Annotated in this window: 50 protein-coding genes and 1 other annotated feature (2 of these 51 cut by a window edge); of the genes, 42 read left to right on the top strand and 8 right to left on the bottom strand. The window is 35.7% G+C overall.

The genetic code is table 11. The annotated features are described in order from the left end of the window. The 8 genes from AC4PG8_RS09390 to yhaM form a co-directional block, all read left to right on the top strand. Positions 1-734 carry the 3' portion of an ABC transporter ATP-binding protein gene (locus tag AC4PG8_RS09390; protein WP_185540863.1) on the top strand. The gene continues 169 nt to the left of window position 1, outside the view, so only the last 734 of its 903 coding nucleotides appear in the window; its start codon lies off the left edge, out of view; its stop codon occupies positions 732-734. Further along, a complete protein-coding gene (locus tag AC4PG8_RS09385) occupies positions 734-1,528 on the top strand; it encodes an ABC transporter permease subunit (protein ID WP_185540861.1) in 795 nt (264 codons plus the stop codon). Before AC4PG8_RS09390 ends, AC4PG8_RS09385 begins: the two co-directional genes overlap by 1 nt. A gap of 69 nt (positions 1,529-1,597) precedes the next feature. Next, positions 1,598-2,965: a class II fumarate hydratase gene (gene fumC / locus AC4PG8_RS09380; RefSeq protein WP_185484395.1), complete on the top strand. Its 1,368-nt coding sequence runs from the start codon at positions 1,598-1,600 to the stop codon at positions 2,963-2,965. A gap of 103 nt (positions 2,966-3,068) precedes the next feature. Further along, on the top strand, positions 3,069-4,202 hold the full coding sequence (locus AC4PG8_RS09375; RefSeq protein ID WP_492170285.1) for a DUF445 domain-containing protein: 1,134 nt from the start codon (positions 3,069-3,071) through the stop codon (positions 4,200-4,202). Between the two features lie 81 nt (positions 4,203-4,283). Next, the gene (locus AC4PG8_RS09370) at positions 4,284-4,637 is read left to right on the top strand and encodes a YlbF/YmcA family competence regulator (RefSeq protein ID WP_003763567.1); all 354 of its coding nucleotides are present in this window, start codon (positions 4,284-4,286) and stop codon (positions 4,635-4,637) included. A 142-nt stretch (positions 4,638-4,779) separates the two neighbouring features. Further along, positions 4,780-6,015: a metallophosphoesterase family protein gene (locus AC4PG8_RS09365; RefSeq protein ID WP_492170284.1), complete on the top strand. Its 1,236-nt coding sequence runs from the start codon at positions 4,780-4,782 to the stop codon at positions 6,013-6,015. Then, the gene (locus AC4PG8_RS09360; RefSeq protein WP_492170283.1) at positions 6,012-8,735 is read left to right on the top strand and encodes an ATP-binding protein; all 2,724 of its coding nucleotides are present in this window, start codon (positions 6,012-6,014) and stop codon (positions 8,733-8,735) included. Before AC4PG8_RS09365 ends, AC4PG8_RS09360 begins: the two co-directional genes overlap by 4 nt. 44 nt (positions 8,736-8,779) lie before the next feature. Continuing rightward, positions 8,780-9,721 carry a 3'-5' exoribonuclease YhaM gene (gene yhaM / locus AC4PG8_RS09355; protein WP_070753877.1) on the top strand — a complete coding sequence of 314 codons (942 nt, stop codon included), beginning with the start codon at positions 8,780-8,782 and terminating at the stop codon, positions 9,719-9,721. 89 nt (positions 9,722-9,810) lie between these two features. On the opposite strand, the gene prsA2 is transcribed toward yhaM, so the two are convergent. The 4 genes from prsA2 to AC4PG8_RS09335 all read right to left on the bottom strand — a co-directional run bounded on the left by prsA2 (position 9,811) and on the right by AC4PG8_RS09335 (position 12,336). Next, positions 9,811-10,686, bottom strand: a complete 876-nt coding sequence (gene prsA2 / locus AC4PG8_RS09350; RefSeq protein WP_003769842.1) for a post-translocation chaperone PrsA2 — start codon at positions 10,684-10,686, stop codon at positions 9,811-9,813. Between the two features lie 116 nt (positions 10,687-10,802). After that, positions 10,803-11,342 (bottom strand): DUF3267 domain-containing protein, encoded by a 540-nt coding sequence (locus AC4PG8_RS09345; protein ID WP_003763561.1) that lies wholly within the window; start codon positions 11,340-11,342, stop codon positions 10,803-10,805. 179 nt (positions 11,343-11,521) lie between these two features. Further along, the gene (locus AC4PG8_RS09340; protein WP_003720598.1) at positions 11,522-11,884 is read right to left on the bottom strand and encodes a YtxH domain-containing protein; all 363 of its coding nucleotides are present in this window, start codon (positions 11,882-11,884) and stop codon (positions 11,522-11,524) included. Positions 11,885-11,913: 29 nt separating this feature from the next. Beyond that, positions 11,914-12,336 carry an HIT family protein gene (locus AC4PG8_RS09335; RefSeq protein WP_003763560.1) on the bottom strand — a complete coding sequence of 141 codons (423 nt, stop codon included), beginning with the start codon at positions 12,334-12,336 and terminating at the stop codon, positions 11,914-11,916. Between the two features lie 160 nt (positions 12,337-12,496). Between AC4PG8_RS09335 and AC4PG8_RS09330 the strand changes: the two genes are divergently transcribed. Then, entirely contained in the window at positions 12,497-13,249 is a 753-nt protein-coding gene (locus AC4PG8_RS09330; RefSeq protein ID WP_003763559.1) for an ABC transporter ATP-binding protein, read from the top strand. Further along, positions 13,233-14,456, top strand: coding sequence for an ABC transporter permease (locus tag AC4PG8_RS09325; protein ID WP_003769835.1), 1,224 nt, complete (start codon positions 13,233-13,235; stop codon positions 14,454-14,456). Before AC4PG8_RS09330 ends, AC4PG8_RS09325 begins: the two co-directional genes overlap by 17 nt. 38 nt (positions 14,457-14,494) lie before the next feature. Here the strand turns inward: AC4PG8_RS09325 and AC4PG8_RS09320 are convergent, their stop codons facing one another. Then, the gene (locus AC4PG8_RS09320) at positions 14,495-14,998 is read right to left on the bottom strand and encodes an antibiotic biosynthesis monooxygenase family protein (RefSeq protein ID WP_003763556.1); all 504 of its coding nucleotides are present in this window, start codon (positions 14,996-14,998) and stop codon (positions 14,495-14,497) included. 196 nt (positions 14,999-15,194) lie between these two features. On the opposite strand from AC4PG8_RS09320, the gene hemE reads away from it, so the two are divergent. The 8 genes from hemE to gpmA all read left to right on the top strand — a co-directional run bounded on the left by hemE (position 15,195) and on the right by gpmA (position 23,739). Next, a complete protein-coding gene (gene hemE / locus AC4PG8_RS09315) occupies positions 15,195-16,247 on the top strand; it encodes a uroporphyrinogen decarboxylase (protein WP_160464409.1) in 1,053 nt (350 codons plus the stop codon). A 6-nt stretch (positions 16,248-16,253) separates the two neighbouring features. Continuing rightward, complete coding sequence (hemH, locus tag AC4PG8_RS09310) at positions 16,254-17,183, top strand: ferrochelatase (RefSeq protein WP_070753812.1); 930 nt, start codon at positions 16,254-16,256, stop codon at positions 17,181-17,183. A 153-nt stretch (positions 17,184-17,336) separates the two neighbouring features. After that, positions 17,337-17,681, top strand: coding sequence for a hypothetical protein (locus AC4PG8_RS09305; protein WP_003769825.1), 345 nt, complete (start codon positions 17,337-17,339; stop codon positions 17,679-17,681). Between the two features lie 121 nt (positions 17,682-17,802). After that, the gene (locus AC4PG8_RS09300; RefSeq protein WP_160464411.1) at positions 17,803-18,588 is read left to right on the top strand and encodes a GNAT family N-acetyltransferase; all 786 of its coding nucleotides are present in this window, start codon (positions 17,803-17,805) and stop codon (positions 18,586-18,588) included. Between the two features lie 63 nt (positions 18,589-18,651). After that, on the top strand, positions 18,652-19,422 hold the full coding sequence (locus AC4PG8_RS09295) for a Cof-type HAD-IIB family hydrolase (RefSeq protein WP_077957598.1): 771 nt from the start codon (positions 18,652-18,654) through the stop codon (positions 19,420-19,422). A gap of 111 nt (positions 19,423-19,533) precedes the next feature. Beyond that, entirely contained in the window at positions 19,534-20,211 is a 678-nt protein-coding gene (locus tag AC4PG8_RS09290) for a Bax inhibitor-1/YccA family protein (protein WP_010991122.1), read from the top strand. Between the two features lie 147 nt (positions 20,212-20,358). Beyond that, complete coding sequence (gene clpB / locus AC4PG8_RS09285) at positions 20,359-22,959, top strand: ATP-dependent chaperone ClpB (protein ID WP_070753809.1); 2,601 nt, start codon at positions 20,359-20,361, stop codon at positions 22,957-22,959. Between the two features lie 90 nt (positions 22,960-23,049). Further along, positions 23,050-23,739 (top strand): 2,3-diphosphoglycerate-dependent phosphoglycerate mutase, encoded by a 690-nt coding sequence (gene gpmA / locus AC4PG8_RS09280; protein WP_003763533.1) that lies wholly within the window; start codon positions 23,050-23,052, stop codon positions 23,737-23,739. Positions 23,740-23,828: 89 nt separating this feature from the next. Here gpmA and AC4PG8_RS09275 read toward each other — a convergent pair whose 3' ends face one another. Then, complete coding sequence (locus AC4PG8_RS09275; RefSeq protein WP_003763532.1) at positions 23,829-24,017, bottom strand: YjzD family protein; 189 nt, start codon at positions 24,015-24,017, stop codon at positions 23,829-23,831. Between the two features lie 322 nt (positions 24,018-24,339). Here AC4PG8_RS09275 and AC4PG8_RS09270 point away from each other — a divergent pair, with 322 nt between their 5' ends. The 5 genes from AC4PG8_RS09270 (at position 24,340) to AC4PG8_RS09250 (ending at position 28,937) form a co-directional block, all read left to right on the top strand. Beyond that, positions 24,340-25,467 (top strand): GW domain-containing glycosaminoglycan-binding protein, encoded by a 1,128-nt coding sequence (locus AC4PG8_RS09270; protein ID WP_077918170.1) that lies wholly within the window; start codon positions 24,340-24,342, stop codon positions 25,465-25,467. A 115-nt stretch (positions 25,468-25,582) separates the two neighbouring features. Then, entirely contained in the window at positions 25,583-26,521 is a 939-nt protein-coding gene (fabH, locus tag AC4PG8_RS09265; RefSeq protein ID WP_003769815.1) for a 3-oxoacyl-ACP synthase III FabH, read from the top strand. A gap of 202 nt (positions 26,522-26,723) precedes the next feature. Then, the gene (gene fabF / locus AC4PG8_RS09260) at positions 26,724-27,965 is read left to right on the top strand and encodes a beta-ketoacyl-ACP synthase II (RefSeq protein WP_003767983.1); all 1,242 of its coding nucleotides are present in this window, start codon (positions 26,724-26,726) and stop codon (positions 27,963-27,965) included. Between the two features lie 119 nt (positions 27,966-28,084). Further along, a complete protein-coding gene (locus AC4PG8_RS09255; RefSeq protein ID WP_492170305.1) occupies positions 28,085-28,537 on the top strand; it encodes a MarR family winged helix-turn-helix transcriptional regulator in 453 nt (150 codons plus the stop codon). Further along, positions 28,521-28,937: an organic hydroperoxide resistance protein gene (locus AC4PG8_RS09250; RefSeq protein WP_003767979.1), complete on the top strand. Its 417-nt coding sequence runs from the start codon at positions 28,521-28,523 to the stop codon at positions 28,935-28,937. The genes AC4PG8_RS09255 and AC4PG8_RS09250 overlap by 17 nt, the downstream gene beginning before the upstream one ends. Before the next feature lie 49 nt (positions 28,938-28,986). On the opposite strand, the gene trpS is transcribed toward AC4PG8_RS09250, so the two are convergent. Then, complete coding sequence (trpS, locus tag AC4PG8_RS09245) at positions 28,987-29,982, bottom strand: tryptophan--tRNA ligase (protein ID WP_031649509.1); 996 nt, start codon at positions 29,980-29,982, stop codon at positions 28,987-28,989. 66 nt (positions 29,983-30,048) lie between these two features. Continuing rightward, positions 30,049-30,279, bottom strand: a binding site (T-box leader). A 42-nt stretch (positions 30,280-30,321) separates the two neighbouring features. Next, the gene (locus tag AC4PG8_RS09240; RefSeq protein WP_033533819.1) at positions 30,322-30,663 is read right to left on the bottom strand and encodes a DUF3899 domain-containing protein; all 342 of its coding nucleotides are present in this window, start codon (positions 30,661-30,663) and stop codon (positions 30,322-30,324) included. Positions 30,664-31,286: 623 nt separating this feature from the next. Between AC4PG8_RS09240 and AC4PG8_RS09235 the strand changes: the two genes are divergently transcribed. The 19 genes from AC4PG8_RS09235 to AC4PG8_RS09145 all read left to right on the top strand — a co-directional run. After that, a complete protein-coding gene (locus AC4PG8_RS09235; protein ID WP_003769807.1) occupies positions 31,287-32,966 on the top strand; it encodes a peptide ABC transporter substrate-binding protein in 1,680 nt (559 codons plus the stop codon). Between the two features lie 277 nt (positions 32,967-33,243). Continuing rightward, positions 33,244-34,173: an oligopeptide ABC transporter permease gene (gene opp3b / locus AC4PG8_RS09230; RefSeq protein ID WP_003763520.1), complete on the top strand. Its 930-nt coding sequence runs from the start codon at positions 33,244-33,246 to the stop codon at positions 34,171-34,173. Then, the gene (opp3C, locus tag AC4PG8_RS09225) at positions 34,173-35,207 is read left to right on the top strand and encodes an oligopeptide ABC transporter permease (RefSeq protein WP_003763518.1); all 1,035 of its coding nucleotides are present in this window, start codon (positions 34,173-34,175) and stop codon (positions 35,205-35,207) included. The genes opp3b and opp3C overlap by 1 nt, the downstream gene beginning before the upstream one ends. A 17-nt stretch (positions 35,208-35,224) precedes the next feature. After that, positions 35,225-36,301 carry an ABC transporter ATP-binding protein gene (locus tag AC4PG8_RS09220; protein WP_003722316.1) on the top strand — a complete coding sequence of 359 codons (1,077 nt, stop codon included), beginning with the start codon at positions 35,225-35,227 and terminating at the stop codon, positions 36,299-36,301. Next, a complete protein-coding gene (locus AC4PG8_RS09215; RefSeq protein WP_003763514.1) occupies positions 36,298-37,266 on the top strand; it encodes an ABC transporter ATP-binding protein in 969 nt (322 codons plus the stop codon). The genes AC4PG8_RS09220 and AC4PG8_RS09215 overlap by 4 nt, the downstream gene beginning before the upstream one ends. A 319-nt stretch (positions 37,267-37,585) precedes the next feature. Next, entirely contained in the window at positions 37,586-37,981 is a 396-nt protein-coding gene (spxA, locus tag AC4PG8_RS09210; RefSeq protein ID WP_003720569.1) for a transcriptional regulator SpxA, read from the top strand. 221 nt (positions 37,982-38,202) lie between these two features. After that, on the top strand, positions 38,203-38,856 hold the full coding sequence (mecA, locus tag AC4PG8_RS09205) for an adaptor protein MecA (RefSeq protein WP_003763512.1): 654 nt from the start codon (positions 38,203-38,205) through the stop codon (positions 38,854-38,856). Between the two features lie 126 nt (positions 38,857-38,982). Continuing rightward, complete coding sequence (locus tag AC4PG8_RS09200) at positions 38,983-40,098, top strand: competence protein CoiA (RefSeq protein ID WP_492170282.1); 1,116 nt, start codon at positions 38,983-38,985, stop codon at positions 40,096-40,098. A 72-nt stretch (positions 40,099-40,170) separates the two neighbouring features. Beyond that, positions 40,171-41,976, top strand: a complete 1,806-nt coding sequence (gene pepF, locus AC4PG8_RS09195; protein WP_492170281.1) for an oligoendopeptidase F — start codon at positions 40,171-40,173, stop codon at positions 41,974-41,976. Between the two features lie 311 nt (positions 41,977-42,287). After that, positions 42,288-42,554, top strand: coding sequence for a DUF3116 family protein (locus AC4PG8_RS09190; RefSeq protein WP_010991114.1), 267 nt, complete (start codon positions 42,288-42,290; stop codon positions 42,552-42,554). 215 nt (positions 42,555-42,769) lie between these two features. After that, positions 42,770-43,396 carry a heme uptake protein IsdC gene (isdC, locus tag AC4PG8_RS09185; RefSeq protein WP_160464422.1) on the top strand — a complete coding sequence of 209 codons (627 nt, stop codon included), beginning with the start codon at positions 42,770-42,772 and terminating at the stop codon, positions 43,394-43,396. 12 nt (positions 43,397-43,408) lie between these two features. After that, positions 43,409-45,130, top strand: coding sequence for an NEAT domain-containing protein (locus AC4PG8_RS09180; protein ID WP_492170280.1), 1,722 nt, complete (start codon positions 43,409-43,411; stop codon positions 45,128-45,130). 86 nt (positions 45,131-45,216) lie between these two features. Next, positions 45,217-46,089 (top strand): heme ABC transporter substrate-binding protein IsdE, encoded by an 873-nt coding sequence (isdE, locus tag AC4PG8_RS09175; RefSeq protein ID WP_185510610.1) that lies wholly within the window; start codon positions 45,217-45,219, stop codon positions 46,087-46,089. Further along, the gene (locus tag AC4PG8_RS09170; RefSeq protein ID WP_492170279.1) at positions 46,079-47,068 is read left to right on the top strand and encodes a FecCD family ABC transporter permease; all 990 of its coding nucleotides are present in this window, start codon (positions 46,079-46,081) and stop codon (positions 47,066-47,068) included. The genes isdE and AC4PG8_RS09170 overlap by 11 nt, the downstream gene beginning before the upstream one ends. Next, positions 47,049-47,828: an ABC transporter ATP-binding protein gene (locus AC4PG8_RS09165; RefSeq protein WP_492170278.1), complete on the top strand. Its 780-nt coding sequence runs from the start codon at positions 47,049-47,051 to the stop codon at positions 47,826-47,828. Before AC4PG8_RS09170 ends, AC4PG8_RS09165 begins: the two co-directional genes overlap by 20 nt. Before the next feature lie 3 nt (positions 47,829-47,831). Further along, entirely contained in the window at positions 47,832-48,572 is a 741-nt protein-coding gene (srtB, locus tag AC4PG8_RS09160) for a class B sortase (protein WP_492170277.1), read from the top strand. 59 nt (positions 48,573-48,631) lie between these two features. Continuing rightward, positions 48,632-49,108, top strand: coding sequence for a siphovirus Gp157 family protein (locus tag AC4PG8_RS09155; protein WP_492170276.1), 477 nt, complete (start codon positions 48,632-48,634; stop codon positions 49,106-49,108). Between the two features lie 192 nt (positions 49,109-49,300). Continuing rightward, the gene (locus tag AC4PG8_RS09150) at positions 49,301-52,756 is read left to right on the top strand and encodes a MucBP domain-containing protein (protein WP_492170275.1); all 3,456 of its coding nucleotides are present in this window, start codon (positions 49,301-49,303) and stop codon (positions 52,754-52,756) included. A gap of 180 nt (positions 52,757-52,936) precedes the next feature. Continuing rightward, positions 52,937-57,671: the 5' portion of a SpaA isopeptide-forming pilin-related protein gene (locus AC4PG8_RS09145; RefSeq protein WP_492170274.1), read on the top strand. 416 nt of this gene lie beyond the right edge of the window; 4,735 of the gene's 5,151 nt are visible here — the first part of the coding sequence; the start codon lies at positions 52,937-52,939; the stop codon falls past the right edge of the window.

Genomic DNA, 57,671 nt, shown 5'->3' with positions numbered 1-57,671 from the left:
AGGGTCAAATTAAACTAGATGGCCAAGAAGCAAAGTTAGTGCGTGAGAAAATTGGTTTTTTACCACAATATCCAGAATTTTATGGTTGGATGAGCGCATTAGAATGTCTTCGTTTTATGGGAAAACTGTCTAACATGAAAAAACAAGATTTAGAAGAGCGAATCAAAGAAGTCTTACTACTAGTTGGATTAGCAGATAGTACTAACAAAAAAATTAGCACCTATTCAGGAGGAATGCGGCAACGTCTTGGGATCGCTCAGGCAATTTTACATCGACCGGAATTGCTTGTTTTGGACGAACCGGTATCCGCACTTGATCCAATTGGTCGCCGGGAAATTATCGTGCTTTTAGAAAAACTGAAAAGTGAAATGACAATTTTGTTTTCAACTCATATTTTAAAAGATGCGGAAGAGGTTTGTGACCGCATTGCAATTATCAAAAACGGTGAATTAGTTGCGGATAAAACAGTTGAACAGCTTATGCAAGAAGAAAGTTCCCCGGTATTTGATGTTGAATTTATTGGAGATGAGGAAGCTTGGTTAGCGCTTCTTAATCAAAATCAGCATATTGAAAAAATCGAAAAGGTAGGAATGGTTTATCAAGTGTATGCTATAGATAAAAAAGCTGGCTCAGAAGCTATTCTAGAAGCACTATTAAAAACGAAAGGTGAGCTGATTCGCGTAGAAAACAGACACCAAAGCCTAGAAGAAATTTTTATGGAGAAGGTGAGATAATGACGCATTTTAGTGCTTTACTCGGAAAAGAATGGTTAGAACAGCGGCGGAGTTTGAGAATCATTTGGATGCCAACTGTCTTTGCACTTCTTGGACTCACCCAACCATTAATGCTTTATTTTTTACCAGAAATACTTAAAGCGGTCGGAACTGGCGCAGAAGCGGAGCAAGTTGTCGCTTTGATGGGAAATCAATCAGCGCAAGAAGTAATGTCGCAAACACTTGGCTCTCAGTTTGATCAAATTGGAGTTATCATTATGATTGTCGTGGCGATGGCTTGCATTCAAAATGACCGTTCTAGAGGGATGCTTGCTTTTATTATGACTAGACCAGTATCAGCCGTAGAATATGTCCTATCCAAGTGGGTTATGCAGTGTATTGTTGGCTTAAGTTCATTATTCATTGGTTATGTTTTAGCAGCATATTACACGTATTTTTTATTTGGCGATTTAGATATGAATTCTTTGATCGAAGGATTTTTTGTCTACGCACTTTGGTTTGTTTTTGTTATTAGTTTGGTCGTTTTCGCCAGTGCTGTATTTGATAGCAATGCCGTAGTTGCAATGATTAGCGTATTTACAGCCATTCTCTTAGGTGTCATTAGCGGTTTTGGCGGTTGGATACAAATGTTTAATCCTGCTTACTTAAGCAAAAATGCAACTATGCTAATAATGTCAGAAAAAACAATGGACTACTTTATACCAACACTGTTCATTTCAATAGCTTGGATCGCTTTATTAATAATTCTCACCATTGTAATGATTAAAATAAAACCACTTCAAAAAACAGAATAGCGAACATTATTTGTTGGTTTTGCGTAAACATCCGGAATATAATAAAATAGAATAAAAAGGGGTGGCAAAATGGAACGAATTGAACGTGATACACTTGGAGAAATTTCAGTTGATGCAACTAAGTACTGGGGAGCCCAAACAGAGCGAAGTAGAAGAAACTTTGCTATTGGTGATAATTCTATGCCGAAAGAAATTATCTACGCTTTTGCTCAGTTGAAAAAAGCTGCGGCTAAAGTGAATGCCTTAGAAGGAAAGTTATCCGAAGCGAAATCGGTAGCAATCGGAAACGTTTGTGATCAAATCATTCAAGGCGAACTAGATGAACATTTTCCTTTAGTCGTTTGGCAAACGGGAAGCGGAACGCAAAGCAATATGAACGTTAATGAAGTTATTGCCCACGTTGCCAATTTAACTTTAGGTGAGGAAAAAGTTCATCCAAATGATGATGTTAACATGTCGCAAAGCTCGAATGATACATTTCCGACAGCGATGCATATAGCTGCTTATCAAGCTTTAGTAACGAAACTTTTACCAGAAATAACTAAAATGGAAGAAGTTTTAACGACGAAGAAAAATCAATATATGCAGCTCGTTAAAATTGGTAGAACACATTTACAAGATGCAACTCCACTCACGCTTGGGCAAGAAATTAGTGGCTGGGAAGCGTGTCTGACAAATAATAAAAACTACCTTGAGTCTAGTATGAAAGCAATTTTACCACTTGCAATTGGCGGGACAGCAGTTGGAACGGGATTAAATGCCTCCAAAGATTTTGGTGATAAAGTTGCAGAAGAATTAATGAAACAAACTGGGTATTCTTTTACTTCCGATTCTAATAAATATTTCGCTTTAACGAGTCATAGCCCGATTAATTTTGTCCATGGAGCCATTCGCAGCCTTGCTTCTGATTTAATGAAAATTGCTAACGATATTCGTCTACTAGCAAGTGGTCCTCGTAGTGGCATTGGTGAACTAACAATCCCGGCTAACGAACCAGGCAGCTCCATCATGCCAGGAAAAGTGAACCCTACACAGTGTGAGGCAATTACGATGGTGGCCGCTCAAGTAATGGGAAATGATACAACGATTAATATTGCAGCAAGCCAAGGTAATTTTGAATTAAATGTTTATAAGCCTGTAATTATTTTTAATTTCTTAGAATCTATCACATTACTTTCTGATAGTATGCGCTCCTTCCGAATTCATTGTTTAGAAGGACTAACTGCCAATGAAAGTGTGATTGAAGCTAAAGTAAATGATTCGCTGATGCTTGTTACAGCCTTGAATCCACATATAGGTTACGAAAAAGCTGCCAAAATTGCCAAGTTAGCCTTCGATGAAAATACGACTTTAAAAGAAGCAGCAATTAAAACTGGTTTTGTAACAGAAAAAGAATTCGATTTATGGATAGACCCACTAAAAATGACTAATTTGTAATCTCATACTTTAGAATGAACTTCCCTAGAAACAATTGTTGTCTAGGGATTTTTCACGTATAATAAAACCACTTTTACTAGACAAATATTAGGAGATGCAAAACATGTCAGTATTATTTACGATACTTTTAATGGCAGTGATTGGCGGATTTATTGGGGCGATGACGAATTATATCGCTATCCGAATGCTCTTTCGTCCGTACAAAGCCGTTTACCTATTTAATAAACGTTTACCATTTACACCAGGTCTAATTCCGAAAAGACGCGATGAACTTGCAGAACATATTGGAAAAGTAGTGGTAAGTCATTTACTAACAGAGGATGCCATTCGCGCGAGACTATTGGATGAGAATTTACAAAAAGAAGTAACAGAAACCATCACAAAAATGTTTCATGAAAAAATGAAATTAGAAACAACGACGAACGAATTACTGCACCACTTAGGATACGAAAATGCAGAAGTTCGCTCTATTTCATGGTTAGAAAGAACGCTAGAGATTGAAATTAGTCGCTTTTTAACAACAAAACAATCAACACAAATGAGCGAGTTAATTCCTTCTATGCTAGAAAACGAACTAACCAAAAAACTCCCTCATGTAACAGAAAGAATAACGAGTAAAATGAGTGTTTTTATAGCGAGTGAAGCAGGCAAAATTCAGATTAAACAAATGCTTCAAAAATTCTTTGAAGAACATGGGAAAATGGGCAGCATGGCGAGAATGTTCATCAATATCGATAGTTTCTCAGAAAAAATTCAACAAGAGGGCTTAAAACTTATTAACCAAGAAGACACTAAAAATATCATCAACCAATTGCTAACAACTGAATGGCATAATTTTGAAGCAAAAGAGCTACAAGAACTTATCCCAACAGAAAAACAAGCACATTTGGCAGGGCAGCTTACTTCAGAAATTATTCAAGCTGTTCCACATGAAAAACTATTTAACCAACCCATTCAAGGCATACTACGCAATTATGAAGCCGCCATTACAGAAAAAATGATTCCTTTTGCAGTAGAGCGAATGCTTGATTTTGTAGCGACTCATAGTGCAGGAATAGTGGAGCGAATGGACTTAGCAAAACTTGTGGAAACACAAATAGCGACTTTTTCATTACCTGAAATTGAAAAGCTTGTTGTAGAGATTTCCGGTAGAGAATTAAAAATGATAACCTATTTAGGCGGGATTTTAGGAGGATTTATCGGAATCATTCAAGGAATACTCGCGATGTGGATTTAGTTCTTTTATACTGGAATAACATGCGACTTTTTGTTATAGTGAAACAGAAGTGACAAATACAGATATTTGGAGGATTTATCAATGGCAGTTAATATTTATGATGTAGCACATGATTTAGACAAAGGAATTCGTGAAACACCTGAATTCATCAGCTTACAAGATGCATACCGTGAAGTGAACGAAAATGCGGATGCAAAAGCAAAATTCGAACGTTTCCGTGATGTTCAAGTAACAATCCAAGAAAAACAAATGACTGGTCAAGAAATTGACGACGAAACAGTAAATGTTGCACAACAAGTAGCGCAAGAAGTTCAAGAAAATGAACTAATCGTTAAATTAATGGAAAAAGAGCAAGCAATGAGCACAATTATTAATGATCTAAATCGCATTATTATGACGCCATTACAAGACCTATATAACGTAGCAAACGACTAATTTTCATTAATCGAAGTGGTTCTATTATTTGTTATTTATTTAGCAAATAGTAGAACCATTTTTTTATTTGAAATGCTTGTACGTAAAAAGATAGTAAGGTATAATAAGAACGTATATTCGGTTTTTTAAGGAGGCGAAAGTCATGAAAGAAATCAAATTTTTACACATAGCAGATTTGCATCTGGATAGTCCTTTCATTGGGCTTTCGACATTACCACAACCACTTTTTTCTGCCGTACAAGAAAGCACATTTCAATCGTTGGAACGCATTATAACTGTAGCAATAAAAGAAGCGGTGGAATTTGTATTAATTGCAGGAGATATTTATGATAGTGAAGATCAAAGTGTCCGTGCTCAAGCTCGTTTTTCAAAAGAAATGAAGCGATTAGAGCAAGCTGGGATAAAAGCATTCATTATTCACGGAAATCATGATTTTATAGAGAAACATAAGGAAAAACTTCAATTACCTGGAAATGTCCATGTTTTTTCAGAACAAGTTGAAATGGCTGCCATAGAAACAAAGAATGGAGCAATTGTTCATATTTATGGATTTAGTTACGGAGAACGTCACATTCGTGCTAGCCGTGTAAACGAATATAATAAACAAGGAGAGGCAGATTTTCATATCGGGCTTTTACATGGTTCTGAACTATCCAGCAGTGAAGACCATGACGTTTATGCACCATTTCGTATTCAGGAAATCACTAAAAAAGGATTTGATTACTGGGCGCTCGGACACATCCATAAACGCCAATTGTTAGCAGAATCACCAAGCGTTTATTACCCGGGAAATATTCAAGGACGGAACCGCAAAGAGTCAGGCGAAAAAGGAGCGAGTATTGTCACATTATCGGCGTCAAATACGACCATTGATTTCATAGCAACCAGCCCTATTATTTGGGAAGAAGTAATCATTACCTTGCCTGAAAATAGCGAACTCAATACTTTTTACCGGGAAGTCACAAAACTTTTAGCTACATACCAAGGTCAGAGTAATTCCTTTTTTCTGCATGTTATTGTTCAAATGGCCAATAAACAAAAAATAAATACAACTGACTGGCTACAAATGCTTCAAGAAGAAACAGACTTAACGGGAAGCACCTTTGTTTGGGTTCATAAACTCACAATAGAACTGACAAACCAAAGCGATTTAAAGAACTGGCATGAGCAACATTTAGCGAGCAAAGAAATAACTCAAGTTTTCGAAAAGTTACAAGATGAATCAGCTTTTTATCAAACTGTGGAGGCTCTATATTTTGAAAGTGGTGTGAGTAGATATTTAGACGATTTATCAGAAGAAGATCGGCAGTTAATGTTAGACGCAGCTTTGACAGAACTAGGAACGGTGCTTAAAGAAGTGGAAGGTGATGAGAAATGAGAATAACGTCCATTGATATAGTTGGTTATGGCAAATGGTCCGATGCTCATTTTAATCATATTTCGGATTTTCAAGTTATTTTTGGAGAAAATGAAGCTGGAAAATCGACTATTATGGCTTTTATACATAGTATTTTATTTGGTTTCCCAACTAGACAACAATCTATTCCACGTATGGAACCTAAAAACGGCGGACCTTATGGTGGGAGATTGACGCTCGAGGATACACCTATGGGTAAAGTGATTGTCGAACGTTTAAAAGGAAAAGCTACTGGAGATGTACGTATTTATTACGGAGATGGCCAGGTAGCTGGAGAAGAAAAATTAACGGAAATTATTGGAGAAATCGACCGTAATACGTTTGAAGCTATTTTCTCTTTTGATATTCATGGATTACAAAATATTCATCAATGGAAGAAAAAAGAATTTGAGCGATATTTGCTTGCCACAGGTACAACAGGATCAGATGCACTTTTAAAAACGGCTGAAATATTACAAAAAAAATTGGAAGCTCTTTTTAAACCAAGCGGAAGAAATCCTGCAATCAATCAACAACTCAAAAAAGTAAAAGATAGCCAATTAGCGTTTCAAGAAGCAAAAAAACAAAATGCAAAATATGAGTTGCTTTTGGTTGGAAAAGAAGAAGAAAAAGCAAGACAAACTGAATTACAAGAAGAAAAAACCGCTATTCGTGTCGAACTAGATACACTAAATACCTTGCTAGATTTATGGCCCATTTACCAAGAATGGAAGGCACTAAGCGAAAAAGCAGTACCTTTAACCGAAGCTACTTTTCCACCAGATGGTATTATCCGTTTGGAACATTTGCAACTAAGAGAAAAAGAATGGCAAAATCAATTAATTCAATTAGAAGAACGCCAAAAAAACTTGATTAACAAAAATAATTTCGAACATACTGCTTTTTTTGCTGAAAACGAAGCAGAAATAACCTATTTAATCGAAACTTATGGTGCTTATAATGAGCGCGAATTACAACAAAAAAGTTTAGAAAAAGAGATCAAGTACTATCAAACAGATGCTAAACAAACACCAATGAAATGGACAAAAGAGCTAGATCAAAAAGTACTTCGAATAAAAGAACTCGAGCAATTAAACAAACAACAACAGCATGATATTCAATTAGAATTAAAGCTTACTCAAGAATCAGAAGAAAAATTGCAACAAAAGATCGATAAAATAGAAACAAATATGTGGGACAATAAAAGATTCCAACAAGAAAAAGAAAAAATAAATTCAAAAGAAAAAACACCCGTAACTAAATCGATTGTAGCTGTTGCTATTTTTCTTGCAGCTTTAGTAGTTTTAGTGATTTTCCAATCGATTTGGAGCGTTGCTGTTGTTTTTCTAGCGGCTCTTATATCTGTTTATTTATTAGTTCTTACTAAAACACCCGCGCCAACTAGCAATCAACAAATTTTAGCGTTTTTAGAACAGCAAAAAATCAGGCAAGAATGGCAACAATTACTGAGCGAAATGGACATTATTGCTTCACAAATAGCACAATTAGAAGAACGCCAAAGCAGAATAATCAAATCACAATACGACTATCAATCAGAACTAAACCATTTATTTGATACGTTAGCGATTAATGAACTTCCAGATGAAAACTGGGAGGCTATAGTTCAAACCTACAAAGAACATAGCGAAAAAAATCAATTAGCTGCAGAACTGACATTGAAATTAGAACCATTAGCAGAAAAACAACACTCATACCAGCTCAGATTAGAAAAACTAGATGCACCTATAGAATCGGCTAATATTGAAGAAAAAATATCTTTCTTACGCCAAGGTTTGCTATATTACCGAAATAATTTGACCGAAAACGCCAAACTCGCAGAAAAAATGGAACAAGTTACAATGCAATTAAATTTAGTAAAACAAGATCTACTACTTGTTAAAAAGGAAAAAGCGGACTTATTAGAACAAGCCAAAGTAAATAATGAAGACGAATTCCGTGTAGCAGCAATGCGAGTAAAACAAGAACAGCAATGGCGCGAACGTTTAATTCTACTAGAAGCGCAACTTGAACCAGATAAGCGACTAGCATTAAGTCATTTTTCAGCGCAAGAAGTCATTAAAGAAAAAGAGCTTCAACTAGAAGAAAAACTGCGAAAAATAGAATTAGAGCAAGAAAATATTCATGCCTCATTGGCTGCAAAAAATCATGAAATAGCAACACTTGAAGAGGGTGGAACGTTTGCTGTACTCATGCAAGACTTCTATTCAGAAAAAAGCAAATTACAACAAATGACTCGGGAATGGACAGAAACTAAACTAGCACTTCAAATACTTCAAGAAACTATGCGGAGTTTGCAAGAAGGAAAATTACCAAAAACATTAGCTTTAGCAACTGACTATTTCAACCATTTAACGAATGGGAATTACACAAAAGTGTACTTACAAGAGAACCGGATTCAAGTCGAGAGTAAAGAAGTCATTTCATTTTTCCCAGAAGAATTGAGTCAAGCAACAAAAGAACAACTGTATTTGGCAATCCGTTTTGCCTTAATTGATGTTATTCATAAAGATTTTCCATTACCTATAATTATTGATGATGGTTTTGTTCATTTTGACTCGGCTAGAATGGTGCAAATGATGCAGTTGCTCCAAAAAAGAAAAAGCACAAATCAGGTAATTTTTTTCACATGTCATCAAGAAACTCGCAAATATTTTTCCAGTGAAGACATACGCGTGCTATAATGGTTGGAGAAACTTCTTACTACAGAAAGAAAGAAGGCGATACAATGGAAAAAAGATTATTAGACTATGAAGTTGGAGAAACAGTTGAGCTATTCTTGCTAATTAAATCAAGTGTAAAAGGAACAGCAAGTAATGGAAAACCATTTTTAAGCCTTGTTTTACAAGATAAATCAGGTGAATTAGAAGCAAAACTTTGGGATGTAAAAGAAAGCGATGAAGTCAATTACGGGGTGCAGCAAATTGTTCACCTTATGGGAGATATTCAAAATTATCGTGGAAGAAAGCAATTGAAAATCCGCCAAATCAGACAAGCATCACCACTTGATGGCGTTAGCGCTAGTGAATTTATGGAGACAGCACCTATTAATAAAGACGAAATGGCTGACGAAATAACCCAATATATTTTCGAAATGAAAAATGCAAACTTGCAACGAATTACGCGAGCTTTACTAAAAAAATATCAAGATGATTTTTATGATTATCCAGCTGCGATGCGCCATCACCATGAATTTGTTTCGGGATTAAGTTTCCACGTGGTTTCCATGTTGCGTTTAGCTAAATCAGTGGCTGATTTATATCCGACAGTTAATCGCGACCTACTTTATGCTGGTGTTATTTTACATGATTTAGGAAAAGTAATTGAACTTTCTGGACCAGTTTCGACCACTTATACACTTGAAGGTAATTTGATTGGACATATTTCTATCGTCGTTGAGGAAGTAAGTAAAATTGCTGAAGAGCTATCGATTGATGGAGAAGAAGTAGTTGTCTTAAAACACGTACTGTTGTCTCATCATGGTAAAGGCGAGTGGGGAAGTCCGAAACCTCCACTAGTTCGTGAAGCTGAAATTTTACATCAAATTGATTTAATGGATGCTTCGCTAAATATGATGGACAAAGTATTAAAACATACCAAACCAGGCGAATTTAGTGAAAGAGTATTTGGGTTAGATAATCGTTCCTTTTATAATCCAACTTTTGAATAACAGAAAAGCTGTTCAGGTAGCGTAACTGAACAGCTTTTCTATATAAAAAAACACGATTGGAAACTAGTTCCAATCGTGTTTTTATTTACTTATTTAGATGAATCTTTTGAAGCAGAACCGTCAAAATCTTTGAAAGCATCTTTCAAGTCTTTGTCTTCAACTTTTACGTTAGCATCTTTGTATTCTTTTTTAAGCGTTTTTTGCATGTTTTCTGTAGTTAATTGGGATGCAAGGTAAGCTTCTTTAACAGCTTTTTTATCTTTATCAAAAGTTGTTTTTGTAGCTGGTTTGTCCATTTGGATGATGTGGTATCCATATTGAGTTTTTACTGGAGCGCTGATGTCGCCTTTGTTTTTAAGGGCATAAGCTGCTTTTTCAAATGCAGGATCCATTTTACCAGAACCAAATGGTGCTAATTGGCCACCGTTTTCTTTAGTAGCAGTATCTGTAGAATATTCTTTTGCTAAATCAGCAAATTTTGCGCCGTCTTTAAGTTTTTGTTCAACTTCTTTGGCTTTGTTTTCATCAGCTACTAGAATATGGCTTACAGTAATATCTGGTTGCCAAGTTTTGTAGTACTCTTTAAGTGCTTTATCGCTAGTATCAGCATTAGCTTCAGTTGCTTTTTGAACTAACAAGTTGTACTTAAGTTGGCTTTTGAATGATTTCTCAGTTAAGCCACTTTGAGCTAAAACTGCAGAGAATTGATCGCCGTATTGGGATTTGTACTCTTTGAATTTTTTATCAACATCTTCGTCGCTTACTTTGTATTTATCACCAAGGATTTTTTCGAAAGTAAGTTGTTGTACAAACTCAGAACCATATTTATCTTTCATTGCGTCGTAAAGCTCATCTTGCGTTACGTCGCCAGAATCAGTCTTAACGACATTACCGCCGCCACCACACGCTGCTAGACTGAACAATGCCATCATCATGACAAGTCCAAGAATTAATTTCTTCTTCATTAAATAAAACACACTCCTTAGTTGTTGGAATAATTCCCGCTTAACACAATAACTATCATAACATAAATTAAAGATAAAAAGAAAAGATGAAAGAAATTTAATGATATTCTTATGGTTTAGTCAGAAATTAAAATCGAAAAGCCACGTTCTGCACTTTCTACAAAACAATTCTTTGGCATTTTCCATAGTTTTTTAATGTGAGTAAAATCAGAAAAGCTCATTCCAAAGTGGACAGATAATAAAATTAGGAACATTCCCGAGTGCCCAATTGGAGTTATAAGCATTAAAGTGATTAGAATAGTAGTGATAACGACAAAAGGCAAAATTAATGAAAAGATGTAATGCCATTTTGGAATTATCCGTTTAATATTTAATTTTATACAGGGAAGAATAAAGAAATGGATACGCCACTGAATGACTGTACCTTCGCGATATTTAAAGCACCCAATAATATGAAGCAACTTATGAATCGGATAAATTAAAACAATACCCAAAAAGCTCATGAATTGATAATCATTTGTAAGTTGGCCGGGGTACATTAAATGTTGTGTTAAAAAACAAATACATACGGCAGCTAGCCAAACAAGGATACCTTTTAGGAAAAGTCGATTAAACTCATCTCGTCGCTCTGTGTTGATTGATTTTAAGCAGCGCATTGTAAACTTTCCTCCAGTTAAAGCTAAAATAGTGCTCCGTCAGAAGGCACCATAGTATTGTATGCTCAATTGGAATAAAATTCAACCCTTTTTTTAATAAATAATTGCCTAATTTTGACGTTTTTATGAAGGTGATTTTAAGCACAGAAAAAAACTGAGCAAGCGCCCAGTTTTTATACTTATTTATTATCTTTTTTGAGTGTTTTTTCTAAATCAGAAATTGTTTTTTGCATATCTTTAATTTCGTCTTTTAAGCGTTTCTTTTCAGGTTCCATTTCCTCGTTCCACTTAGAAACAGATTCCATAATGTCTGAAGAAACATCTTTAAGTAGTGTTGAGCCTTCTGTGCCAAGAACTTGAACGGATTGAATAAGTTCATTTGCATTGTATGCTAGTTCTTTTAAAATGACACTTGCTTCACCTGATTTAGCAACAATATCTTTTCGAAGTTCATTGCCGGATTTTGGAGCAAATAATACCGAGGCTGCGGCTCCAATTGCCCCACCAGCTAAAATACCAAAAATAAGTGATTTTTTATTCATTTATACTCCACTCCATCCATAAAGTCATTTTAGTCTACTTTTGCTGCGATAAGTTCAGCAATTTCTTGGTAACGTTCTTGTGTATACCAGTCTGCGTTATCTTTCCATTTTAACCCAAAGTCGTCTGATTTGCTATACCTTGGTATTAAATGGATATGACAATGAAAAACAGATTGGTAAGCTACTTCTTCATTATTATTTAAAATATTTAATCCCTGTAGCGGTAAAGCTTCTTTTAAAGCTCGCGCGATTTTTGGCACGCGGCGGAATAATTCAGCAGCCGTCTCTTCAGGTAAATCGAATGTGTTCCTAGCATGTTTTTTAGGAATTACGAGTGTATGACCTTCTGTGACTTGTCCTAAATCAAGGAATGCGTATACTTCATCATCTTCATACACTTTGGCAGAAGGGATTTCACCGCGAACTATCTTGCAGAAAATGCAATCGTCCATTAAGTATGACCACCTTTCACAACATATTAATTATGTACTACTTTAATTTAACATAAAAACGAGTCAAAAGCATGTATGAGATAGTGAACAATGGATTATTTTGACAGTTCAAGGGATGAATATGCTATTATTAACTAAAGATACGTAAGGAGGTATGGAAATGGCTTTAGTAGAAGTAGAACACCTGACGGGCGGGTATACAAAGCGACCAGTCCTAAAAGATATTTCATTTGCGATTGAAGAAAAACAAATTGTTGGATTAATCGGCCTAAATGGAGCAGGAAAAAGTACAACCATTAAACACATAACTGGCTTAATGCATCCAAAACAAGGGACAATTAAAATCAACGGTCACCAATTAGTGGAAGATACAGAAACATATAGAAAGCAATTTTCTTATATCCCAGAAACCCCGGTATTATATGAAGAATTAACATTAAAAGAACATCTAGAATTAACCGGAATGGCTTATGGTCTTTCACAAGAAGAATTACAAGAAAGAATGCCCCCACTTTTAAAAGAATTTCGCTTAGAGAAAAAATTGAATTGGTTTCCAGCGCATTTTTCTAAAGGGATGAAACAGAAAGTAATGATTATGTCGGCTTTTTTAATTGAGCCTAAATTATATATTATTGACGAACCTTTTGTTGGGCTTGATCCACTTGGAATCCAGTCACTACTTAATTGGATGGATGAAATGCGAAGTGAGGGAGCAAGTATTTTAATGTCAACGCATATTTTGGCGACAGCTGAAAAATATTGCGATACTTTTATCATTATTCATCAAGGTGAAATTCGCGCAGAAGGTACTTTGAAAGATTTACAAACGAACTTTGAAATGCCAGGAGCTTCACTTGATGAAATTTACATCCAGTTGACAAAGGAAGAGGAAGCTGATGAAGATGATATTTGACAGTAAAGCGCTCTGGAAGGAACGTTTTAGCGCTTATACTACAGAAGTAATGCGCTATCTCCGTTATATGTTTAATGATCATCTGCTGTTTGTTCTTATCATTGGGCTTGGTGCCGGTATTTTTTATTACGCAGGTTGGGTGAAAACGCTTGAGCCGAGTTTCCCAGTTATTCCGCTGATGGTTATTTTACTTACAGCTTCTATTGCAATTAGCCCAGTCGCAACGCTCCTACAAAAACCGGACGTAGTTTACTTAATCGTTCAAGAAAAAGCAATGGATGCTTATTTTTCTCAAGCAAAAATAGCCAGTTTCTTTATGCAATTGTATGTATTCGTAATCGTTCTCGGTATTTGTATGCCTATGTATGTAGAAGTGACAGGAATACCTTATAGCCAGTTCTTTACATTATTTATCGTGCTTGCTTTACTTAAAGCTTGGAATATTTATTTTGGCTTTGAAAGTATGAAATTGGAAGATGCTGATACGACATGGATGTTTGTTCGCGTTATTGTAAATGCTATTTTAATTTATATTTCGTTAATTTCTGCGCCTTTTATTTCGATTCCGCTTGTTCTAGTTGTAATTTTAGCGAGTTATTACTGGATTAAGAAGAAAACTTCTAAAGTGACGCTTAGATGGGAATATTTAGTAGATAAAGAAGAAGCGCGAATGAATCGTTTCTATCGTTTGGTTAATTTATTTACGGATGTACCACACTTACGAGGGACGGTTCGTAGACGGAACTATCTTGATTTCTTATATCAGCCAATTCCTTATGCGAAAAGAAAAACGTTTGCTTATTTGTTTAGCCGCACTTTTGTAAGAACGAATGAATACATCGGACTTTACGTTAGGCTCACTGTAATTGCTGTTATTCTGCTCGTTTTTGTGCAAGGATTTTATTTGAATATTATTTTTTCATTGTTATTCTTATATTTAACTGGCTTTCAATTTATCCCGATGCTAAAACATTATGATGCACAAATTATGTTACGTCTTTATCCGATTGATGATGCTTATCGCCACCGTAGTTTTATTCACTTTTTACGAATTTTACTACTTGGCCAAGCAATACTCTTTAGCCTTATTGGAATTGCCCAAAATGGAACAATCGGCGGGATGGTGATATTAGGAATAAATTTAGCTTTTGTAGCGATTTTTACTTTCCTTTATGCTCCAATCAGAATGAAAAAAATGTACGAATAAAAAAAGCGATTTGGATTTTTGGTCCAAATCGCTTTTTCCTATTTAGCATCATGTGAGAATTCTGGATAATGATAAATATCTTCATGTGAGAAACCAACTTGCGTATTATTTTTTTTCATGATGTTTGTAATTTCTTTGTGTAAAGGAGTTTTTTTCCATTCTTGAAAGAAAACTTCAGAATCCCAAAAAGAAACAATTAAAAACTGATTTGTATTCATCGCTTTGGTAAGTTTGGTGCTTTGTAACCCAGGTGTTTCACTAAAATGTAAGCTAGCATGTTGATACATTTGTAAGAAAATCGGAATCTCTTCATCGCGAAGTTGAATATATTCAAACACAACAATTCCAAAACCTTTTAAAGAACCACTACTTTGTAAAACTCGATACTCTTTACCTTCTTGGAAAAGTTTTTCTCCAGTTGACTCTTGATACAAAAGAGATTGCGAAAAGTTTTGCAGAAGTGTCACATTCTCGCCAATATAGTTTTCCATTAGTTGACGAAGATAATGTTCTGTTCCAGTTGTGATAAATACTTTTTTCATGATAAGTCCTTCTTTCAGTTTTATTCAATTAAGATAAATGATTACACCTTTGTTTTCCACGTTTTTCATAATTGAAACAGTAGATAGGCAATTTGTTTGGTTTTATACAAGATTTCTAGTATCCTTTTATCTGGAGAAGTTATTTATTGTTCTGTTGCCTATTGTGTGTAAATGAACAAAGAAGGGAAGCGACTCAATGACAAAAATAACGAACGATTTATTTTTAAAAGCAGCGCGAAAAGAACAAGTGGACCGAATTCCGGTTTGGTACATGAGACAAGCAGGGAGATCTCAACCAGAATATCGTAAATTAAAAGAAAAATATTCGCTATTTGAAATTACTCATCAGCCAGAAATATGTGCTTATGTTACTAAATTACCAGTAGATCAATACGGAGTCGATGCAGCAATTTTATATAAAGATATTATGACACCACTTCCGGGGATGGGAGTAGATGTAGAGATTAAGTCAGGCGTTGGTCCAGTCATACATAATCCAATTAGAACTTTCCAAGATGTCGAGAAACTGACGATTTTTAAACCGGAAATTGAAGTGCCTTATGTGCTTGATACGATAAAATTACTAGCTGATGATATGTTAGATGTACCTTTAATTGGATTTGCTGGAGCACCTTTCACGCTTGCAAGTTATATGATAGAAGGTGGTCCATCGAAAAATTATCACCAAACAAAAAGTTTTATGTACCGTGAACCAGAAGTTTGGGCAATTTTAATGGAAAAACTTGGACGAATGACTGCGAATTATTTAATAGCGCAAATTAATGCCGGGGCTTCTGCTGTTCAATTGTTTGATTCTTGGGTAGGAGCACTTAGCCGTGCGGATTATGCGCAGTACATCCGACCTGTCATTGAAATGATCGTTAAAGAAGTGAAAGCTGTTCATCCAACAACACCGATTATTATGCAAGCGGTTGGGGCAAGTCATCTTTTAGCAGAGTGGGAAACAATGCCACTAGATGTAGTCGGTGTAGATTGGCGTGAAACGATTACAACTGCTAGACAAAAAGTACCAACAAAAGCAATTCAAGGAAATCTAGACCCATCCACACTTCTTGCACCAGAAAAATGTCTAGCAGAAACGGAACGAATTTTGCAAGAAGGTATACTAGAACCAGGATACATTTTCAACTTAGGACACGGTGTTTTTCCAGAAGTACCACCAGAAATGCTAAAAAAATTAACTAAGTACATCCACGAAAGAAGCGAAATTCTATTAAAAAAAGGATGATGAAAAATGACTAAAAAAGTAGGTTTACTTGTAATGGCATACGGGACTCCGTATAAAGACGAAGATATTGAACGTTACTACACAGATATTCGTCACGGACATAAGCCAAGTGAAGAAATGATTGCAGATTTGCGCGGAAGATACCACGCTATCGGAGGTCTTTCACCACTAGCGAAAATCACCGAAGCACAAGCCTATGGACTAGAAAAAGCATTAAACGACGCACAAGATGAAGTAGAATTTAAAGCGTATATCGGTTTAAAACACATCGAACCATTCATTGAGGACGCGGTTGAAGCAATGCATAAAGATGGTATAGAAGAAGCTATTTCCATCGTTTTAGCGCCTCATTATTCCAGTTTTAGTGTAGAAGCATATAACAAAAGAGCAAAAGATGCTGCTGATAAAATGGGCGGTATTCATATTCAAGCAATTAATGATTGGTATAAACAACCAAAATTCATTCAAATGTGGGCTGATAGAATTAATGAAACAGCTAAACAAATTCCAGCAGACGAATTAATAGACACTGTGTTAATTGTTTCCGCACACAGTTTACCAGAGAAAATTAAACAACATAACGATCCGTATCCAGACCAACTTCAAGAAACAGCGGATTTAATTTTTGATAAAGTAGCAGTACCTCATTATGCGCTAGGTTGGCAAAGTGAAGGGAAAACCGGGGAACCTTGGCTTGGACCTGATGTACAAGATTTAACAAGAGAACTTCATGGCCGAGAAAAATACAAACATTTTATTTATACGCCAGTTGGTTTTGTCGCAGAACATTTAGAAGTACTTTATGATAATGATTATGAATGTAAAGTAGTAACAGATGAAGTTGGTGCAGCTTACCACCGACCTCCAATGCCAAATGCTGACCCTGAATTTTTAGAAGTCTTAAGAACAGTCGTTTGGGATGCATACACAAAATAAAAAGATGCGCCGGGATACTCGTTATTCCGGCACTTTTTTTACAAAGAAAGAAAACGGTTTCAATATTTTTAGCTAAATACTATGAAGTTTTAATCAGATTCTCATCTTTGCCGGGCATAATGATAATTATAGAAAGACAGGAGGTTCACCCAAATGAAAAACAAGGCAGAAAAACAAAGAATTGCCACTAATTTGTCACTTTATATGAAAATAAATGGATATACTCATAGAACATTCGCGCTTGCAGTCGGGATTTCCCAAAACACTTTGAAAGCATTAATGATTGGGAAAATGAGAAACGAAAATAAATTCCAAAAATACATAACACAAATTACAGAAAGTTTGACATTAGACGAAAAATTCTTTGAACAACCAAAAGAAGCGATTACAGCAGCACCTATCACTTTTCAAGATACAAACAAAATGCATCTTGGAGACGAGAAATTCAATGCTATTAGCTTAATGTTAAAAATTGGCGAAATTCATTACGAATCATAAAAAGCTTGGGACTAATCATCCCGAGCTTTTTTATATGGCATAAAACAGAAAGATTCAGGGCTTGACGAACCTCACTAACTCACGTAAAATGAAGACAATTTTCAAAATAGGAGTGTGACACATGATTAGAAAACTAACTGTATCTGATAATGAAGAAGTAATGGCACTTTTAAAACCCGAAGCAACCCAAAATTTATTTATTATTGGGGACATCGAAAATTTTGGTTATGAGAGTGATGTGCAAGATCTTTGGGGCGAATTCGATTCTGCAGGTAAATTACATGCATTGTTACTTCGATTCGATACGTTTTTCTTACCCTATTCAAAAGACGCTAATTTTAATGCAAAAGCTTTTTCGGAAATTATTGCTACACATGACAAGTATGAAGTTAGCGGGATGTCTCGTGTCACAAAAGAACTAGAACCATTTTTACCAGGACTTGCCGAGAAAAGACAAGATACTTATTTTTGCGAATGCGAACATGTAAATCGTATTCCAGTGAATCAAGATGTTATCGTTAGAACGGCGGTAGCGGAAGACGTGGCACCAATTATTAAAATGCGCAAACACATTAAAGAATTTGGTTCACGCGACGAAAACGAAGAATTAATTATTCGCCAAATTGAAAAAGGCGTTAAACGAATTTATTATATTGAACAAGACCAAGAAGTAGTTGCCGTAGCAGAAACATCGGCAGAAAATTCCTTTTCAGCTATGATTACAGGTGTAGCGACAAGTGATGGATATCGACAACGCGGTTTTGCAAGTACGCTTCTAAAAAAATTATGTTGCGATGTATTAGCAGAAGGAAAGAAACCATGTTTGTTTTATGATAACCCAGTTGCTGGTGAAATATATCACCGCCTTGGTTTTGAGCACACAGGAGATTTTGTTATGTATAAATAACCTTTACTTTGCATCCGTAAGATTGGTATGATGGATATATTATGTTAGTAAAGGATGAATAATGTGAAACCACGTGGAATTTGTTTTTTTGATATGGATGGAACACTGTTGAATAGTGAATCCAAAGTACTTGATACCTCACTTCAAGCACTTGATAAACTTCGAGAAAATAATGTTATTCCTGTCATTGCTACTGGTCGGACACTTATAGAAATCAGTCATCAAATGAAAATTACCGGCATTGAATCCGCAGTAATGATGAACGGACAAATGGCTATTTTTGAAGGAGAAAAAGTGTACGAAGATGTGCTTGATGCTGATTTGCTTGCTCGTTTGACGGAAGAAGCTAAATCACAAAATGTAGAGGTTTGCTATTATAATGATAAAAGAATTGGCGCAACTGCAAGTACACCAGTTGTAAAAGCGCATTATGATTTTTTAGGCGAGCCAATGCCAGAAGTAAGACCGAATATGTATAAAGAAGAAACTATCAATATGGCGCTTCTTTTACTCGAGTCAGGTGATGACTATTTTCCAGAACGTTTTCCAGAATTACAATTCGTTCGCAATACACCATTTAGTAATGACGTCTTAAGAAATGGCGGATCTAAAGCTGTCGGTATTTCGAAACTACTTGAAGTTATGGGCTATCAAGATGTTCCAACCTATGCTTTTGGAGATGGCATGAACGACTTAGAGATGTTTGGCGCTGTGGATTATGCGATTGCAATGGAAAACGCCGTACCTTTATTAAAAGAAAAAGCTGACTTTGTAACGAAAGACAACAACAGCGATGGAATAATGCTTGGCTTGAAACAATTTGATTTAATTTAGAGAAGTGCCTCGTGCGCTTCTTTTTTTATGAAATTTCCAACGCAAGACCGATAGAATTGTAATAATTATTTTGATATAATAAAACTAATCAATTGAAGAGGAGAAATGTTCATGAACGAAATCAATCCAACATCCGAGCGAGTAAACACAGAGAAAAGAACAAATAAACAAATTATAATGCAAAAAATACTTAATTGGTTTGTATTTTCTTTGCTACTTGCATCTATCGGTGCTGCGATTGGGAGTAAATTAAGTCCAGAACTTTATTTGCCTCTTGTCGTGTTAGAAGTCGCGTTACTTATCACAGCAATGGTAGTGCGTCGAAGTAAAACAATTAATAAAGTGGTGGGGTACCCAGTAGTACTAGCATTTGCGTTTGTCACAGGCTTAACGCTTGGACCAACTTTGACATATTATTTTGGTGCAGGACAAGGTGCCGCCGTTCTGATGGCATTTGTTACAGCAACCATTACATTCACAACACTAGCTTTTATTGGCGCAAAAATGAAAAGAGACTTATCTTTCTTAAGTAGCGCATTATTCGCGGCGATTATTATTCTTATCATCTTTAGTTTTGCAGGAGTATTTTTACCATTAGGTTCTATGCTGACAACAATTATTTCAGCAGGTGGGACAATTATTTTCTCATTATACATTTTGTATGATTTTAACCAAATTATGAAGCGTGATGTGGAACTTGCAGATGTGCCAATGCTTGCGCTAAATTTATACCTTGATTTCCTTAACTTATTCATGTTCTTACTCCGCCTATTTACAGGTCGTGATTAAGAAATTCTGAAGATCTGCCAACCTAAAAATTGGTAGGTCTTTTTCTATAAAAAAAGATGGTTTTTGTTAGACAAAAGCAAGATAAAAAACTATAATAAAGTTAAGGTCAAAAAAGGTCAGACTTATCTTTTATAAGGAGGACAAAAAATGGATTTACAAAAATTTACCCAACAAGTCCAGCAAACAATTGCGGACGCACAAAATCTAGCTATTGCATCAGAACATCAAGAAATTGACGTTATACATGTTTTTAAAGTGTTATTAACGGAGAGTGACTTTGCAAAACGTGTATATGATGTAGCAGAAGTTAATGTTGAGGCACTTCAAAAAGTAGTAGACGAATCTTTAAGAAAAATTCCTGTTGTTTCAGGAAGCGGAGTGAACTATGGCCAAGCAATGAGTCAAGCACTTTTCCAACTAATGAGAGATGCAGAAAAAGAACAGAAACAATTAGACGATGATTTTGTATCGACAGAACATCTTATCTTAGCTGTAATGGACCAAAAGTCAAACCCCATCACAGCCGAATTAAAAAAGCAAAATAAATCTAAAAAACAAATTAACGAAGCAATTTTAAAAATCAGAGGAGGGAAAAAAGTGACTTCTCAAAATGCAGAGGAAAACTATGAAGCTTTAACAAAATATGGACGAGATTTAGTCGCGGAAGTAAGAAGCGGGAAACTTGATCCAGTGATTGGACGCGACGCAGAAATTCGTAATGTCATCCGAATTTTATCAAGAAAAACAAAAAATAATCCAGTTCTAATTGGTGAACCAGGTGTTGGTAAAACAGCAATTGTGGAAGGTTTAGCACAACGTATTGTCAGAAAAGACGTTCCAGAAGGATTGAAAGATAAAACAATTATTTCCCTTGATATTGGTTCCCTTATTGCTGGGGCTAAGTATCGTGGTGAATTTGAAGAACGTTTAAAAGCAGTACTCCAAGAAGTAAAACAAAGTGATGGTCAAATTTTACTATTTATAGATGAAATTCATACAATTGTCGGCGCAGGTAAAACAGATGGAGCTATGGATGCTGGAAACATGTTAAAACCTATGCTTGCAAGAGGTGAACTTCACTGTATCGGCGCAACAACTTTAGACGAATACCGCCAATATATCGAAAAAGATGCGGCACTAGAAAGACGTTTCCAAAAAGTACTTGTTCCAGAGCCAACAGTGGAAGATACAGTTTCCATTTTACGTGGTTTAAAAGAACGTTTTGAAATCCATCATGGGGTAAATATTCATGATAATGCCTTAGTTGCCGCAGCTAGCCTTTCCAATCGTTACATTACGGATCGTTTTTTACCAGATAAAGCAATTGATTTAGTAGATGAAGCGTGTGCAACTATTCGCGTCGAAATTGACTCTATGCCAAGTGAACTTGATGAAGTAACAAGAAAAGTCATGCAGCTAGAAATTGAAGAAGCGGCATTAAAAGAAGAAAAAGACCCAGCAAGTGAACGGCGCTTAGAGATGTTACAGCGAGAACTAGCTGACTATAAAGAAGAAGCAAATAAAATGAAGTCTAAATGGGAATCCGAAAAAAGCGAAATCAGTAAAATTCGTGAAGTTCGTGAACAAATCGATCATCTGCGTCATGAATTAGAAGAAGCAGAGAACAACTACGATTTAAATAAAGCTGCTGAACTTCGCCACGGTAAAATTCCAGCAGTAGAAAAAGAATTATTAGCATTAGAAACGGAAAATCGCGAAAAAACAGCCCAAGAAGATCGAATTTTACAAGAAGAAGTAACAGAAAATGAAATCGCTGAAATTGTTGGACGATGGACTGGAATACCAGTGACTAAGTTAGTAGAAGGAGAACGCGAAAAACTGCTTAAATTAGCCGATGTCCTTCATCAAAAAGTAATTGGTCAAGACGACGCGGTTCAATTAGTTAGTGATGCAGTATTACGTGCTCGTGCGGGGATTAAAGATCCAAAACGACCAATTGGATCCTTTATTTTCTTAGGCCCAACCGGTGTTGGTAAAACGGAACTAGCCAAAGCATTAGCCTATAATATGTTTGATTCTGAAGATCATATGATTCGAATTGATATGTCTGAATATATGGAGAAACATTCCGTATCAAGACTTGTCGGGGCTCCTCCAGGTTATGTTGGATATGAAGAAGGCGGACAACTTACCGAAGCTGTAAGACGCAACCCATATTCGATTGTCTTACTTGATGAAATCGAAAAAGCCCATCCAGACGTATTTAATATCCTTTTACAAGTACTTGACGATGGTCGGATTACGGATTCACAAGGGCGCTTAATTGACTTTAAAAACACCGTAATCATTATGACGTCTAATATCGGCTCTAATTTATTACTTGAAAGAACCGAAGAAGGTGAAATCTCGCCTGAACTAGAATCAGACGTAATGCAAATTTTGCAAAGTGAATTTAAACCAGAATTCTTAAACCGGGTAGATGATATTATTCTATTTAAACCACTTACACTCGCTGATATTAAAGGCATTGTAGAAAAATTAGTAGAAGAACTTCAAATTCGCCTTGCTGATCAAGAAATTACGATTACTATTTCAGATAACGCAAAAGCCTTTATTGCAGAAGAAGCTTATGACCCAGTATACGGTGCGCGTCCACTGAAACGATATATTGTGCGTCATGTCGAAACGCCGCTTGCAAGAGAAATTGTATCTGGTAAAATTATGCCGCATTCTTCCGTTGAAATTGATTTACAAGATAAAGAATTTACTTTTAAAGTCACAGAATAACATGGAAAATGTTTGATTCACGACTCGAAAGGGAAAACTTTTGTTGGATTAGTCGTTTAGAAAATAAACGAAAATGGAAGGATGAGGAAGATGAAATTAGTATTAATTCGTCATGGTCAAAGTGAATGGAACAAATTGAATTTATTTACTGGTTGGCATGATGTTGACTTATCAGAAGAAGGCGTTGTAGAAGCAATGACAGCAGGAAAACGGATTAAAGAAGCTGGCTTGGAATTTGATGTAGCTTTTACTTCCGTTTTAACTAGAGCTATTAAAACGCTTAATTATGTTTTAGAAGAATCTGATCAAATGTGGGTTCCAGTCCATAAATCATGGCGTTTAAACGAACGACATTACGGAGCGCTTCAAGGACTTAATAAACAAGAAACTGCTGAAAAATACGGCGCAGACCAAGTACAAAAATGGCGCAGAAGCTACGATACTCTTCCACCATTATTAGAAGAAAACGACGAAAGACAAGCGAAAAATGATCGCCGTTATCAACTTCTTGATACCCATGCAATTCCATCAGGTGAAAACTTGAAAGTAACCTTAGAACGAGTTATTCCTTACTGGATGGATACAATTGCACCAGAAATTAAAGCAGGACGTCGTGTAGTTATTGCAGCTCATGGTAATAGTTTACGCGCCTTGGTAAAATTCTTAGAAGGTATTAGTGATGACGAAATTATGGAACTTGAAATCCCAACAGGTGTACCGCTTGTATATGAATTAAACGATGATTTAAAACCAGTTAATAAATATTACTTGGATAAATAAAAAAAGAACCTCTTTCCAACATGTGGAAAGAGGTTCTTTTTTTGAGCTGCACTCGAAAAGTGAGTTCTCGCTATCAGAAAGTTGGATGTTTACTTAAAGTCATAAACTTCGCTATCTTTAGGCATCAAGAAAGTGATTAAAATAATGAAGAAGGATAACCCTACTGTTAAAATAATAGCCCGCGTCATATCAAATGATACATATAACATGGAAGAAAGAACGAATTCAGCCATTAAAGAAAGTAAGAATACCCAAAACACAGTCACCACGTAACGCATCCTTACACCCCATTTCATCTATTTCATTATACATTTTAGCACATAAAACTTGATTATCCAATCATATATCTTTTGAAAATACGATTATCGAAAAACAGGGAGGAATAATTCACCAAACGGAGAATAGTAGTGTAAAGAGGGTTAAATGGAATGACATAATATTGTCAAAAGTAAACAGGTGTGCTCAAATCCTTTGAACTAGCCATTTACTAACTTTTATGATAAACCTTTCATCAAAAAGTTAGTAAGTTCTCAGAATGAAAATGCTAGAATGAAGAAGGTTAACAGAGACAGAGCCATTTAAATTGGGGAATTAACTAATTTGGATAGGAAGTGCCAACTGATAATGAAAAAGAAATTCACGCAGATTTTACTAGCAAGTGCTATCGTAAGTTCCACTTTGTTACCTTTTGCTAACGTAGGAGCGGCAGAAGCAAGCCAAACCGCAGTGAGTCAGGCAGGAATGACTTTATCACAACAGCAATTTATACAATCAATTGCTAGCGATGCACAAGATTTACAAAAAGAAGAAAAAATATTAACGAGTGTTACTTTAGCTCAAGCCATCTTAGAATCCAATTGGGGTGAAAGTGGCTTATCAACTTCTGCTAACAACTTGTTTGGAATTAAAGGCAGCTATGAAGGAAGTTCAGTTTCAATGGGTACACAAGAATTTAGCAATGGAAAAGCTTATCATACACAAGCTGATTTCAGAAAATACCCTGATAAAAAATCATCATTAGTCGATCATGCACAACTTTTTATTAATGGAGTATCTGGAAATCCAGATTTATATTCTGCGGTTATCGGAGAAACAGACTATAAAAAAGCAGCCCATGCGATTCAAGATGCTGGATATGCAACTGACCCGACTTATGCAGAAAAACTAATTTCTACTATAGAAACATATAATTTAGATGATTATGATCAAATTTACGATACAGTAACCTCATCAGAGAGCCAATTGGCTTATGCTGAAATAACAAAACCCGCTAACGAAATTATTTGGACAAAACCTTATAATACAAAAGGCGCAGAACAAGTAGGAAGTGCCAAAGATTACCAAAATAAAACGCTACGAATAACTCAAAAAGCAGTTACCGAAAAAGGCACTTGGTATCAACTTCAAGATCAAGGCAAATCAATTGGATGGATAAATAGTAATACAGTGACTATTTTTTACACCCCTAAAAATGAAACAAATATGAAACTAGATAAATATGTAACTGACTCAGATCAAAAAATCTATGCATACCCTGTAGAAGATAATTCTAAAGTCGTAGCAGATTTAAATGATTATTTAGGTCAAGAACTAGATATTGACCGCCGAGCAGATGTGAAAAATGAGTATTGGTACCGTATCAAATCAGATGATGGTAAAATAATTGGCTGGTCTAAAGCCGGTGGGTTTGCTGAAAATAATCCAAATAAAGCACTTGAAGTAAAATAAAAAGTAGCAATCCAATTGCGTAATTGAAGTTTCTCTGTTAAAATTAGCACCAGGTCATAAAAATATCCAGGAGAAGAACTTTTATCCTGATGTAGTTTGATATGGAGGAGAACACATGAACGCAGGAATTTTAGGAGTAGGTAAATACGTACCTGAAAAAATATTAACAAACTTTGATTTAGAAAAAATGATGGAAACGTCTGATGAGTGGATTCGTACTCGTACTGGAATTGAAGAGAGAAGAATTGCTCGTGACGATGAGTATACACATGATTTAGCATACGAAGCAGCAAAAGTAGCAATTGAAAATGCTGGTCTTACTCCAGATGATATTGATTTGTTTATCGTTGCAACAGTGACACAAGAAGCAACATTTCCATCCGTTGCCAATATTATCCAAGATCGCTTAGGAGCAAAAAATGCTGCGGGAATGGATGTTGAAGCAGCGTGTGCTGGATTTACATTTGGGGTTGTTACTGCAGCTCAATTCATTAAAACTGGCGCGTATAAAAATATTGTTGTAGTTGGTGCAGATAAATTATCTAAAATTACTAACTGGGACGACCGCGCAACAGCAGTATTATTCGGTGATGGAGCAGGGGCAGTTGTTATGGGCCCTGTATCAGATGACCACGGTTTACTTTCCTTTGACTTGGGTTCGGACGGTTCTGGAGGTAAATACTTGAACTTAGACGAAAACAAAAAAATCTATATGAACGGACGTGAAGTGTTCCGTTTCGCAGTTCGTCAAATGGGTGAGGCTTCATTACGAGTACTAGAAAGTGCTGGACTTGAAAAAGAAGACTTAGATTTACTAATTCCGCACCAAGCTAACATTCGTATTATGGAAGCTTCTCGTGAGCGTTTAAATCTTCCAGAAGAAAAACTAATGAAAACAGTTCATAAATACGGAAATACATCATCATCTTCTATTGCGCTTGCTTTAGTGGATGCAGTTGAAGAAGGTCGTATTAAAGATAATGATAACGTGTTACTTGTCGGCTTTGGTGGCGGCTTAACATGGGGCGCCCTAATCATTCGTTGGGGTAAATAAAAAAATACGTCAAAAGGAAAGTTGCCCTAACGTTTATTTTAGTTAGGGCAACTCTTCTTTATTTATGTTATAATAGAGCAGGCTTTTGGTTTATTTTGTTTGTGCAATATTTTTATTTTAAATAAAGCCTTAATTTTATACTAGCTGCTGTCGCATAGACAGAAGTTGTTTTTTATGAATTGCAAAATAAGGAGATGAGTAAATGGATAGAAGAAGAGTAGTTGTTACTGGTATTGGAGCAGTTACACCAATAGGGAATGATGCAGAAACTTCGTGGGAAAACGCAAAAAAAGGTGTCAATGGTGTTGCAGAAATGACAAGACTTAATCCGGATGACTTTCCGGTTAAAATTGCAGCAGAATTAAAAGACTTTGATGTAGAAAAATATTTAGAGAAAAAAGAAGCTCGTAAAATGGACCGTTTCACCCATTATGCCATTGCAAGTGCTGAAATGGCTGTACAAGATTCTGGCTTAATTATTGATGATTCCAATGCTACTCGTGTTGGTGTATGGATTGGATCCGGTATCGGTGGAATGGAAACATTCGAAACACAATATGAAGTTTTCCTAAATCGTGGACATCGTCGTGTTAGTCCGTTTTTTGTACCAATGATGATTCCAGATATGGGTTCAGGACAAGTTTCGATTCGTTTTGGAGCAAAAGGAATTAACTCTACTACAGTAACGGCATGTGCAACTGCAACCAACTCTATCGGTGACGCATTTAAAGTTATCGAACGCGGGGATGCAGATGCAATGATTACTGGTGGAGCAGAGGCACCAATTACAAAAATGTCACTAGCAGGATTTACAGCAAATAAAGCTTTATCATTAAATCCAGACCCAGAAACAGCATGTCGTCCATTTGATAAAGACCGTGATGGTTTTATTATTGGTGAAGGTGCTGGGGTTGTAATTTTAGAAGAATATGAACATGCAAAAGCTCGTGGTGCTAAAATTTATGCAGAAGTTGTTGGTTACGGTGCAACAGGTGATGCATATCATATTACTGCACCAGCGCCAAATGGTGAAGGCGCTGCACGTGCAATGAAAATGGCGATTGACGATGCGGGACTTACTCCTGACAAAGTTGACTACATTAACGCGCACGGAACAAGTACTCCTTACAATGATGAATACGAAACACAAGCGATTAAAACTGTGTTCGGTGAGCATGCGAAGAAATTGGCTATTAGCTCTACTAAATCAATGACAGGACATACTTTAGGTGCATCAGGTGGTATTGAAGCTATTTTTGCTTTATTAAGTATTCGTGATAATATTATCGCGCCAACAATCCACTTGGAAAATCAAGATGAAGTTTGTGACTTGGACTATGTTCCAAACAAAGCTCGTGAAGCAGAAGTAAATGTCGTAATGTCTAACTCTTTTGGCTTCGGTGGCCACAATGCGACACTAGTATTCAAAAGAATAGAAGACTAATATAACTAAAGCCTTGTTTCCTAAAATGGAATCAAGGCTTTTTTTGAGCAAAAAACTAGCTTTAATTAATAAAGTTGTATAAAATTAAATTGTACACAACTTAAAAGGAGGAGAACATGTTGGACACGAACACGCGTATATTAGAGGAACAGCTTTGTTTTTCTGTTTACAATGCATCCAAACAATTTACCAAACTCTACCGCGAAGCACTAGATCCGTTCCAACTTACCTATCCACAATATATTACGTTACTTGTTTTATGGGAAGGTGAAAAACAAACGGTTACTGATCTTGGGAAAAGATTAGCTTTAGACAGCGGGACATTAACACCAATGTTAAAACGAATGGAGAATTTGGAATATGTAACACGGAGTCGTCATCCGGAAGATGAACGCCGTGTCTATATTGAACTAACAGAAAAAGCAATAGAAATACAACCCGCTGTGTTAAAAAGCGTGGACACTTGCCTTCAATTACTAGGTTTCGAGGAACAAGATTACACACAATTACTTACTAAATTACAAGCACTTACTAATCAATTAGGAGGAATAGGAAATGAAAAAACTTTATGAAACAACGGTTATTAACACTGGTGGAAGAAGCGGTGAAGTACATTCTCCAGATAACGTATTTTATTTTGACATCTCAGCACCAACAGAACTTGGTGGAGACGGCGGCGGTGGAACAAACCCTGAGCAATTATTTGCAGCAGGATATGGAGCTTGTTTCAATAGTGCATTAGAATTAGTACTTGGAAAAGCTGGAATTGAAGCTAAAAGTACTGTAACAGCGACTGTTAGCTTGTATAGCGACCCAGAAGACAATGGTTTCAAAATCGGAGTATTATTAGAAGGAACTATTGAAGGACAAGATAAAGAAAAAACAGAAGAACTTCTTAAAAAAGCACATGAAGTTTGCCCTTACTCTAAAGCTACTCGCGGTAACATTGATGTGGAAATTAAAGTAGGTTAATTAATAGTAAAAAGGCGAATACTTGGTTATCCAAGTATTCGCCTTTTATTTATTTTCTGCGTTTGCGTCCTAGTCCGACACCATTTTCCATTTTCTTCAATGTTTTATTAGCAACACGAGCCGCTTTTTCTGCCCCTGCATCTAAAATATTATCCAGTTCTTCAGATTCTAAGTAAGCGTAATATCGTTCTTGGATTGGCTCAAGTTCAGCAACAACTAACTCTGCTAAATCTGTTTTAAAGTCACCATAGCCTTTACCAACATATTTTTCTTCTATATTAGCGATTGTTTCACCAGTAATAACGGAATAGATCGTTAGTAAGTTAGAGACACCAGGTTTTTCTTCTTTGTTATATTCAATGATACCACTAGAGTCAGTAACAGCGCTTTTGATTTTTTTTCTGATTGTAGCAGGTGGATCTAATAAGAAAATCGCATTTTTTAAGTTTGCATCAGATTTACTCATTTTTTTCGTTGGGTCTTGAAGCGACATAACTCTAGCTCCTTGTTTAGGGATAAATACTTCTGGCATCGTGAAAATATCAGCATGCTTTTTATTGAATCTTTCTGCTAAATCACGAGTTAACTCAATATGTTGTTTTTGGTCTTCACCAACAGGTACTAAGTTTGTTTGATAAAGTAGAATATCCGCAGCCATTAATGGAGGGTAAGTTAACAGTCCAGCACTCACACCAGCTTTACCGTCTGACTTATCTTTAAACTGTGTCATACGTTCTAATTCGCCAATATAAACGTTACATTGTAAAATCCAAGCAGCTTGTGCGTGAGCTGCAACCTCAGATTGAATAAATAACGTTGCTTTTTCAGGATCAAGTCCAACGGCTAAATAAAGAGCGGCAAGGCTTCTTGTTTGTTCGCGTAGTTTTAGTCGATCTTGAGGTACCGTAATAGCGTGTTCGTCTACGATACAATAAAAACATTCATATTCATCTTGAAACTGTCCAAACTGTTTTAAAGCGCCAATATAATTTCCTAAAGTTAGTTGTCCACTAGGTTGAATGCCGGAAAATATTACTTTTTTCATTTTGTATTCCTCCAATTTTTTCACTGATTGCGAAAATAAAAAACCGTCCATCCCAACATATAAATGTTTAGGGACGAACGGTTATCCGCGGTGCCACCCTAAGTACCTCTTAAAGGCTCTTAGTAATAGAAAAACTCTATTAAAGAAGATAACGGTCTTTAGCCGCTGCTTGCTACTTTTCTTTCACAAACAGTCCTCAGAAGTCCATTCGATTTTGCGCTTTATCTGTTTTCACCAACCACAGACTCTCTATTACAAAGCAACAAAATGTACTATTCTTCTTATTAACGCATCAGTTATATTAAGTTCATTTTATCAGTTTATAAAACGGCTTGTCAATCATAAAAACATACAGAGAATACTGGAGAGCATAACAAGCAGTGCGCTAATTAAAATCCCAGCATACTGTAGCCCAACAAGTTCTGAAAGGAGCATATCCGAGAACTCATTTTCTTCTTCACGTTTGATTTTACGAGAAATACTTCGGAAGCCGTTATGAACTCGGTCTAAAAAACCGCTCCTCATAATATAAACTAGCAAACCAATTAATAATGTAATGAGTGAGACGAGAAACGCGACGTCTATATAACCGCTTAAACTTACACCATTTTTTCCAAAAAGCAGGATCCCAAATACAATAGCTTCTTGAATAAGTGTATAAATAGTAATTCGTAAAAACATAACTTCACCTCTAATTAAAATTCATAATTCACTTTATCACAATTCTAACAGAAACACTATATGATAGAAGGAAGCTATCATGCAATGTTAGAAATTAGACCTTTTCCGCAAAAAAATCGTTAAACTGTCTTTACATATTATTAACAAAAAAATCCCACTATACCAACGTTTTTCGAATTTATTACAAAATTTAATTAAATTTTTGATATTTTTATCTAGACAACAGCTCAAAAAAAGTATATAAATATAATAATCCTTTAAATTTTAAAGGGGTTCGATATTTTTTCTTATACAGAAAAAGACGGCTTCGTTGGATTTATACATAACTGGCCAAGTCGATTGTAAATTTATCAATTTAAATGGTTATGTTTTCTGAAAACTTAATCAAAAGGTTTAGCAAAGTATACATAATTAATTCTAGTTATTGCAAAATAATGGATAGCGTAACAATCTCTGTTCAGATTTTTCGCGCAATTTCAATTTTGCCTTAATATTTTAATAACTTGTATCTTTCATCCTTGTTTTCATTTATCTTGTAAAAATAATTTACAAAGCCAGAATTCTTAGAGTATAATAGGTATCGAAACAATTTTTCAGAAAAATAAAAAAGGGAGGTCTACTTAGTGAAAAAATCTAAATTATTTCTTACACTTGGATTAACACTATTACTAAGCTTAGTCTTGGTAGCATGTGGAGGCGGATCAGATTCCAAATCCGACGACAAAAAAGGCTCAAACTCAGGAAAAGCTTCAGGAGAGCAAGTACTTAACTTGACAGAAAGTGCATTAATTCCTTCTGCAGACAGCACAAAAGCGGATGACCAAGTTGGTTTAAACGTTGTAAACCAAACAAACGAAGGTCTATATGCGCTTAACAAAGATGGTATTCCTGCCATTGCCGGTGCTGCTGAAGAGCCAAAAATTAGCGATGACAAAACAGTTTATACTATCAAACTTCGTGAAGATGCAAAATGGTCTAACGGAGATCCTGTAACTGCAAATGACTATGTTTACTCATGGCGTCGTGCGGTTGACCCTAACACTGCAGCAACATATTCTTACCTATTTGATGCAATCAAAAACGGTGGCGATATCGTAGCTGGCAAGAAAAAACCTGAAGAATTAGGAATTAAAGCAGTAGATGATTATACTTTAGAAGTTACTCTTTCTAAACCAACTGCTTACATTAACTCACTATTCGCATTCCCAACTTTCTTCCCACTTAACGAAAAATTCGTTACGGAAAAAGGCGAAAAATATGCACAAAATAGTGACAACATGTTATTCAACGGACCTTTCCAACTTAAAGATTGGACTGGAACAAACAAAAAATGGACTTACGTAAAAAATGATAAATATTGGGATAAAGATAAAGTTAAGTTGAAACAAATCAACGTACAAGTTGTTCAAGACTCCGGTACTGGACTTAACTTATACAACACTGACAAAGTTGACCGCACAGTATTAAGTGCTGATTATGCAGCTCAAAACAAAAACAATAAAGACTATGTAACAGTGAACGATTCTTCAACTTTCTACATTAAATTTAACCAAAAACGTGCTGGCAAAGACACAGTATTTGCTAACAAAAACATCCGTAAAGCTATTGCACTTGCGATTGACAAACAATCGTACACTGACACAGTTCTTAAAAACGGATCTAAACCTGCAAACAATCTTGTACCAGAAGGATTCACTTTTGATCCAGGTAACAAAGAAGATTATACAAAAGAATCTGGTGCACATTTAGAATATGATGTAAAAGAAGCACAAAAAGCATGGAAAGCTGGTTTGAAAGAATTAGGAGTTAACGAAATTACAGTTGAATTCACAAGTGATGATACTGAAAATGCGAGAAAATCTTCTGAATTCATTCAAGACCAACTACAAAAGAACTTAGATGGTCTTACAGTTAAACTTAAAAACGTACCATTTAAAGTTCGTTTACAAAATGACCAAAACCAAGATTACGACTTCTCTATGAGCGGCTGGGGTCCTGACTATCAAGATCCATCCACTTTCTTAGATCTATTCGTAACTGATGGTGCACAAAACAGAATGAGTTATTCTAACAAAGACTATGACAAGATTTTAAATGATGCGTCTGTAACTTATGCAGCTGACGAACAAAAACGTTGGGATGAAATGGTTAAAGCAGAAAAAATCCTTCTTACGGATGATGTAGCTGTTCAACCACTTTATCAACGTTCTACTGCATACCTACAAAAAGACTACATTAAAAACTTGCAAAAAAATCCATTTGGTCCAGACTACACTTACAAAGAAACATACTTGACTAAATAAAATATTAGTCTTTAAGAAATGCTTGACGGAAAGAGAGAGTATATTTCGATATGCTCTCTCCTTTTGCTGATGATTTTGATGTGTTATAATAAAAAATTAAAGTATCCTTTTCTAGTTTATCTAGAACCTAACATTCGAAAAATGAAGTTTTTTTCCTAACTAATTTGCACTTTTGCAATAAAAGTTTAGAAACGAAGAAAAAGGCTCACTAAACTTGCGAATTTGGTTAGGAATAACTTTTTTATATATTTATTAAAACTGGGAGGTGTAGAGATAGATGGTTAAATATACGTTAAAAAGAGTATTATATATGCTTATAACGTTATTCATCATTGCTTCGGTTACGTTTGTTCTTATGAAATTCTTGCCTGGTACGCCTTACCGTAATCAGGAGAAACTATCTGACGAACAAATTCACATGATGAATGAAAAATATGGACTAAATGATTCAATTCCAGTCCAATACTTAAATTATATGACAGGTTTGGTAAAAGGAGATCTTGGTGTTTCCTTCCAACTTGATAATAGACCAGTGTCTGAGATTTTAGGTGCACTGATTGGTCCATCTGTCCAATTAGCACTTGAGGCAATGGTTTTTGGTGTTATCTTTGGTATTTTACTTGGGGTCGTAGCGGCCATGTATCAAAATAGGTGGCCGGATTATACGAGTACATTTATAGCAATACTAGGTAAATCAGTTCCATCATTTGTATTTGCGACTGTGTTGCAATACTGGTTAGGAGCTAAATTACAAATTTTCCCAGTGGCAGGATGGGGTTCGTTTGCAGATACAATTTTGCCAGCGTTCGCACTTGCTATGTTCCCACTTGCAACAGCAGCTCGTTTTATGAGAACAGAATTAATCGATGTATTTGCATCTGATTATGTTCTACTTGCAAAAGCAAAAGGGAATAGCAGAACTGAAGTAGCAGTAAAACATGCGATTCGTAATGCACTTATTCCTTTAATTACTGTTTTAGGACCATTATCGGTTGCACTGATGACTGGTTCCCTTGTTATTGAAAACATTTATAGTATCCCAGGTATCGGAAGTCAGTTCGTTTCTTCTATTCAAATGAATGACTATCCAGTAATTATGGGAACTACATTATTATTTGCTGCTATGCTTGTATTTGTTATCTTGGTAGTAGATATTCTTTACGGATTGATTGATCCACGAATCCGTGTGTCTGGAGGTAGAAAATAATGGCAGAACATAAAATTGCAAAAGAAAGATTCCAGCCAGCACACATCCTTGATGCAGAAGCGGAAAAAATTAATCGTCCAAGTTTAACATTTATGCAAGATTCTTGGCTTCGTATTCGTAAAAATAAAGCGGCTTTAGTTTCACTTATTGTATTAGCCCTTGTTATTATCATGGCGATTGTTGGCCCTTATTTATCACAAAATCTAGGACCAAAAAATGATATTAATAGACAAATTACTGAAAATGCAAGTCTTCCACCGAAAGTTCAAGGATTTGAAAATATGCCATTTTGGAATGGTCATCAGTCTATTGGTGGAGAAGACGTTGATATTTATAAACAAAATAACATTAAAGAGGGTACTTACTACTGGTTAGGTAGTGATACACTCGGACGTGACCAATTTGCTCGTATTTGGGCTGGTACACGTGTATCACTTATTATTGCTGTTGTTGCAGCACTATGTGATTTAATCATTGGTGTAACTTACGGATTGATTTCCGGTTATGTTGGTGGTCGAGTAGATAACGTTATGCAACGTATTCTAGAAGTTATTGGTGCAATTCCAAACTTAGTTGTTGTTATCTTAATGATGCTGATACTTGATCCAGGGATTGTTTCCATTATCATAGCAATTGCCATGACCAGTTGGATAACGATGGCTCGGGTAGTCAGGGGACAAGTCTTAAAACTTAAAAACCAAGAATTTGTTATGGCTTCCATGACTCTAGGAGAATCTACTCCGAAAATTCTTGTAAAACATTTAATACCAAATATTTCTGGGATTATTATCATTAACATTATGTTTAGTATTCCTAGTGCGATTTTCTTTGAAGCCTTCCTAAGCTTTATTGGGTTAGGTCTTCCAGCGCCAGCAGCATCTCTTGGTGTCTTGGTAAATGATGGATATAAAACATTACAAGTATTACCTTATATGATTCTTTATCCATGTATTGTACTTTGTATCATCATGATTGCATTTAACTTAATTGCAGATGGCTTGCGTGATGCCTTTGATCCTAAAATGCGCGATTAAAAGAGAGGTGAGGAAAAATGGAAAAGCTATTAGAAGTTAAAGATTTAAATATTTCATTCCACACATATGCCGGAGAAGTAAAGGCAATTCGTGGAGTTAATTTTGACTTATATAAAGGGGAAACCTTAGCGATTGTTGGCGAATCTGGTTCTGGTAAATCAGTAACGACAAAATCGATTATGCGTTTACTTCCAGAAGGTAACTCAGAAATTAAAAGTGGCCAAATTTTATTTAACGGAATGGATATCGCTAAAGCTCACGAAAAACAAATGCAAAAAATTCGTGGGAAAGATATAGCTATGATTTTCCAAGATCCAATGACATCCTTGAATCCAACGATGACAATTGGAAAACAAATTTCTGAACCACTTATTAAACACCAAAAAATTAGTAAACATGAAGCTCATAAAACAGCTCTCCGTTTACTTCAATTAGTTGGTATTGCAAATGCAGAAGAAAGAATTAAACAATATCCTCACCAATTTTCTGGTGGGATGCGTCAACGGGTTGTTATCGCGATTTCACTTGCATGTAACCCGCAAATTCTAATTGCTGATGAACCAACAACAGCATTAGACGTTACAATCCAAGCGCAAATTTTGGATTTAATGAAAGACTTACAGAAAAAAATTGATACATCGATTATCTTCATTACCCATGACCTTGGCGTGGTTGCGAATGTTGCAGACCGTGTTGCTGTTATGTATGGTGGTAAAATTGTAGAAATCGGTACAGTCGATGAAATTTTCTATAATCCACAACATCCTTATACATGGGGATTAATTAGTTCTATGCCTACTTTGGATACAGACGATGAAGAATTATTTGTTATTCCAGGTACGCCACCAGACTTACTTCATCCTCCAAAAGGGGACGCATTTGCTGCGCGTAATAAATACGCAATGCAAATTGACCTTGAAGAAGAGCCACCACTATTTAAGGTGTCAGATACACATTATGCGGCTACATGGTTGCTTCATCCTGATGCACCTGAAGTAACGCCTCCTGATGCTGTATTACGTCGCCAAGAACAGTTTGCGGAACTTCATCCTGGCATGCAAGCTGTCCATGCGAAAGGGGTAGAAGTAGAATGACTGAACAAAAAGAAAAATTATTAGAGATTCATAATCTAAAGCAATACTTTAACAAAGGTACTGCAAGCGAAGTACGTGCTGTTGATGATATTTCTTTTGATATTTATAAAGGTGAAACACTTGGTTTAGTAGGTGAATCTGGTTGTGGTAAATCTACAACTGGACGTACGATTATTCGTTTGTATGATGCAACTGGTGGAGAAGTTATTTATAACGGTAAAGATGTGCATGCACGTAAAAGCCGTAAAGAAATGCTTGAATTCCGTCGTAAAATGCAAATGATTTTCCAAGATCCATATGCGTCTTTAAATCCGCGTATGAAAGTTAAAGATATCATTGCTGAAGGTATTCGTATTCATGGCCTTGCTAAAACGCCTGAAGAAACGAACCAACAAGTATATGAGCTACTTGAAACAGTTGGACTAAGCAAAGAACATGCAGGTCGTTATCCACATGAATTTTCCGGTGGTCAACGTCAACGTATCGGTATTGCTCGTGCGCTTGCAGTTCAACCAGAATTTATTATTGCCGATGAGCCTATTTCTGCACTGGATGTATCTATCCAAGCACAAGTAGTTAACTTATTACGTCAATTACAAAAAGAAAAAAATCTAACTTACCTATTCATTGCCCACGATTTATCAATGGTTAAATACATTAGTGATCGTATTGGTGTAATGTACTTCGGTAAATTAGTAGAGCTAGCGCCTGCAAATGATTTATATCATGCACCGCTACATCCTTATACTGAGTCACTTCTATCCGCTATTCCACTGCCAGATCCAAATTATGAACGTACTCGTGTGCGTAAAGCATATGATCCAACTATCCATAATTACAAAGATGGCGATGAAATTAAAATGCGCGAAATTGCTCCTGGACACTTTGTTTATTGTTCAGAAGAAGAAGAAGTTATGTATAAAGAAAAGCATGCTAAACTAACTGCTGAAGCCGCTGTTAAGTAAAAATAAAAACATCAATCAGGGTAAAATCTGATTGGTGTTTTTTTACAAAATTAAAATTCTCATGAAATTCTCATAAAAAAGCTCTTTTTTTCATGTGATTTTAGTTTAAACAAGTTATAGTAGGGGTATCATATACATAACGGCTTGCTAACAATGGTTTTACATATTTGGAAAGAAAAATTTTAAAATTAGTATATAGAATTTCACAAAATTAGTGTATAATGAAGTGTAAGTTCTTTAATGAATTTTCCAAATAGAGATATTGCTAGAATTTCGTTATATGAATGAAACAATACCCGATAAGGAGTGTGAATGTCTAATGGTAACGTTATACACTTCACCTAGTTGCACATCTTGCCGAAAAGCTCGTGCATGGTTGGAAGAACATGATATCCCTTATAAGGAAAGAAACATTTTTTCTGAACCACTTAGTTTGGATGAAATTAAAGAAATTCTTCGTATGACTGAGGATGGTACAGATGAAATTATCTCCACTCGTTCAAAAACTTTCCAAAAGTTGAATGTGGATTTAGATAGTCTTCCTTTACAACAACTATTTGAATTAATCCAGAAAAATCCTGGCTTATTAAGACGTCCTATCATTATTGATGAAAAACGTTTGCAAGTTGGGTACAATGAAGATGAAATTCGCCGTTTCTTACCGCGTCGTGTACGTACGTATCAACTACGTGAAGCGCAAAAAATGGTTAACTAAGATTGATAAAAGTGGTTGCCGAGAATTCCATTCAATTGGATTCTTGGCACTTTTTTTGTAATTTAAGTAATTGTTCTTGAATTTTTTTCGTTTTTCAGCTAAGATAATAATCCACCAAGGAAAAATGGTGGTACTATTTTGTAATATGAGCTACAATGAATTTAACCAATTAAGTTTCACCCTTCATTGTCAATGACTAAGAAGGAAGGGAGAGTGTGACGATGGAAATTGAACGAATTAATGAGGATACTATCAAGTTTTATATCTCTTATCTGGATTTGGAAGAGCGTGGTTTTAATCAAGAAGATGTTTGGTATGACCGCGAGAAAAGTGAAGAACTTTTCTGGGATATGATGGATGAGCTGAAATATGAAGAAGAGTTCTCTCCTGAAGGTCCGCTCTGGATACAAGTCCAAGCCTTAAAACATGGCTTAGAAGTATTCGTAACAAAAGCTACAATTGGTGGAAAAGGCGAGGACGGTTTTGACGTCACGCTTAGCTCCCCAGATGAGCTTGCAGAAGAAAAAATCGAAAAACTACTCGAAGAAAACTTCAATCCAGTGAAGAAAGAATCACTTGGAGAAGATGATACGCTAGAGTTTATTTTAGAGTTCCGTGATTTTGAAGATCTCATTTCACTTTCACGTGCAACAGGACTGGAAAATTTAGTAACTAAGCTATATTCGTATCAAGGGAAGTATTATTTGAACGTAGAATTTCCTGAGAATAAGTATGATGAATCTAACATTGACAATGCCGTTAGTATTTTGCTTGAGTACGGTTTAGAGTCGAATTTAACTGGTTATATGCTAGCTGAGTACGGAAAAGTAATCTTTGACGTTCCTGCATTAAAGCAAGTAAGAAAATATTTCTAAAACTTCATTTAGAGGACCCATTTGAGTTGGAAAATCAGCCAAATGGGTCTTTTTTGCGATTTTAAAAATAAAGCAGGAATAAAGCTGTAAGATGTCGAATATTAGTATTAAAGAGCTAATAGGAGAGTGATATTTATTTTTACAGCTAAGAACAACAATGGAGATACTTTTACTATTACAAAGATGAATGTAGAGCGAATCAAGCAAGAAGAAAGATTGTTTTGTAAATCATGTGATAGTCCTGTAATGATAAAAGCCGGCGAGATTAAAATACCGCATTTCGATCATGAGAAGGCGACTAAGTGTGCATTTGCTTCTGAAGGAGAGAGTGAGGAGCATTTATTAGCTAAGAGGCAAATTATGGCTTGGTTTGGCTTTCAAGGCATTCCTGTTGAATTAGAGCATTATTTTCCTGCAATTAGCCGGCAAGCGGATATTTATGTGAGTGATGCTATTGTAATCGAATTTCAAAGATCATCGGTCCCAATTAGTGAAATGATTCAGCGGACGATGGACTACTTATCAATTGGCTTAGAAGTTCATTGGATACTCGGTCAGACAATAAAAAAAGAAAAAGGACGTATTAGTCTCACTATTTTTCAACAAGCGTTTATTCAATTTGAGCAGAAGTTGGGTTATCATTTTTGGCATTATTCTGCAAGCGACAAGGTAACTACTCTTTATTATCATCTGACATTCGAAAAAGGAAATCGCTTTTTTGCTAGTGAGATGAAATTTTCTAGCAAAGCACCGATGAATGAATGGAAGCAGAAAATAGCTCGAATTATTACACGCCATGCATATGTAAAGCGAGATAGAGAATTAGAAAGACAGAAAATATGCTTTTACTACGCGAAGTTCAAAAAACATGGACAATTCATGCAAAAATTATATAGTGCAGGTTATTATTTGCATTATTTACCGAAAGAAATTGGTGTGGATTTAGAAGAACAATTTTTAGTCATAACTCCTGCTGTAGAATGGCAATTCGATTTATGGGAAACGTTTTTTAATATGTTGGAAAAAGGCGATACTTTTAGTGAAGAATGTTTTTTAGAGAAGTTTCAATCAGTAGTAACACAAATAATGACAATTTGGCTTTCTCCAAATGAATGCTTGAAATTAGGAAAATCATATATTGCTTACTTAATAAGCGTAGGAGTATTATCAGCAGTACCAGAAAAACGATACCGAGTGAAGCGAGTTATGACTTTTTCTGGTAATCGCGTGAGTCGGGTGTAAACATCTGTTTTGCATTTTTAGTTATTTTGGCTCATAATAAAAACAAAATGACTATGGTTGGGGGTTTTTATATTGAGTAAAACGAATGCATTACCTTTAAGAGAAGAAGTTCCAGAAAATTTAAATTGGGATTTGACTACTATTTATCCAAATGATGAGGCTTGGGAAAAAGCCTTTACAGAATTACAAAAAATCACAGAAGAAAGCGATCAATTTAAAGGTCGTCTAGCGGAAAGTAGCCAAACGCTTTATGAAGCATTACAATTTCGTGATAAAGCTTATGATTTAATTAGTAATTTATATGTATATGCTCATTTGAAAATGGACCAGGACACAGCTAATGCGAAATACCAAGGATTACATAGTCGGGCAGGAAGTTTAGTTACAAAACTAATGTCTGCATTATCTTATTATGATCCTGAAATTTTAGCGATGGATGAGAGTGTTTTAAAACAATTTTTAAATGAAAATAAAGATTTGCAACTATATGCACACTTATTAGAGGAATTAAACTTAAGCCGACCTTATATTTTAAGTGAAAAAGAAGAGGCATTATTAGCGAATGCTGGCGAAGTTTTGGGTAGTTCTTCTAATACGTTTAACACATTAAATAATGCGGACATGAAGTTCCCTACAATTAAAGATGAAAATGGCGAAGAGATTGAAATCACGCATGGTCGTTATGGTAAGTTGTTAGAAAGTAATGACCCGCGTGTTCGTAAAGACGCGTTTCTTGGTGTGTATTCTGTTTATGAAGGATTAAAGAATACCTTAGCATCTACTTTAAACGGGCAAGTGAAAAAATCTAATTTTTATGCTTCTACACGTGGATATAAGTCCGCTCGTGAGGCAGCACTTTCAGGAAATCATATTCCGGAGACAGTTTATGACTCTTTATTAAAATCAGTAAACAATAATGCTAGTTTACTTCATCGCTATGTAAAATTACGTAAAGAATTGCTTGGATTAGAAGAACTTCATATGTATGATCTTTATACACCGCTTTCTGATGATGTTAATTTGGAATTCACTTATGAGGAAGCAAAAGAGATTGTCCTTGAAGCCTTGAAGCCACTTGGGGATGAATATCAATCGATTTTAAAAGAAGCTTTTGATAGCCGCTGGATTGATGTGATGGAAAATAAAGGTAAACGAAGCGGGGCATACTCTTCTGGTTCATATAGCACAAATCCATATATTTTATTGAATTGGCAAGATAATATTAATAATGTTTATACGCTAGCTCATGAACTTGGACATAGTGTTCACAGTTACTATACAAGGAAGAATCAACCATTTGTTTATGGAGATTATTCGATTTTCTTAGCAGAAGTTGCTTCTACGACTAATGAAAATTTACTGACGGACTATCTTTTGAAAAAATATGATGATCCGAAAGTACGCGCTTATTTGTTAAATCATTATTTAGATGGATTTAAAGGAACTGTATTCCGTCAAACGCAATTTGCTGAGTTTGAGCATGCTATTCATCAAGCAGATCAAGAAGGAGTTGCTTTAACAGCTGATTATTTAACAGAAACTTACTTTGATATTAATAAGAAATATTATGGTGATGCAATTGTTTATGATGCTGAAATTGGTTATGAGTGGTCTCGTATTCCACATTTTTACATGAACTATTATGTTTTCCAATATGCGACTGGATTTTCGGCAGCATCAGCTTTAAGTGCGAAAATTTTAACTGAAGGTCAAGAGGCGGTAACAGCTTATATTGACTTTTTGAAAGCAGGAAGTTCTGATTATCCAATTGATGTGTTGAAAAAAGCAGGAGTTGATATGGCAACACCGAACCCTGTGGATGACGCGTTAAAAGTTTTTGAACAAAGATTAGATGAATTAGAAAAACTAGTCAAATAATACATTGTGAAAATTACTAAAAAAAGACACGGTTGCAGATGATATGCATCGTGTCTTTTTATTATGTTTTTGGGTAGTAGTAGCATTCAAGTGGTAGGGTAAAGAATAAGTATAAAAAACGGTATGTGAACTATTGAATTATGTGAGGTTATATGGTATATTATAACCGTGAAATAAATCACAAACAAATACCCCCTTTATTTGATTGTGTGAATTTCTCCTTTTGATTGCGCTGTAAGAAGCCGTGGCATTTAGCTACGGCTTTTTACGTTATTTATGTTTACTAACTTAGAATTAAAGGAGGATTAAAAATGGAATTTGAAGATGAAAAGTTGTTACGAGAAGTCCTTCTTTTTGCTAGAAGTGTAGATACAAAAATTAATGATATGTCGCTTGAAGTGATTGATTTTGGGGATCTTCGCAATTATACAAAGAATGAAGTATTACTTACACTGTACTGGTTGGAAGAAAATGGATATTTAACGAGAAACAACAATATTACAGAAAAAAGATATACAATAACTTTAAAAGGTGAATTGTTATATGAACATTTTCTCAAGATAAGTGAGAATGAGTAGAACAGTAAATATTTATTAATCCGTGGACAAACGTTGCCGTCCATGGATTTTTTTGTTGTGAAGGCTGTTGAAAAATAAAATGTGGTTGACAATGATAATCATTATCAATTAAAATGATAGTTGACGTATGAATTTTACATAATCTTTTACTCCACAAATGTCTGTGGGGGTTTTTTATAAATAGATGTTTTTTAATAAAGAAGGGAGAGTTAAGAGTGAAAAAAGTATTAGCCTTAGTTGCTTTTGTAGTTTTGTTTAGTTTTTCTTTTCTTTCAGCTGGTGTAACGGCACAAGCTGCTCTTAAAGACGGAACTTATTCGGTTGATTATACAGTGCTTCAAGGGGATAGTGATTCAGTATCAATGGCGAATGACTATTTTGACAAGCCTGCAACAGTGACAGTAAATGGAGGGAAATCTACTGTTAGTTTGCAAGTAAATCATAGTAAGTGGATTACTGGTCTGTGGGTTGAGGGAAATGCGGTTAGTGTAACTTCAAAAAACACAGCGAGTGATACTAGAAAAGTGTCATTCCCAGTATCAACTTTGAGTAGTCCTGTTAATGCAAAAATTAAAGTGGATATTGATGATGACGGGTTAAATTATCATCATGAATATCAAATCCAGTTACGTTTTGATGAAGGTGCAGTTAAATCATCGGGTGCAGCTGTGAAATCTTCAGATAATAATGGTACAACAACGCCAGCAACTGCAAGTGATTCAAATAATAAAGTAGCAAATCCAAAGTCTAGTGATTCTAGCAAAATGTTTTTATATGGAATTATTTTTGTGGCAGCGGGGACAGGGTTAGTTTTACTTAAAAGACGTGCGATTTTTAAATAAAGGGGGATTATTATGAAGAAATTATGGAAAAAAGGTTTAGTAGCATTTTTAACTTTGACACTTATTTTTCAATTGATACCTGGATTTGCCAGTGCGGCTGATTCTCGTTTAAAAGATGGCGGGGAGTATCAGGTTCAAGTGAATTTTTATAAAGATAACACTGGTAAGACAACGAAAGAATCTTCAGAAGCGGATAAATATATTGACCATACTGCTACAATTAAAGTTGAAAATGGTCAACCATATATGTACTTAACTATTACAAACAGTAACTATTGGCAAACAATGGCGGTTTCAAAAGATGGAACTCGTCCTGCAAAACCAGCACAAGCAGAAGTTTATCAAGATAGCTACCAAGATGTTCAAACTGTTAGTACGGACGCAGCGAATAATACGCGTGTAGAGAAATTCAAGCTTAGTTCTTTAGATGATATTATTTATTCTTATATGCACATTAAAGTAGATGCAATTAGTTATGATCATTGGTATCAAGTGGACTTAACAATTGATCCGAGTACGTTCAAAGTTATTTCTGAACCGGCTGTTACTACACCGGTAACTCTGGCAGATGGAATTTATACGATTCCGTTTGTAGCGAAAAAAGCAAATGATGACAGTAATTCAAGTATGCAAAATTATTTTGATAATCCTGCATGGTTGAAAGTGAAAAATGGTAAGAAAACTGTTGCAATGACAGTTAATGATAATAAAACAGTAACAGCTTTAAAAACACAAATTTCTGGAGCTTTGCAAGATGTAAAAGTGGTTTCAGAAGATAAAGACGCTAACACACGAATTGTTGAATTTGAAGTGGAGGACTTAAATCAACCACTTGCGGCTCATGTAAATTATGAAGCACCATTCAATGGTTCTGTATATAAAGGGCAAGCTGATTTCCGATATGTTTTTGATACAACGAAAGCACAAGCGGCGAGTTCTTACCCGGGTAGTGATGTAACAACTCCAGTAGATCCAGGTGAAACAAATCCACCAGTAACAAAACCAGATCCAGATCCAGGAACTACTAATCCTCCAGTGACAACACCGCCTACGACACCAAGCAAACCAGTAGTAGTTGACCCTGAAAATTTACTAAACAATCATACGTATTCGATAGATTTTGATGTTTTTAAAGACGGAACAAACGAAACTTCCATGATGGAAAGTTACGTGATGAAACCAGCTTTAATCAAAGTAGAAAATAATCAACCATATGTTTATTTAACTTTAACAAATAGTAGTTGGATTAAGACTTTCCAGTATAAACAAAATGGCGTTTGGAAGGATATGGAAGTTGTTTCTGGTGATATTAACAAAAATACCAGAACTGTAAAATATCCTGTGAAAGATGGTACGGCTAATACGGATGTAAAAACACATGTATTAATTGAAAATATGCCAGGCTTCTCTTATGACCATGAATATACTGTTCAAGTTAAATTAGATCCTGCATCAATCAAAGATATTACAGGGAAGGATGTAACGTTACAAGAACCTGTGAAAAATGATGACCTGAATACTAGCAATTTAGCGAACAATAATAATGCTGGACCAAAATTAGCAAAACCAGATTTTGATGATACAAATTCAGTTCAAAAAACAGCGACAACAAATAACAAAGCTGAAAAAAATGCGAAAACTAGTGATTCATCGAGTATGGCATGGTACATTACATTATTTGGGGCTTCCTTCCTTTATTTAGCATATCGATTAAAACGTAAAAGATTGAGTTAATAAAACTGGTAAAAGCGAGTTAGGTTGGGGTTATCCTTTGCTTAACTCGCTTTACCGATTTTATTTTATAAATGGGGGAATAAGTGATGAAAAAAATAGCTGTCCTATTATTGGTGTTATTACTTTTTTTAGTTGGTTGCGGGAATGAAGAAGCGGTTCAAAAGTCCGAACAAAAACCGGAGAATAATCCCAAAATTGTCGCGACTACTGTAGCAATTACGGAAATTATGGATAAACTGGACTTGCCGCTTGTTGGAATTCCAACTAGTTCTAAAAAACTTCCGGAACGGTATGCTGATGTAAAGGAAACAGGGTCGCCTATGGGGCCAGATTTAGAAGTTATTCGGATGTTAAAGCCAGATATGGTTCTTTCCACAAAAACGCTAGAAGCCGACTTAAAAGCGGGTTTTGAGGGTGCTAATTTAAACGCGGACTTTTTAGATTTTACAAGTATTGATTCTATGCAGGCTGAAATTAAGAAACTTGGTACAGAATTTGATCGCACCAAGGAAGCGAGTAAACTAAATAACGATTTAACAAGTGAGATTGACAAGGTGAAGGCGAATGTAGCTAAAAAGAAAAAGCCAACTGTACTAATACTTATGGGCGTTCCGGGAAGTTATTTGGTTGTAACTGAACATGCTTATATTGGTGACTTGGTTAAACTTGCTGGTGGTGAAAATGTGATTACGAACCAAAAGGTAGAATACTTGGCTTCTAATACAGAATACTTACAAAGCGCTAATCCAGATATTATTTTACGAGCTGCACATGGTATGCCCGCAGAAGTAGTAAAAATGTTCGATGAGGAATTTAAAACAAATGATATTTGGAAACATTTTGATGCTGTGAAAAATAATCGTGTATATGACTTGGATGAAAATTTATTTGGAATGACGGCTAGTTTAAACGCTCCAGAAGCACTGCGCGAAATGGAAAAGATGCTTTATGACAATTAAACAAAAAAGTTATTTTGGTGCAGTTGTTGTTTTGCTCTTTGGGACAATTTTATGGGCTGTTCAGGCGGGAAGTTTGCAGATGTCTATTCCGACTTTTTTAAGAGGCCTTTTTAGTGGTGGAAATGAGATGGTGGATGTTGTAATTGATTTGCGTTTTCCGCGGATTATTATTGCCCTGCTCGCTGGGGCGGCGCTTTCGGTTTCTGGCTTGTTGCTTCAAGCTGTGATGAGAAATCCGCTTGCTGATGCTGGTGTGATTGGTATTTCAGCGGGGGCGAAGTTTTTTAGTTTTGTTATCATTTTATTTTTACCGGAATTGTATTTTTGGTTGCCACTTTTTTCTTTTATTGGTGGGGCTCTTGCTTGTTTTTTAGTCTTTTTATTTAGTTATCGTTCTGATTTTAATCCACTTCGCTTCATTATCATAGGTATTGCAATTAACGCGGTTTTTACGGGGTTGAGTGATGCGTTATCATCTCAAGTAGCCCTTGTTTCTAGCCAATCTGCGAGCAGTGCAGCTAGCCTTGCAATGAAAAAATGGTCTGATGTTGAGACATTGGTAATCTATGTAACGATTGGGCTTATTTGCGCGCTGGTACTTGCTAAATGGTGTAATGTATTAGGTCTTGAGAATAAAATGGCTAGAGGTTTTGGCGTTCCAGTTAATAAAACGAGGATATGGCTTGCGCTGATTGCTGTCCTACTTGCTTCAATTACAACAGCAGTCGTCGGTGTTATAGCGTTTGTAGGTTTACTCGTACCTCATATTGCTAGAAAATTAGTTGGTGGAAATTATCAAATTTTAGTTCCATTTTCGATTTTATTTGGCGCTTTATTGCTATTATTTGCTGATACACTTGGCAGAACGTTATTTCAACAAATGGAAATTCCAGCTTCAGTGATTATGCATATTATCGGCGGTCCATTCTTAATCTTTTTAATGCGAAAGGGTGATTTTTATGGAAGTAAGGGACGTTAGTTTTAGTTATAATGGAACAGATGCGATTTTGAAAAATGTCTCATTTACTATCCAAAAAAATAAAATCAATACGATTGTTGGGCCAAATGGTAGTGGGAAATCTACTTTGTTAGAAATTTTGGCTAGACTTCTTTCTCCTAATTCTGGCAAAGTTTTATTAGAAGGAAAATCGATTTTTGAATGGAAAGCGAAAGAATTTGCGCAAAATGTAGCAATTGTTCATCAAAATAATATTCTTCCGAGTGAATTAACGGTCAAAGAATTGCTTTATTTTGGACGGCTACCTTATAAAAATTGGCGAATGACACGAACAAAAGCGGATGACTTAGCTGTAGAAAAAGCTTTGAAGCAAACGGAGCTAAGTGAAAAAGCAGAGAAATTTGTTGATAGTTTGTCTGGTGGGGAACGACAACGTGTTTTCATTGCGACTGCGTTAGCGCAAGATACGCCTATTTTGCTTTTGGATGAGCCGACGACATTTCTTGATATGTACTTTCAGCTGGAAATTTTAGAGTTGGTAAAGCGTTTAAATCAAGAGGAGAAATTGACTATTGTAATGATTTTACATGATTTGAACCAAGCGCTTACGTATAGCGATCAATTAGTTGTTATGAAAAACGGAGAAGTGGTAGCGAAAGGGAATCCTGAGACTTTACTAACAACAGAGTTAATAGCAGAAACGTATGGAGTTGTTGCAGAGGTGCTTTGTGACGTGAAAACAGGGAAATACATTGTTCCTCAGAAGCGAAAGGAGTTTTAGAACGTGAAAATGAAGTCGTTTTTGGGGAAAATCCTGACTTTAGTTGTATTAGCTGTGTTTCTTTTTTCTGGTTGGAAAATCGGTGCAGAACTTTATGAAAATAACCATAACCGTACAATTTTAGATGATGCGAAGGCAGTCTACACGAAAGAAGTGACTACGACTAATGTGAACGGCGAAGTAAGAGATGAACTTAAAGCTTTGCAAAAATTGAACAAGGATATGGCTGGTTGGCTAACGATTGCTGATACAGAAATTGATTATCCGATTTTGCAAAGTACGGACAATGACTATTATTTGCATCATAATTACAAAAATGAAAAAGCAAGAGCGGGAAGTATTTTTAAAGATTATCGGAATACGAATGAGTTTTTGGACAAGAATACGATTATTTACGGGCATAATATGAAGGATGGCTCGATGTTTGCGGATTTACGAAAATACTTGGACAAAGATTTCTTGGCGGCACATCCAACATTTTCGTATGAATCAGGCCTTGCGAATTATGAAGTAGAAATTTTTGCTGTATATGAAACGACGACTGATTTCTATTATATTGAAACGGAATTTCCAGAACCAAAAGACTTTGACAATTATTTGCAAAAAGTGAAGCAACAATCTATTTATCAATCAGATGTCAAAGTAAGCGGCAAGGACCGAATTATTACACTTTCTACTTGCGATACAGAAAAAGATTATGAAAAAGGACGCATGGTTATTCAAGGAAAACTAGTAGCAAAATGAAAAAGCGCCAAAATAGGATGATTTTTGGGGCTTTTTTATTTTTTGAAAGGGTGCGAACGATGAAATTATATCAATTAACCAATAATTATTTACGGGTGCAAGAACTTTTGGAAGAAAATAAAACCGAGGCTGTGGAAGATACGTTAGATGCGCTCACAGATGGTTTTCATGATAAAGCAGAAAATATCGTTAAAATAATTAAATCATTAGCAGCAGATGCCGAAATGGCAGGAAAAGAAGCAAAACGGCTTTTAAAACGAAAACAAGCATTAGAAAATAATGTTCAGAAATTAAAAAACTATTTACAAACAGAAATGGAACGAATGGAAATTAGAAAAATAAATAGTACACTTTTCACGATTCAAATACAGAAGAATCCAGCGAGTGTCGAAATAGTGGATGAAGCTTTGCTAAAACCGTTCTTTTTACTACAAGAACCTAAAATTGATAAAAAGCGAATTGCAGAAATACTAAAATCTGGTGAAGAAGTAGAAGGTGCTAGATTAGTAGAAAGCGAATCGATTCGAATAAGATAAATAAAACAACCAAAATCGTTAAAGTTTTTAATGATTTTGGTTGTTTTTGTTAATAATAACTATTTAAATAAGTAAAAACGTAAGATAGTTCACATTTTTGTAACAAACTGTCCCTTTTTTTGCATCTTGGGAACATTTCACGGTTTCCTCCTATGAAATAATTAATGTTAAGTAAACAAAGGAGGAGCGGATGTGAATCGTTTGAAAAAATTAGTAACTATATTAATTTGTACTTTGCTTATAGTGTCACTTCTTCCATTTTCTGTTTGGGCAGAAGACAAAGAAGGGGTTGAAACGAACGTAGGGGAAGCAGCTACGGAAGAAAAGGTTACGCAGGAAACGACTTCAAATGAAACTACAACAGAGCCTTTGAAAGAAACGACAGTAAATGAACCAATAAGCACAAAATCATTTCCAACTGGGAATTATTCTGGGGACTTTAGTATTAATTCTCAAAAAGACGTGATTGAGTCTGGTCAGACAGTGAACTATAACATCTATTTAAAAATAACTGGACCAAACACAAGTTATAAAAATGCTAAATTGGTAATCAATTTACCGAAAAATGGGGAATTCACTCAATCATTAAGTGAACTTAAGATTGCCGGAGTAGCACCAAGTTATAACAAAACAACTCGTCAGCTTGTATACAAATACCAAACACTAAATAGTGGTGTGGTTGATAAAGTCATTCTCAAGCTGTCTACGAAAAATGGTTATACGCCAAATGGAACGAAATTAGAAGTAACAGGGGAATTTAGCGCGGATAATTTATCAGAAAAAGTAACGGAGCAAGCTGAAACAACCGTGAATGCAACAGCCACAACAGCTTTGTCAAATGAATTTACGAAAGTGGAAAATAGTATCAATAATAATCCAAGCCAAGGAGATATTGGGATTTGGTCTTTCAACTTAAATATACCGAAAAAGTCTACAGGGAGCCTTTTTATTGAAGAAGGAAAGAAAATTATTATTGAATATACGTTAGCGGATAAGCTAGATTATTTGGGAGTAGCAGGGGATACACCGGAGCCAACAAAAATCGAAGGGCAAAAACTAACTTGGGAAATTGCAGCACCTACATATTTGGAACAAGAAAAAGCAACTAGTTTACTTAATAAGACTTTCCAAATTAGAGCGTTCTTCCAAACAAGCATACCGAATTTTGCGACTGTAGAAAACAAAGCGGTTGCAACAACGAACTTTATTACTTTAACTGATAGCATTGTGGATACTTCAAAAGCATCAGTTTCAGTTTCTGCAAGTGATCCAGCGACAATTCCTCCAACTATCGGAAGCGTCTATGCTCCAGCACACAGAGGGCCAGTCGATGAAAATTGGGGAATTGCTACTGTGACTGGAAATCCAGATATAAAAGCATATGATAGTGCGAAATTAGGTTTTAGTTTGATGCTAAATTCGGCAATGAATGACTCACCTTCCTATGACTTCATCTACTATGATGTTTACTACAATATTGATGATAATTTAAATCTGGATTATTTCCGAAGTGGCGATTTTTATTTTAAACCAAATGTTAATTATCCTGGTTGGCCGCAGCTGAAAAAATCACCTAAATATAATTTACTCGTAAAATATGATGGTGATAATGACTGGACTACGTTAAAAGAAGATATAGAGCTGAGCAAAATGTATTCAAGAAAAGATCTTGGAATTCCAGATGATAAACATGTGAGTAAAGTATGGCTTCATTTCACATATGCACCAGCTGGCATGTACAGCGCAGATTTATCTTTCTTTACAACAGTCAAAGAAGGCTATGTGGGAGAAGTTAGAAATACCACGAAAATTAATATGTACGGCGCAGATAGTCAAGGTTATATCCATTACTTCGATGATACAAATCCTTGGCCGGAAAATTGGCAAAAATATGCTGGAGACCGGACGGCTCAAATTATACCGCAACCAATTGGGAAAAATAAATTTGTCCAAGGATCGGTGGCATTTGATGATACCGATGGAAATTTGATTAACGTTGGCGATAATTCAGTTTCAGTTAATTTAGAAAGCAATAAAGCTTCTATTTCACGATTAACAGGTCCTTTTGAAGCGATGGTTCTTTTACCTTCTGGCGTAAAAATGAAAAACACGGATCAACAAGGCTTTAATGTTAGCGTGTTAAATAGTAATTACCAAAATTCAGGACGTCAATTACTAAAAGTTAAATGGGACAAAAAGACGCTTTTACCAGCAGAAAAATTAACTGCAAAAATTAATGTGAGCGTATCAAAAGACACTCCAAGTAATATGTCTGTTGAAATGTTTGGATTCTTGCAGGATACAGATTTTAATGTGCCGGAAGTGACTGGGACTCCAACAACTTCTGATACAAAAATGGAAATTGACTCAAATGACATTAATCAAAATGGGAATTCGGAAGAGTCTAGAATCACATCAGGAAACCATTACATTTTAAATACGAGTAATCATTTGAAAATTAGTAAAAAAGCTAAGGGTAATCTCGATAAAGGATACAGTGGCCTGGCAAATGCCACAACAAATTCCATCGTATCGTATCAATTATTACTAGAAAATGATTCGGACGAAAAAATAGCCAACATGGTATTAATGGATGTTTTACCAAGTGAAAATGATTTAGGAATTACAGATAACAGCGAACGCGGTAGTAAATTCAATTTGGAGCTAACGAAAGTAGTAGCAATTCCAAATGAATGGAAGGATAAGGTCGAAGTAACTTATAGTACTGCCAAAAACCCTAAACGTGCGGGCGTTCTCGATAAGCATACGATTTATCCAACTGGTTCAGAACCTCTAGTTGATAACCGAGAAGCAACAGAAGCAGATTGGTTAACCGCTTCAGAAGTACAAGATTGGTCTAAAATTCACTCTTTTAAAATGGAGCTAAAAGAAGGTATTGAGTGGATTCCTGGGAACTCCATGAAAATTCAATTTGATTTAAAAACACCAAAGAAAAACCAAATAGATAAGGAACTTTTAAATCAGCAAACAAAAAAAGAAGACCGAGCTGCATGGAATTCTTTTGCTGTGGCTGTAAATAATTCTCAAGTAATTGAGCCGGCCCAAGTAGGAGTGGCTTTAGATGATAGTGTTGCGCCAGTTACGGTGCAATATGTTGATCAAAACCACAAACAAATTGCCAGCCCAGAAACACTAACAGGAGCTTACGGAGAAAAATTCACTGCAAAACAGAAGAAAATTACTAACTACACCCTTGTAAAAACACCCGCGAATGTAAGTGGAACATTTAACGAAAAAGCACAGACAGTTACTTTTGTTTATCAAAAAGTGACAGCCGGAAACATCATTGTCGATTATGTCGATAAAAATGGTGAAAAAATAGCTGATTCGATTGTTTTAACTGGAAAATTAAATTCAAGTTATCGAACTTCAGCAAAAAAAATCTCGGGATATAAATTGTATCAAACACCTAAAAATGCATCGGGGAAATTTTCGAACACCTCACAAAGAGTAACTTATGTGTATGAAAAAGCCAGCACGTTTTCAATATCCTCTAATAAAGGGGCTGACAACGTGGAAAAATCGGCAAAACTACCACAAACGGGAGATTCTAAGAAAACTAATTTATGGTTTATTCTTGGAATGCTATTGCTATCAAGCACTTTTGTGATTATGAAGAAAAAATGATTTCACCAGTGTTTTAAACGTTTTTTATGTGTTTATGATTAGTTTTGTTCACTAAAAAGACACATATTATTTTATATTTTCGCAAAAAGTGATTCTTGGGTGCATTTGTTTGTTACAATTCAACAAGTCTATAAGGGATTTAACAACAGTTAGAAATAGATTATAGGAGGACAAAACGCAGTGAAAAATATCAGACAATGGAAAAAACTAGTTATTGCAATGGTTATTGGATTACTAGTATTCCAAAATGTTTCACCTGTACTTGCAACAATGACAGACGATGAAACGGCAAACACTACATTAAAAATCATCAAAGAAGATAAAGATACAAAAGAAAAAATCAATGGTTCAACGTTTGAGATAAAGAATAAAGAAACAAGTGAAACAACAGACTTAACCATCAGTGCAAATGGCGAGGCAAAAATGGATTCTCTTTTACCTGGTGATTATCTGGTTAAAGAAAAAGCTGCAGCAAAAGGCTACACACTAGATGAAAAGGAATATAGTGTAACTTTAGCAGAAAAAGAAGAAGTGATTACTTCGGTTTCAGCAAAAGAGCAAGAAGAAACAACGAAAGAAGCAGCAACACCAACACCGGTTAAAAAAGCAACACAAAATGCAAATCAAAAAGCTGCTATTACAGAAAATATTTTTAACAAAGTAACGCTTAAAGATGGTAATGGCGATGAAATTAACACATCAGACCGAATTCAAAATGGTAGCGGTGTTGTGCTTAACATGAATTTTGCATTCTCTGGAAAAAATTATAAAGCGGGGGATACGTTTACAACCGTTTTACCAGATGCTTTCAACTTTGGGAATAAAAACCTAAGTGGGAACTTCTTACCTTCCACAGAAGCAGAATGGACGCTTGACGTTACAACGCGTGAACTTACGATTACTTTCTTAAAAGATGGTATTCAAGAAGGCGATTATGATGTGAATATCAGTACAGCCTTTAAAGTATTTACATCAACAGAAGAAACGATACAAGAAGTTGTTTTCAAGACAGCTGGGAAAGATACTATTTATCAAATCGAAGTTGTACCAGTAGTTAACTACCCAACAACTGTAGGAATTACGGCGAATCCAGGGGTAGTAAATCCGACAAAAGGTCAAGTAGATGCCAAGTTCAACTTAACCAAAGAAAAAGATGCTAAGGGTGAGCTGAAACTTAATGATTATGCTTCCGGTGGAACAACAACTATTGATAAAGATAGCATCAAAGTATATTCGAGTGATGTTAGTGCTGGGGGAACCTTCATTGGTACGAAAAAATTACTTGTTGAAGGCACAGATTATACGCTAACTTATTCCGCAACTTCTCTAACTGTTACGTTAAACGGTGGGCTTGCTGGGAAAGGCTACCAAGTAACATATGACCGCACAATCAACAAACCAAGTGATTCACTTTCTTATATGTCTACACAAGCTTATACAGTAGGCGATTCAGGAACACTATCGAGCAACTCCGCTTATGTTTACCTGACGATGACAAATTATAAGCATATCGAGAAAAAAGCTACTTATAACGGCTCAACACAAAGTATTGATTGGAAAATTAACTTTAACTTTGATCAAGACGAAATATCTCCTTCAACAGTGCTTACCGATGTTTTAGCAGATAACGACGTCGAATATGTAGCAGATTCACTTAAAATTAAACGAGTAACTTTTAACGCAACGAATGGGTCGCCAATCGTTGGAGGTGACGCTTCAAGTGACTGGACCACTTCAGCAATCTCGGCAAATGGAAATTTTAATTTAACGTATAAGGACACAAACACAAACGCATATGAAATCACTTATTCCACGAAAATCACGGACTTTAGTGATCGTAAAATTAAAAATGAAATTACAGATGAAAATGGTGTTTCCGCTGACGCAACGATCGCGATTCAACCAGATTTACTGAAAAAAGAAGCTGGAACAATTGACTATTTTAATAACACGATGACATGGAAAATCACTGCCAACTCTGACAGAATTAAGATGGGGAATCTTAATATCACAGATGAATTTTCTACTGGTGTAAAAGCCCTTAAGAGCTACACTGTCCGGGCCTATACAGATAATATCAATAGCGTCTTATTAACAGAAGGCAAAGATTATACGATTGATAAAGATGTGACACCAGCTGGTTTTTATATCCAACTTATCGGCGATTATGCTACAACAGACAAAAAAATTGTGGTTGATTTCGTCACAGAAATTGACCTTTCTGATGTAACAAAAACGATTGATAATAAAGCATCCATTTCTTATTACGATGGCGGAATTATCAAGTATGTTGATGATGTAAAAGCTTCCATGACGCCAGATCCAGCTATGATGACAAATGGTGGTAAATACGGATCATACAACTCCACTACGGGGAATATCGATTGGATCGTATCTGTAAATGCTATGGCGAAAAACTATGACAACTTGATTTTTGATGATGCTATTCCAACTGGATTAACATACGTAGAAGGCTCACTACAATATCGTAATGTGGCTTCCACAAGTGAGATGATGAATTTATACATCCCGCTTAACTCTGTTGGAACAGTAGCTAAAACAGGTGATAAAAACTATCCAACAAAAGTCGATACTACTGGGAATAAATTACATTTAGAATTTGCTAACTTGGAGAATTCACGAGTATTTATTAAATACAGTACCAAACCAAACGAAAACTGGTATTTCTACTCCTACGTACAAAACACTGCGAAGGTGAGCGATAATGGAGTAGGCGAAAAATCTTATAGTTACCAAGCTTACGCAAGCAAACTTTTTAATGCGATGACAAAAACAGCTACTATTGATCCATCTTTTGATAATAAAGTTAACTGGGTTGTTACACTGAACAATATCTCAGCAGATCGTCCTATTAACAATCCAACAATTACAGATACAATGAAAACAGGAACGACTGGAGCGCAAGTAGTAAAAAGTAGCTTTAAAGTAATCAATGAAACGACGGGTGAAGATATTGACTCAAAATATTATGACATCACATACACAGACAATAATTTCACTATCCAGTTCAAAGACTATAAAGCAACTGCGCCAATTAAAGTAACCTATAGTACAATCAGCTTGATGTCTGGTCTTGTTAGTAACACAGCGACAACTGCTTCTCCTGACTACGGTAGTTTACCAATGACATATAAATCAAGAACAACAAGCATCTCTCCAGCCTTCACTATTGGTAGTGGTAGCGGGACGGCGACAATTGGTTCACTTGAAATTATCAAAGTGGATAAAAAGGATAATACGAAAAAACTAGCAGGAGCTAAATTCCAGCTTTATACGCTTGAAGGTGATAAAGCAGGACAAGAGGCTACAACTGATTCAGATGGTAAAATCGTGATGGACGGCCTTCAATCAGGAAAATATAAACTAGTTGAAACTGAAGCACCAACAGGATATACAATTAGTGATGAATACAAAGATGGTAAAGAAATCACGATTACTGCTGATGTAGCGACGAGCGTTACAATTGAAAACACAGAACAAACTGGTAGCGCAGTTCTTTTAAAAGAAGATAGTGTAACAAAAGATGCTATTTCTGGCGCAGAATTCGAATTACAAACAGCAGACGGAACAAAAGTATCGGAAAACTTAGTAACAGATGCAGACGGTAAAATCGAAGTAACTGACTTAGCACCAGGAGACTATCAATTTGTAGAAACAAAAGCGCCAACGGGCTACGTTTTGGATGGGGCACCAACGAAATTCACAGTTGAATTTAACCAAGAAGTGGCTGTAATTGTAACAAAAGAAAACACAGCCAAAACTGGTAGCGTAGTTCTAACAAAACAAGATAGCATAACAAAAGCTACGATAGCCGGAGCTGAATTTGAATTACAAAAAGCAGACGGAACCAAAGTATCGGAAAACTTAGTAACAGACGCTGACGGTAAAATCGAAGTAAACGATTTAGCACCAGGGGATTATCAATTTGTAGAAAAAAAAGCTGCGGCAGGCTATGTATTAGATGCAACCCCAAGCGAATTCACCATTGAATTTAACCAAGACAAGGCAGCAGTTGTAACAAAAGAAAACACAGCCAAAGCTGGTAGCGTAGTTCTAACAAAACAAGACAGCGCAACAAAAGCTGCGTTATCTGATGCGGAATTTGAACTACAAACTGCTACTGGAACTAAAGTAAAAGATAATCTTACTACGAATGCAAGTGGTGAGATAGAAGTAGCTGATTTAGCACCAGGCGATTACAAGTTTGTAGAAACAAAAGCACCAACGGGCTACGAATTAGATGCTACACCAGTTACATTTACTATCGAATTTAACCAAGCGACTGCAGTCAAAGTAACGAAAGAAAATGTTGCGAAAACTGGTAGTGTAGTTCTTACTAAACTAGATAGTAAATCAAAAAGTAATTTAGCTGGGGCAGAGTTTGAATTACAAACAAAACTTGGTGTAAGTTTGAAAGATAAAGTAGTGACAGAAGCAAATGGTCAGTTGCAAATTGATAACTTAGCACCAGGCGACTACCAATTAGTAGAAACAAAAGCACCAACAGGTTATGAACTTGATGCAACACCAGTTGAATTCACCATTGAATTTAACCAAAAAGATGCAGTTCAAGTGACTAAAACGAATAAAATGTCTACTGGATCAGTTGTGTTAACTAAAACTGATGGGCAAACAAAAGCCCCTCTTGCAGATGCAACATTCAAATTAGTAGACGCAGATAATAACGTCACAGAAAATCTAACAACAGATGCTTCTGGTAAACTGGAAATAACTAATTTAGCCCCTGGTGATTATCAATTAATTGAAATGAAAGCACCAAAAGGTTATGAATTAGATACCGTTCCAGTCGATGTGAAAATCGATTTTGATCAAAATCAAGTGCTTCAAGTAACTAAAACAAATATTAAAACTGTTGTAAGCGGCAAGGTAATAG

This window comes from Listeria sp. MAN/IMW/UF555, from assembly GCF_058684075.1.
This window is presented reverse-complemented; position numbering and strand designations above follow the sequence as displayed.

Coding starts and splice junctions, on each gene's coding strand:
- AC4PG8_RS09385 (WP_185540861.1), top strand. CDS start 734: ATGACGCATTTTAGTGCTTTACTCGGAAAAGAATGGTTAGAACAGCGG.
- fumC (WP_185484395.1), top strand. CDS start 1,598: ATGGAACGAATTGAACGTGATACACTTGGAGAAATTTCAGTTGATGCA.
- AC4PG8_RS09375 (WP_492170285.1), top strand. CDS start 3,069: ATGTCAGTATTATTTACGATACTTTTAATGGCAGTGATTGGCGGATTT.
- AC4PG8_RS09370 (WP_003763567.1), top strand. CDS start 4,284: ATGGCAGTTAATATTTATGATGTAGCACATGATTTAGACAAAGGAATT.
- AC4PG8_RS09365 (WP_492170284.1), top strand. CDS start 4,780: ATGAAAGAAATCAAATTTTTACACATAGCAGATTTGCATCTGGATAGT.
- AC4PG8_RS09360 (WP_492170283.1), top strand. CDS start 6,012: ATGAGAATAACGTCCATTGATATAGTTGGTTATGGCAAATGGTCCGAT.
- yhaM (WP_070753877.1), top strand. CDS start 8,780: ATGGAAAAAAGATTATTAGACTATGAAGTTGGAGAAACAGTTGAGCTA.
- prsA2 (WP_003769842.1), bottom strand. CDS start 10,686: ATGAAGAAGAAATTAATTCTTGGACTTGTCATGATGATGGCATTGTTC.
- AC4PG8_RS09345 (WP_003763561.1), bottom strand. CDS start 11,342: ATGCGCTGCTTAAAATCAATCAACACAGAGCGACGAGATGAGTTTAAT.
- AC4PG8_RS09340 (WP_003720598.1), bottom strand. CDS start 11,884: ATGAATAAAAAATCACTTATTTTTGGTATTTTAGCTGGTGGGGCAATT.
- AC4PG8_RS09335 (WP_003763560.1), bottom strand. CDS start 12,336: ATGGACGATTGCATTTTCTGCAAGATAGTTCGCGGTGAAATCCCTTCT.
- AC4PG8_RS09330 (WP_003763559.1), top strand. CDS start 12,497: ATGGCTTTAGTAGAAGTAGAACACCTGACGGGCGGGTATACAAAGCGA.
- AC4PG8_RS09325 (WP_003769835.1), top strand. CDS start 13,233: ATGAAGATGATATTTGACAGTAAAGCGCTCTGGAAGGAACGTTTTAGC.
- AC4PG8_RS09320 (WP_003763556.1), bottom strand. CDS start 14,998: ATGAAAAAAGTATTTATCACAACTGGAACAGAACATTATCTTCGTCAA.
- hemE (WP_160464409.1), top strand. CDS start 15,195: ATGACAAAAATAACGAACGATTTATTTTTAAAAGCAGCGCGAAAAGAA.
- hemH (WP_070753812.1), top strand. CDS start 16,254: ATGACTAAAAAAGTAGGTTTACTTGTAATGGCATACGGGACTCCGTAT.
- AC4PG8_RS09305 (WP_003769825.1), top strand. CDS start 17,337: ATGAAAAACAAGGCAGAAAAACAAAGAATTGCCACTAATTTGTCACTT.
- AC4PG8_RS09300 (WP_160464411.1), top strand. CDS start 17,803: ATGATTAGAAAACTAACTGTATCTGATAATGAAGAAGTAATGGCACTT.
- AC4PG8_RS09290 (WP_010991122.1), top strand. CDS start 19,534: ATGAACGAAATCAATCCAACATCCGAGCGAGTAAACACAGAGAAAAGA.
- clpB (WP_070753809.1), top strand. CDS start 20,359: ATGGATTTACAAAAATTTACCCAACAAGTCCAGCAAACAATTGCGGAC.
- gpmA (WP_003763533.1), top strand. CDS start 23,050: ATGAAATTAGTATTAATTCGTCATGGTCAAAGTGAATGGAACAAATTG.
- AC4PG8_RS09275 (WP_003763532.1), bottom strand. CDS start 24,017: ATGCGTTACGTGGTGACTGTGTTTTGGGTATTCTTACTTTCTTTAATG.
- fabH (WP_003769815.1), top strand. CDS start 25,583: ATGAACGCAGGAATTTTAGGAGTAGGTAAATACGTACCTGAAAAAATA.
- fabF (WP_003767983.1), top strand. CDS start 26,724: ATGGATAGAAGAAGAGTAGTTGTTACTGGTATTGGAGCAGTTACACCA.
- AC4PG8_RS09250 (WP_003767979.1), top strand. CDS start 28,521: ATGAAAAAACTTTATGAAACAACGGTTATTAACACTGGTGGAAGAAGC.
- trpS (WP_031649509.1), bottom strand. CDS start 29,982: ATGAAAAAAGTAATATTTTCCGGCATTCAACCTAGTGGACAACTAACT.
- AC4PG8_RS09240 (WP_033533819.1), bottom strand. CDS start 30,663: ATGTTTTTACGAATTACTATTTATACACTTATTCAAGAAGCTATTGTA.
- opp3b (WP_003763520.1), top strand. CDS start 33,244: ATGGTTAAATATACGTTAAAAAGAGTATTATATATGCTTATAACGTTA.
- opp3C (WP_003763518.1), top strand. CDS start 34,173: ATGGCAGAACATAAAATTGCAAAAGAAAGATTCCAGCCAGCACACATC.
- AC4PG8_RS09220 (WP_003722316.1), top strand. CDS start 35,225: ATGGAAAAGCTATTAGAAGTTAAAGATTTAAATATTTCATTCCACACA.
- AC4PG8_RS09215 (WP_003763514.1), top strand. CDS start 36,298: ATGACTGAACAAAAAGAAAAATTATTAGAGATTCATAATCTAAAGCAA.
- spxA (WP_003720569.1), top strand. CDS start 37,586: ATGGTAACGTTATACACTTCACCTAGTTGCACATCTTGCCGAAAAGCT.
- mecA (WP_003763512.1), top strand. CDS start 38,203: ATGGAAATTGAACGAATTAATGAGGATACTATCAAGTTTTATATCTCT.
- AC4PG8_RS09190 (WP_010991114.1), top strand. CDS start 42,288: ATGGAATTTGAAGATGAAAAGTTGTTACGAGAAGTCCTTCTTTTTGCT.
- AC4PG8_RS09180 (WP_492170280.1), top strand. CDS start 43,409: ATGAAGAAATTATGGAAAAAAGGTTTAGTAGCATTTTTAACTTTGACA.
- isdE (WP_185510610.1), top strand. CDS start 45,217: ATGAAAAAAATAGCTGTCCTATTATTGGTGTTATTACTTTTTTTAGTT.
- AC4PG8_RS09170 (WP_492170279.1), top strand. CDS start 46,079: ATGACAATTAAACAAAAAAGTTATTTTGGTGCAGTTGTTGTTTTGCTC.
- AC4PG8_RS09165 (WP_492170278.1), top strand. CDS start 47,049: ATGGAAGTAAGGGACGTTAGTTTTAGTTATAATGGAACAGATGCGATT.
- AC4PG8_RS09155 (WP_492170276.1), top strand. CDS start 48,632: ATGAAATTATATCAATTAACCAATAATTATTTACGGGTGCAAGAACTT.